53 protein-coding genes and 1 pseudogene (1 of these 54 running past the window's edge) are annotated in these 57,671 nt (G+C 68.1%); 17 read left to right on the forward strand and 37 right to left on the reverse strand.

All coding sequences use genetic code 11. From position 1 onward, the window contains the following. Positions 1-19: 19 nt before the first annotated feature. The 3 genes from B2747_RS00005 (at position 20) to B2747_RS00015 (ending at position 2,039) form a co-directional block, all read left to right on the forward strand. Positions 20-475, forward strand: a complete 456-nt coding sequence (locus B2747_RS00005) for an ATP-binding protein (RefSeq protein ID WP_291155094.1) — start codon at positions 20-22, stop codon at positions 473-475. A 631-nt stretch (positions 476-1,106) separates the two neighbouring features. Further along, positions 1,107-1,475: a four-helix bundle copper-binding protein gene (locus B2747_RS00010; protein WP_291155096.1), complete on the forward strand. Its 369-nt coding sequence runs from the start codon at positions 1,107-1,109 to the stop codon at positions 1,473-1,475. A gap of 159 nt (positions 1,476-1,634) precedes the next feature. Further along, positions 1,635-2,039: a YnfA family protein gene (locus B2747_RS00015; RefSeq protein ID WP_291155098.1), complete on the forward strand. Its 405-nt coding sequence runs from the start codon at positions 1,635-1,637 to the stop codon at positions 2,037-2,039. Positions 2,040-2,342: 303 nt separating this feature from the next. Here B2747_RS00015 and B2747_RS00020 read toward each other — a convergent pair whose 3' ends face one another. The 6 genes from B2747_RS00020 to B2747_RS00040 form a co-directional block, all read right to left on the reverse strand. Beyond that, positions 2,343-2,726: a MerC domain-containing protein gene (locus tag B2747_RS00020; protein WP_291155101.1), complete on the reverse strand. Its 384-nt coding sequence runs from the start codon at positions 2,724-2,726 to the stop codon at positions 2,343-2,345. Next, positions 2,723-2,971 carry a hypothetical protein gene (locus tag B2747_RS20170; RefSeq protein WP_414652148.1) on the reverse strand — a complete coding sequence of 83 codons (249 nt, stop codon included), beginning with the start codon at positions 2,969-2,971 and terminating at the stop codon, positions 2,723-2,725. The genes B2747_RS00020 and B2747_RS20170 overlap by 4 nt, the downstream gene beginning before the upstream one ends. Next, complete coding sequence (locus B2747_RS00025) at positions 2,971-3,408, reverse strand: heavy-metal-associated domain-containing protein (protein ID WP_291155103.1); 438 nt, start codon at positions 3,406-3,408, stop codon at positions 2,971-2,973. Before B2747_RS00025 ends, B2747_RS20170 begins: the two co-directional genes overlap by 1 nt. A 94-nt stretch (positions 3,409-3,502) precedes the next feature. Then, positions 3,503-3,877, reverse strand: coding sequence for a mercuric transporter MerT family protein (locus B2747_RS00030; protein ID WP_291155106.1), 375 nt, complete (start codon positions 3,875-3,877; stop codon positions 3,503-3,505). Beyond that, positions 3,874-5,775, reverse strand: a complete 1,902-nt coding sequence (merA, locus tag B2747_RS00035) for a mercury(II) reductase (protein ID WP_291155109.1) — start codon at positions 5,773-5,775, stop codon at positions 3,874-3,876. Before merA ends, B2747_RS00030 begins: the two co-directional genes overlap by 4 nt. Then, positions 5,772-6,242, reverse strand: coding sequence for a MerR family transcriptional regulator (locus tag B2747_RS00040; protein WP_291155111.1), 471 nt, complete (start codon positions 6,240-6,242; stop codon positions 5,772-5,774). Before B2747_RS00040 ends, merA begins: the two co-directional genes overlap by 4 nt. Before the next feature lie 383 nt (positions 6,243-6,625). On the opposite strand from B2747_RS00040, the gene B2747_RS00045 reads away from it, so the two are divergent. Continuing rightward, positions 6,626-8,740, forward strand: a complete 2,115-nt coding sequence (locus tag B2747_RS00045) for a TonB-dependent receptor family protein (RefSeq protein WP_291155114.1) — start codon at positions 6,626-6,628, stop codon at positions 8,738-8,740. Positions 8,741-8,862: 122 nt separating this feature from the next. On the opposite strand, the gene B2747_RS00050 is transcribed toward B2747_RS00045, so the two are convergent. Continuing rightward, on the reverse strand, positions 8,863-9,315 hold the full coding sequence (locus B2747_RS00050; RefSeq protein WP_291155117.1) for a methyltransferase family protein: 453 nt from the start codon (positions 9,313-9,315) through the stop codon (positions 8,863-8,865). Positions 9,316-9,676: 361 nt separating this feature from the next. On the opposite strand from B2747_RS00050, the gene B2747_RS00055 reads away from it, so the two are divergent. Both B2747_RS00055 and B2747_RS00060 read left to right on the forward strand, forming a co-directional pair. Continuing rightward, positions 9,677-12,100, forward strand: a complete 2,424-nt coding sequence (locus B2747_RS00055) for a heavy metal translocating P-type ATPase (protein ID WP_291155120.1) — start codon at positions 9,677-9,679, stop codon at positions 12,098-12,100. Between the two features lie 37 nt (positions 12,101-12,137). Further along, positions 12,138-12,869 carry a cytochrome c biogenesis CcdA family protein gene (locus B2747_RS00060; RefSeq protein ID WP_291155123.1) on the forward strand — a complete coding sequence of 244 codons (732 nt, stop codon included), beginning with the start codon at positions 12,138-12,140 and terminating at the stop codon, positions 12,867-12,869. A gap of 22 nt (positions 12,870-12,891) precedes the next feature. On the opposite strand, the gene B2747_RS00065 is transcribed toward B2747_RS00060, so the two are convergent. After that, a complete protein-coding gene (locus B2747_RS00065; protein ID WP_291155126.1) occupies positions 12,892-13,254 on the reverse strand; it encodes a heavy-metal-associated domain-containing protein in 363 nt (120 codons plus the stop codon). A 313-nt stretch (positions 13,255-13,567) separates the two neighbouring features. Between B2747_RS00065 and B2747_RS00070 the strand changes: the two genes are divergently transcribed. Next, the gene (locus tag B2747_RS00070) at positions 13,568-14,044 is read left to right on the forward strand and encodes a heavy metal-responsive transcriptional regulator (RefSeq protein WP_291155128.1); all 477 of its coding nucleotides are present in this window, start codon (positions 13,568-13,570) and stop codon (positions 14,042-14,044) included. A 5-nt stretch (positions 14,045-14,049) separates the two neighbouring features. Here the strand turns inward: B2747_RS00070 and B2747_RS20115 are convergent. The 11 genes and pseudogenes from B2747_RS20115 to B2747_RS00120 form a co-directional block, all read right to left on the reverse strand. Continuing rightward, positions 14,050-14,218: pseudogene (locus tag B2747_RS20115) on the reverse strand (GDCCVxC domain-containing (seleno)protein). A 330-nt stretch (positions 14,219-14,548) separates the two neighbouring features. After that, complete coding sequence (locus B2747_RS20120) at positions 14,549-15,367, reverse strand: class I SAM-dependent methyltransferase (RefSeq protein ID WP_343125833.1); 819 nt, start codon at positions 15,365-15,367, stop codon at positions 14,549-14,551. A gap of 174 nt (positions 15,368-15,541) precedes the next feature. Continuing rightward, positions 15,542-15,910 (reverse strand): four-helix bundle copper-binding protein, encoded by a 369-nt coding sequence (locus B2747_RS00080; protein ID WP_291155134.1) that lies wholly within the window; start codon positions 15,908-15,910, stop codon positions 15,542-15,544. A 208-nt stretch (positions 15,911-16,118) separates the two neighbouring features. Beyond that, positions 16,119-18,293: a heavy metal translocating P-type ATPase gene (locus tag B2747_RS00085; RefSeq protein WP_414652149.1), complete on the reverse strand. Its 2,175-nt coding sequence runs from the start codon at positions 18,291-18,293 to the stop codon at positions 16,119-16,121. Between the two features lie 314 nt (positions 18,294-18,607). Beyond that, positions 18,608-20,287, reverse strand: a complete 1,680-nt coding sequence (locus B2747_RS00090) for a hypothetical protein (RefSeq protein WP_291155140.1) — start codon at positions 20,285-20,287, stop codon at positions 18,608-18,610. Continuing rightward, complete coding sequence (locus B2747_RS00095; protein WP_291155143.1) at positions 20,287-21,150, reverse strand: hypothetical protein; 864 nt, start codon at positions 21,148-21,150, stop codon at positions 20,287-20,289. Before B2747_RS00095 ends, B2747_RS00090 begins: the two co-directional genes overlap by 1 nt. A gap of 108 nt (positions 21,151-21,258) precedes the next feature. After that, positions 21,259-21,816, reverse strand: a complete 558-nt coding sequence (locus tag B2747_RS00100) for a thioredoxin family protein (protein WP_291155147.1) — start codon at positions 21,814-21,816, stop codon at positions 21,259-21,261. Between the two features lie 36 nt (positions 21,817-21,852). Further along, on the reverse strand, positions 21,853-22,275 hold the full coding sequence (locus B2747_RS00105) for a metal-sensitive transcriptional regulator (protein WP_291155150.1): 423 nt from the start codon (positions 22,273-22,275) through the stop codon (positions 21,853-21,855). 82 nt (positions 22,276-22,357) lie between these two features. Further along, complete coding sequence (locus B2747_RS00110; protein WP_291155153.1) at positions 22,358-24,772, reverse strand: heavy metal translocating P-type ATPase; 2,415 nt, start codon at positions 24,770-24,772, stop codon at positions 22,358-22,360. A gap of 25 nt (positions 24,773-24,797) precedes the next feature. Further along, the gene (locus tag B2747_RS00115; RefSeq protein WP_291155155.1) at positions 24,798-25,190 is read right to left on the reverse strand and encodes a cupredoxin domain-containing protein; all 393 of its coding nucleotides are present in this window, start codon (positions 25,188-25,190) and stop codon (positions 24,798-24,800) included. 28 nt (positions 25,191-25,218) lie between these two features. Next, a complete protein-coding gene (locus B2747_RS00120) occupies positions 25,219-25,608 on the reverse strand; it encodes a heavy-metal-associated domain-containing protein (protein WP_291155157.1) in 390 nt (129 codons plus the stop codon). A 245-nt stretch (positions 25,609-25,853) separates the two neighbouring features. On the opposite strand from B2747_RS00120, the gene B2747_RS00125 reads away from it, so the two are divergent. Beyond that, entirely contained in the window at positions 25,854-26,495 is a 642-nt protein-coding gene (locus B2747_RS00125) for a hypothetical protein (protein WP_291155160.1), read from the forward strand. Between the two features lie 184 nt (positions 26,496-26,679). Here B2747_RS00125 and B2747_RS00130 read toward each other — a convergent pair whose 3' ends face one another. The 12 genes from B2747_RS00130 to B2747_RS00185 all read right to left on the reverse strand — a co-directional run bounded on the left by B2747_RS00130 (position 26,680) and on the right by B2747_RS00185 (position 39,646). Next, the gene (locus B2747_RS00130) at positions 26,680-28,767 is read right to left on the reverse strand and encodes a heavy metal translocating P-type ATPase (protein ID WP_414652152.1); all 2,088 of its coding nucleotides are present in this window, start codon (positions 28,765-28,767) and stop codon (positions 26,680-26,682) included. Positions 28,768-29,136: 369 nt separating this feature from the next. After that, positions 29,137-29,592 carry a hypothetical protein gene (locus tag B2747_RS00135; protein WP_291155165.1) on the reverse strand — a complete coding sequence of 152 codons (456 nt, stop codon included), beginning with the start codon at positions 29,590-29,592 and terminating at the stop codon, positions 29,137-29,139. 105 nt (positions 29,593-29,697) lie between these two features. After that, positions 29,698-30,483: a cytochrome c3 family protein gene (locus B2747_RS00140; RefSeq protein ID WP_291155166.1), complete on the reverse strand. Its 786-nt coding sequence runs from the start codon at positions 30,481-30,483 to the stop codon at positions 29,698-29,700. Between the two features lie 2 nt (positions 30,484-30,485). Next, positions 30,486-31,205 carry a hypothetical protein gene (locus tag B2747_RS00145; protein WP_291155168.1) on the reverse strand — a complete coding sequence of 240 codons (720 nt, stop codon included), beginning with the start codon at positions 31,203-31,205 and terminating at the stop codon, positions 30,486-30,488. Next, entirely contained in the window at positions 31,198-33,081 is a 1,884-nt protein-coding gene (locus B2747_RS00150) for a 2Fe-2S iron-sulfur cluster-binding protein (RefSeq protein WP_291155170.1), read from the reverse strand. The genes B2747_RS00145 and B2747_RS00150 overlap by 8 nt, the downstream gene beginning before the upstream one ends. Before the next feature lies 1 nt (position 33,082). Beyond that, on the reverse strand, positions 33,083-34,129 hold the full coding sequence (locus B2747_RS00155; RefSeq protein WP_291155172.1) for a zinc-dependent alcohol dehydrogenase family protein: 1,047 nt from the start codon (positions 34,127-34,129) through the stop codon (positions 33,083-33,085). Between the two features lie 139 nt (positions 34,130-34,268). Beyond that, complete coding sequence (locus B2747_RS00160; RefSeq protein WP_291155174.1) at positions 34,269-34,499, reverse strand: twin-arginine translocation signal domain-containing protein; 231 nt, start codon at positions 34,497-34,499, stop codon at positions 34,269-34,271. An 11-nt stretch (positions 34,500-34,510) separates the two neighbouring features. After that, positions 34,511-35,479 (reverse strand): Spy/CpxP family protein refolding chaperone, encoded by a 969-nt coding sequence (locus B2747_RS00165; protein WP_291155176.1) that lies wholly within the window; start codon positions 35,477-35,479, stop codon positions 34,511-34,513. Positions 35,480-35,667: 188 nt separating this feature from the next. Further along, positions 35,668-36,039 carry a c-type cytochrome gene (locus B2747_RS00170; RefSeq protein WP_291155178.1) on the reverse strand — a complete coding sequence of 124 codons (372 nt, stop codon included), beginning with the start codon at positions 36,037-36,039 and terminating at the stop codon, positions 35,668-35,670. Between the two features lie 32 nt (positions 36,040-36,071). Beyond that, a complete protein-coding gene (locus B2747_RS00175; RefSeq protein ID WP_291155180.1) occupies positions 36,072-37,427 on the reverse strand; it encodes a hypothetical protein in 1,356 nt (451 codons plus the stop codon). A 37-nt stretch (positions 37,428-37,464) separates the two neighbouring features. Further along, on the reverse strand, positions 37,465-39,018 hold the full coding sequence (locus tag B2747_RS00180; protein ID WP_291155182.1) for a cytochrome b N-terminal domain-containing protein: 1,554 nt from the start codon (positions 39,016-39,018) through the stop codon (positions 37,465-37,467). A 1-nt stretch (position 39,019) separates the two neighbouring features. After that, positions 39,020-39,646: a ubiquinol-cytochrome c reductase iron-sulfur subunit gene (locus B2747_RS00185; protein WP_291155184.1), complete on the reverse strand. Its 627-nt coding sequence runs from the start codon at positions 39,644-39,646 to the stop codon at positions 39,020-39,022. Between the two features lie 378 nt (positions 39,647-40,024). On the opposite strand from B2747_RS00185, the gene B2747_RS00190 reads away from it, so the two are divergent. Together B2747_RS00190 and B2747_RS00195 are read left to right on the forward strand one after the other, a co-directional pair. Then, positions 40,025-40,699, forward strand: coding sequence for a response regulator transcription factor (locus B2747_RS00190; RefSeq protein WP_291155186.1), 675 nt, complete (start codon positions 40,025-40,027; stop codon positions 40,697-40,699). 142 nt (positions 40,700-40,841) lie between these two features. Continuing rightward, the gene (locus tag B2747_RS00195; RefSeq protein ID WP_291155188.1) at positions 40,842-42,218 is read left to right on the forward strand and encodes a sensor histidine kinase; all 1,377 of its coding nucleotides are present in this window, start codon (positions 40,842-40,844) and stop codon (positions 42,216-42,218) included. Between the two features lie 46 nt (positions 42,219-42,264). On the opposite strand, the gene B2747_RS00200 is transcribed toward B2747_RS00195, so the two are convergent. After that, positions 42,265-43,092, reverse strand: coding sequence for a YHS domain-containing protein (locus B2747_RS00200; protein ID WP_291155190.1), 828 nt, complete (start codon positions 43,090-43,092; stop codon positions 42,265-42,267). Between the two features lie 256 nt (positions 43,093-43,348). Between B2747_RS00200 and B2747_RS00205 the strand changes: the two genes are divergently transcribed. Genes B2747_RS00205 through B2747_RS00230 form a run of 6 tightly spaced genes read left to right on the forward strand, consistent with a single transcriptional unit; the run spans position 43,349 to position 47,256 of the window. Continuing rightward, the gene (locus B2747_RS00205; protein WP_291155192.1) at positions 43,349-43,702 is read left to right on the forward strand and encodes a DUF2933 domain-containing protein; all 354 of its coding nucleotides are present in this window, start codon (positions 43,349-43,351) and stop codon (positions 43,700-43,702) included. Next, the gene (locus B2747_RS00210) at positions 43,699-44,418 is read left to right on the forward strand and encodes a methyltransferase family protein (RefSeq protein ID WP_291155194.1); all 720 of its coding nucleotides are present in this window, start codon (positions 43,699-43,701) and stop codon (positions 44,416-44,418) included. The genes B2747_RS00205 and B2747_RS00210 overlap by 4 nt, the downstream gene beginning before the upstream one ends. Beyond that, positions 44,396-45,088 (forward strand): hypothetical protein, encoded by a 693-nt coding sequence (locus B2747_RS00215; protein WP_291155196.1) that lies wholly within the window; start codon positions 44,396-44,398, stop codon positions 45,086-45,088. The genes B2747_RS00210 and B2747_RS00215 overlap by 23 nt, the downstream gene beginning before the upstream one ends. Before the next feature lie 23 nt (positions 45,089-45,111). After that, positions 45,112-45,657: a hypothetical protein gene (locus tag B2747_RS00220; protein WP_291155198.1), complete on the forward strand. Its 546-nt coding sequence runs from the start codon at positions 45,112-45,114 to the stop codon at positions 45,655-45,657. Between the two features lie 45 nt (positions 45,658-45,702). Beyond that, entirely contained in the window at positions 45,703-46,734 is a 1,032-nt protein-coding gene (gene prs, locus B2747_RS00225) for a ribose-phosphate diphosphokinase (protein WP_291155200.1), read from the forward strand. A 60-nt stretch (positions 46,735-46,794) separates the two neighbouring features. Further along, positions 46,795-47,256 carry a c-type cytochrome gene (locus B2747_RS00230; protein ID WP_291155202.1) on the forward strand — a complete coding sequence of 154 codons (462 nt, stop codon included), beginning with the start codon at positions 46,795-46,797 and terminating at the stop codon, positions 47,254-47,256. Positions 47,257-47,339: 83 nt separating this feature from the next. Here the strand turns inward: B2747_RS00230 and B2747_RS00235 are convergent, their stop codons facing one another. The 3 genes from B2747_RS00235 to B2747_RS00245 form a co-directional block, all read right to left on the reverse strand. After that, positions 47,340-48,788 (reverse strand): glycogen synthase, encoded by a 1,449-nt coding sequence (locus B2747_RS00235; RefSeq protein ID WP_291155204.1) that lies wholly within the window; start codon positions 48,786-48,788, stop codon positions 47,340-47,342. Positions 48,789-48,971: 183 nt separating this feature from the next. Continuing rightward, a complete protein-coding gene (locus B2747_RS00240) occupies positions 48,972-50,363 on the reverse strand; it encodes an aminotransferase class V-fold PLP-dependent enzyme (RefSeq protein WP_291155206.1) in 1,392 nt (463 codons plus the stop codon). 8 nt (positions 50,364-50,371) lie between these two features. Beyond that, positions 50,372-51,016 carry a hypothetical protein gene (locus tag B2747_RS00245; protein ID WP_291155208.1) on the reverse strand — a complete coding sequence of 215 codons (645 nt, stop codon included), beginning with the start codon at positions 51,014-51,016 and terminating at the stop codon, positions 50,372-50,374. 258 nt (positions 51,017-51,274) lie between these two features. On the opposite strand from B2747_RS00245, the gene glgP reads away from it, so the two are divergent. Beyond that, positions 51,275-53,962, forward strand: coding sequence for an alpha-glucan family phosphorylase (gene glgP, locus B2747_RS00250; protein WP_291155210.1), 2,688 nt, complete (start codon positions 51,275-51,277; stop codon positions 53,960-53,962). Here the strand turns inward: glgP and B2747_RS00255 are convergent. Further along, the gene (locus B2747_RS00255) at positions 53,916-57,236 is read right to left on the reverse strand and encodes an efflux RND transporter permease subunit (protein WP_291155212.1); all 3,321 of its coding nucleotides are present in this window, start codon (positions 57,234-57,236) and stop codon (positions 53,916-53,918) included. The two genes, glgP and B2747_RS00255, sit on opposite strands and share 47 nt — an antisense overlap. 6 nt (positions 57,237-57,242) lie before the next feature. Further along, positions 57,243-57,671, reverse strand: the 3' end of a protein-coding gene (locus B2747_RS00260) for an efflux RND transporter periplasmic adaptor subunit (protein WP_291155214.1). It continues 942 nt past the right edge of the window; the window shows 429 of its 1,371 coding nt (coding positions 943-1,371); the start codon falls outside the window, past its right edge; its stop codon occupies positions 57,243-57,245.

Here is a 57,671-nt window from a genome sequence, read left to right on the forward strand (position 1 = left end):
TGACAGACATAGAAGCATCTTGGCCATCAGCCTCGCCATCGCCGCGGCGGAATACGGCCGGCGCGTGTACTACGCGACGCTGGCCGATCTGATCACCTCACTCGAAGAAGCGCAGCAAGCCGGGCACCTCACCCGACGACTGCGCACGCTCGTCTTTCCGAGCCTCATGGTGATCGACGAGATCGGGTATCTGCCGATCTCGCGCACCGGCGCGCAGCTCTTCTTCCAGCTCATGAGCCGCCGCTACGAACACGCGTCGACCGTGCTCACCAGCAACAAGGGCTTTGAGGAATGGGGCGACGTCTTTGGCGACGAAACGATGGCCGCCGCGCTCATCGACCGCCTCCTGCATCACTGCCACATCGTCAACATCCGCGGCAACAGCTACCGGATGCGGCAGCACCGCGATCTGGCACTCCGCCGAAGTGAACCGGACCCCGAGTCGGCGCGGCGTCCCCGCCGCCAGGAGCGCTAACCGCTACGCCGGGCCAGCCCCCCGCCGGGTGTGCAATTTCGATCAGCAGAAGTGTGCAATTTCAATCGGCATTGACACCCCCGCGCCGCCCGCCCAAAGCCTGATCTCCGTGCGCCCATGGTGGCGCACGTACGCGTTTGGTCTTCGATCAGGCCTGCCCCCGTGCGGCACCGGACCACGCCACCGTCCAGAGGTCCTCCATGCTGTTCCTTCACTCCGCACGTGCTCGCGGCCGTCGTGGGCTGCGACCGGTCGTCGTCGCCCTGCCGTTTCTCGGGCACGCACTGCTTGCCTCCGGCGTCCGTCGCTCGCGCAGCCGAGGCGGGAGTACCAGGCGCGACGCGGCCGCCCGACCCGGATCTCCGGTTCCGCGATGCCGCGTTTCACAATCGCGCGGCGCGGGATATGCGTCACACTCGCGCAGATGTCGGCGCACAAGGCCCGCGTTAAGCGCCTTGGAGCGATGCATCAACCGGTGATGCGCTCGATGGGCGGCAAGTAGATAGGGTTTCTGCTCGTCATACCGGCGTTGAACGCGTGGCGAGCCTACGCACGCTCGCATCCCGTCGTTGCCATGTCCAATCGCACATTTGTTGATTGGGCGGAGAAACACTTTCTCAGGAGTACACCGATGGCCAGCATCGAATTGGGGACCTACCTTCGCGGCAACAGTGCGAAGTATCACGACTGCATCGAGGCGTGCGTCGCGTGCCTGGTGGCGTGCGAGATGTGTTCGGACGCCTGCCTGGACGAGAAGGACATCGCCATGATGCGCTCGTGCATTCGCCTCGACCGCGATTGTGCGGACGCGTGCACCGCGGCTATCCGTGCGATGAGCCGCGGTGGCCCGCTCTCGGCCGAGCTGTGCCGAGCCTGTGCCGAGGCATGCGACGCATGCGCCGCCGAGTGCGAGAAGCACGCAGGCATGGCCGAGCACTGCCGACTCTGCGCCGAAGCATGCCACAAGTGCGCCGAGGCTTGCCGTCGGATGGCCGCGTAATCCGACCTGCGCGCGGTGGCATACCACGCGCGGAGTGGCCCGCCTTGTGTTCCATAGTGCTCGGCGGGCCACCGACGGGTCATGTCACCGACCCGTTCATGCATTGGATCGCTTATGCACAAGTCCGTTCGTGCACGGATCACTTCCTCAGCTCCCGCCGTGCGCATTTTAGAATCGCTAGTCCTGTTTCTGGGGGCCGGCCTCATGGAGATTGACGGGGGTTACCTCGTTTGGCTCTGGCTCCGCAATGACCGAAGTGTGTGGCTCGGGGCACTCGGCGGACTGCTGCTCGTCTTGTACGGCGTGTTGCCGACGATGCAACCAGCGGGCTTTGACTTTGGACGGGTCTATGCGGCGTACGGCGACGTGTTCGTCTGCTCTGGGTGCTGTGGGCGCATCGACGGCATCAAGCCCGATGTCGCCACTGTGGTTGGCGCCGTGATCTGCCTCATCGGCGTAGGCGTCGCGGACCACGCGATGCCGGCGAGTGGGACTTTCAGTCGGCGAAACATCGCGCGTGCGTCATCCGCTGCGCCGACTGCAACGGCGCTCCAACTCACATAAGAGAAACCTCGCGGACGGCGGACCAAAGGCGAACGGCCCGAGAAGCACCGGGGTGCCACTCGCGGCGTCCCGACGAGCGCGCAGCTCGCCCGAGAAGCACGGGAGTCCGTCGGAGCGGATCTCACCCGGCAGCACGTCGGTCTGGCGATGGATACCACCGACGATGTTGCGATAACCCACACACTGACGCGGCGGAGCGTTGGAAAGGCGCACCCGAAAGGTGACCATGAGTTCGGCAGAGTCGCTCGTGTCATCCGACCAACCCAGCACGCGCACGCCCAAAATGCATGGTGCGCGTGCAGGTCAACGCAAGGTCGCGCTGCACCGTCTCCGGGCGCTGACGTTCCAGATCGTTGCGCCGATCAGCGCGACGACGCCCGTCCAGATCACCTGCATCGCGGGAAAGTCATGGATGAAGACGACGCCGGCGACGAGCGCGATAGCTACCAACACGGCCACGATGAGCGGCCCCGTCAGCCCGTCGATGCGTCGCCCACCCCCAAAACCCCAGAGGGCGACGGCGAGCGACGCGAACATCAACGGCCACAGGATCGCGTCGTTCTTCAGGAAACCGAGGCCCACCGCGGAGAGACCGGCGATGATAAGCGGCGTGCCCGCGCAGCAGAGCGCGGCAAACACCGCACCCAACACGCCGCCGGTATCGGCAACTCGTACGGCCTTGCTCATCTTCGGTTCGGCCGTACAGGCTCGGGACGCCCATGTCCGGCCGACGTTCCCGCTCGTGGTTTCAGCAGAGGCCACAGCGAGAACAGAAACGCCACTACGAGCACGGTGATCGCAACGCCCATGTACTGCGCAAGCCATGCGGTACCCGCGCTACCGCCCAAGAGCACGAGTAGCAGTATCGCATGACACGGACACGTCAGCGCCACGCCAATCATGCCCAGCGTTCGGCGCGTGGACATGGCCATTATCGCGTGACCTTGGTCGCCGTGTACCCCAAGGTCTTTATCGCCGCGATCATTTGCGCCTCGGTCACTTTCGCCGGATCGAACGTCACGACCGCTGTGCCTTTCTCGTAGCTCACATCGGCTTTGGCCACGCCGGGCAGGCGGGTGAGAACTTTCCGCGTACTCAGGACGCATCCGGCACATGTCATGCCTTTGACCGTGAACGTAATCGTCTGCGATGCCGCGACTTGCTGTGCGGCCGATGCCGACGTGACGGGTGTTGGCGTCGTGGGGGGCTGCGCGTCGCTGGGCACATGCGCCGGCAGCGTGGCAGCGTGCGCGGCCGGCACGAGGCTGAAGGACGAGGTGCGACCCGGCGTACTCGAGCCGCACAGGTCGCAGAGCGCAATGGTGCCGGTGACGGCGAAAATACCGAGGGTGGCGAGTGGCTTGTGCATGGGGACTAGGAGTAGACAGAAGGTTTTGCGCAGTGTGCGCCGTGTCGCCAGCCGAGGGCGGGCCCCGCGGCGCCGAGGGTTGCGCCGCGACGGATCAGAGCAGGAGCACGGACCATCGCTCGAACGTGAGGAACACCAGCGCCACGACGGCGGCAAGCCACAGCAGGACCTTGTCGCGCGTGCGGTCGCGGGGGACGGTGCAGGTCCCATCCGGCGCACACACCGGGGCTCGGCGTCGGCCGTACACCACGTAAAAGCCGAGGGCCAACAACACGACGGCCATCACGGTGAAGAGCGGCTGCAGCGGCGCAAACGTGCTGGCGAGTCCCGCGCCGACGCCCAGCGTGACGAACAGCAGCGGGCCGACGCAGCAGAGCGAGGCCAAGAATGCCGCGCCCACGGCTCCCACGGCGGCCAGCAGCCCGCGTCTCGCCCGCGGCTGATCGGTGGTGAGTTCACGAGTCGTCATGCGCAGCAGCTCAACTTCGCGACGCCCATCGAGCCGCCCTGCGCGGCGTGTTTGAGGCTCTCGACCCACGTGAGATATGGGTGCAGCGTGCCTGAGAGATCGCGCACGGTCAGCCCAAAGCGCACCGCGAGCGTCGCCTCGCCCATGAACTCACCCGCATTGGGAGCGACCGCGTGCACGCCCAGAATGCGGCCGGAGCCCGTCTCGCTAACGAGTTTTACGAGACCGCGCCGGTCGTAGCTCACCAGCGCACGGGGAACGTGAGCCATGTCTAGTACGCTCACGTCGACATGATGACCCGCAGCGCGCGCGGCCGCCTCGGTCAGACCCACCGACGCGACCTGCGGCGCCGTGAAGGTCACGCTCGGGACAGCGGTTAGGTCGAGTTCGCGTGGTGCGTCACTCGCGGCGCCGACGCCGTGCAGAGCCTTCAACGCATTCTCCGCCGCCACACGCCCACCAGCGGCCGCCACATACACGTAGCCCGGGCCGCCGGTCACGTCACCGGCCGCGTACACGTCTGCGTGCGCGGTGCGCAGCATGGCATCGGTCTGGATATAGCCAGTCGGCGACAGCGTCACCCCGACGTCCTCCAACCCCAGATCACGCGTGTTCGGACGACGGCCCGTGGCGACGAGCACGCGCTCGGCCCGGAGCTGCCCCTCGAGCGTGCCTTGGGTGATGTGCACAACGACCTCGGTGCCGTCGCGCTCAACGCGGGTCGCGCTCGTACCCGTGTGGATCTCGATCCCCTCGGCTTCGAGCGCCTCGCGCAGCACGGCCGCGATCTCCAGATCTTCGCCCGGAAGCAATTGTGCACGCCGTTGGACGAGCACGACCCGAACGCCAAAGCGCGCGAACATCTGCCCGAGCTCGACGCCCACGGGACCGCCGCCGAGCACGATCATCGACGCCGGCAGCGCGTCCAGGGCCATCGCGCTCGTGCTGTCGAGCGCATCGACCGCGTCGAGGCCCGGAATCGACGGGAGCGCCGCCGAGGCGCCGGTGGCCACAATCACCTTGCGGGCCGTATGATCTCGCCCCGTCGCGGCATCGCCCACACGCACGCGCAGCACACCGTCCGCACCCGGCAGCAGCCGTGCGTGCCCGATCAAGCGCGCGACGCCGGGATAGCTCGCGAGCACGTCGGCGTACTTGGCCTCGCGCAGCTCCTCCACCAGCGCGTCCTTCTGTCGGACGACTTCACGCCAGTTGACGGACGGTTCGCAGGGCGCGATCCCGGGGAACCCCCGTCGGGCTGCATGGACGTGCGCCGCCGCCTCCATGAGCATCTTGGACGGTATGCAGCCGACGTTGACGCACGTGCCGCCCAGCGTCTCGCTTTCCACGATACCGACCGTTGCACCCATCCCGGCCGCCTGGATGGCCGCAGCGACGCCCGCGCCGCCCGTGCCGAGGATGAGCAGGTCGAAGTCCGAGGCCGGCGTGGATCGACTAGTTTCGGCGTCGCGGCCGGACGCGTCGACTTGCACGACGCGGGTTGGTGCCTCGCCGGCGAACGATGGCGTGTCCGAACACCGCGTTGCTAGCGCCACGGCCTCGGGTGATGCGGACGCAGCCGTCGAGGCGCAGCACGACGCGGCGGCGACGGCGGCGCTCGATCCTGCATCTTGGCCGTCATCGAGGTCGGGCATGATCGGCGCTGCACCATACCCGGCGCGCTCGACCGCCGTGACGAGCGCGCCCGTCAGCGCAGGGGCGGGCGTCGCGCCAGGCGCGAGTTCAACCTGCCCACGGCCAGCCCGATAGTCGGCATGGGCCGCCCGGACACCGTCAACGCGCTCAAGCGCCGTGGAGACGCGTCGGGAGCAATCGAGGCAGGTCATGCCCGTGATCGTGAGGTCCAACGTCATCGCGGTGTGGTCGGTGATGGTCACGTGCCGAGCCCGCGGTCGGAACTGGCGCGCGCTGTGCCGTGCGCGACGGGTGCGAAAGGTGCGAGGCTTTCCGCGCTGAGCGCCGCGATGATCGGACAATCGCGAGCGTCCACGACCGTATCGGGACCGCACGTGTGCTCGCACTCGACGACCAAGTCAGCGAGTGCGAGGCGGAGTGTGCCGAGCATCCGCATCTTCTCGTCGATGTCGTGGATCTTGGCCACCGCGACTTCATGCACCGCGAGCCCGGTTCCGCGGCGAGCGGCGGAGCCACGCAGCTGGAGCAATTCGTCGATCTCCGCGAGCGTAAACCCGAGCACCTGAGCGTGCTTGATGAAGTGCACGATGCCCGCCGCCTCGGGCGGGTACTCGCGGTACCTGCTGGCTCGGCGACCGGACGGCTGCAAGAGGCCGCGGCGCTCATAGTAACGGAGCGTGTCCGCACTGACGCCCGCGCGAGCGGCCAAGTCTCCGATGCGAAGAACGGCGGCGGATGGCGGCAGCGTTGCTTCGGGTGACTCGGTCCGGACGGCGTGAGAACGTGCAGGGGACTTTGGGGACGCGGGCATACAGCAACCATACACCTTGGAGTGCGCTCCAGAGTCAAGCGCGCAAGGACACGACCCTCGCGCGGTATGAGCCAACCATCGGCAAATACCCACGTCGAAGCTATTGCCGACAAATGCTATCAGGATTAAAGTCAACGCTATCTGATAGTCGTTCTCATCCGATAGCCTTCGCCATGACATTCCTTCCTCGCCTCGCTCTCCTCGTTCTCGCAGCCACGCCAACGCTGGTCGGTGCGCAAACCCCTACGCTGCCGCGCGACTCCATCGCTCAGCTGCCGGGCATGAGCATCATCGGGTCGCCGACCGACCGAAACACGATTCCCGGGGGCGCTCAGGTGCTCGGGCGCGCTACGATGGAGCGCGCGCGCGTGTCCTCGACCAACGAGGCCCTGCGCAAGCTCGCGGGCGTGCACGTGCGCGACGAGGAGGGGTTGGGATTGCGACCCAACATCGGCATCCGTGGGCTCAACCCCACCCGCTCCACCAAGACGCTGCTGCTTGAGGACGGCATCCCGATCACGCTGGCGCCCTATGGCGACAACGCGGCGTACTACCACCCGCCGGTCGGCCGCATGGAGCGCATCGAGGTGCTCAAGGGAGCCGGCTCGATCCTGCACGGCCCGCAGACGGTCGGCGGCGTCATCAACTACATCACGCCGGGTCTGCCGGTCGAGAGCGGCGCGACGCTCCGCTTCACAGGCGGCAACAATGGGTTGGTGAACGGCTACCTCCGCGGGGCGGCCGTCAACGGAGACGTTGGCGCGGTGGTCGACCTCGGCCGCTGGCGGGCGGAGGGCGCACGTGAGAACGTCAGCTCGGATGTGACTGATGCGTCCATCAAGCTCTTCGTGCCACTCGGGGCCGGCCATCAGGTCATCGCCAAGACCAACGTGTATCGAGAGGCGTCGCGGGTGACGTACTCCGGGCTGACCGAGGGCGAGTGGGCCGCCAATCCCCGCCAGAATCCGTTCCGCAACGACGTCTTCATCATTGATCGACTTGGTGGGACCATCGCCCACGAGTACAGCCGCAAGGCACGGCGCCTCACCACCACCCTCTACGGCCACGACATCTCACGGCCCTGGTGGCGGCAGTCGTCGAACTCTGCCCAGCGCCCGAACGACCGCAGTGATCCGGCGTGCGGCGGAATGCAGAACCTGGAGTCCGGCTGTGGCAATGAGGGCCGAATCCGCCGCTATCGGGTGCTCGGCGCCGAGTCGCGATACAGCCAGCCACTGCACCTGTCGACCCTGTTCGGCACATTGGACGCGGGCGCCCGGTTGCACCGCGAGGTTCAGGAGCGCCAGCAGATCAACGGGGCGTCATTCGACAGCCGCACCTCCGGCCCTGCCACCAACCCAGGCTCCGGACTCGTTGAGGACAACCGTCGGAGCACGGATGCCGTGGCGGGCTGGGCACAGGCACGACTCGGTACCGCGCGCTTCACCGTGACCTCAGGGCTTCGCGTCGAGCGCCTCAACATTGCGCGGCGCAACTTCCGACCCGTCGCCGGAAACCCGGATGGCGTGTCCGGCGCAACGTCGCTGACCGAGCTGATTCCGGGGGTGGGCACCACGTTCACCGCGTTACCGGCCCTGACCCTGTTCGCCGGCGTGCATCGCGGGTTCAGCCCGCCGCGCAACGAGGACATCATCAGCAACACGACCGGCAGCGTGGTGGAGCTCGATCCCGAGCGCAGCTGGAACTACGAAGCCGGCCTGCGCTGGGCGCCGCGTGGCACGTGGACAGTGGACCTGACCGCCTTCCGAATGGATTTCTCCAACCAGATCATCCCGGCCAGCGTCGCCGGTGGTACCGGCGCCACGCTGACGAGCGCTGGCCGCACGCTGCATCAGGGGCTGGAGTTGGACGTCCGCGCCGAGCTGGGCGCCGGGCGCGTTGTGAGGCCGTTCGTGCAACTCGCCTCGACGTGGGTGCCAGTGGCCCGCACCGAGGGTACTCGCTTCGCCTACATCGGGACCGGTGGCGCTGACGTGGCGAACAAAGTCTACGCCGAGCAGAATGGGACGGGTACGCGCACCCGGCTGGACGTGAGCGGGAAGCGCCTGCCGTACGCACCCGCGCTGACGACCACGGCGACGCTTGGCCTGCGGCACCGAGGTGGCGCCGACCTATCCGTCGAGGCGGTCCACCTCGGACAGCAGTTCGGCGATGCAGCCAACACCCGCGTCACGGTGGCCGACGGTCAGCAGGGCATCCTACCGGCGAACACCCTCTGGAATGTCGCCGGGAACTTGCCGCTCCGGCCGCTGGGCGTGACGGCGTTTGCGACGGTCAAGAACCTCTTTGGGGAACTCGTGATCGTAGATCGCACCCGAGGGCTTCTGCCCGGTATGCGACGCATGGTGCAGGCTGGGGTCGAGCGCTCGTTCTGAGCGGCCTGCGCCGCGTCACCACGGCTTGCGCCTCATCGGCGGTATGTCTACGCAGTCACGGCGCGCGAACACTGCGACTGATGCGGTGAGTCTCCTCGGCACGCCGGTGCGGGCTCAGGTCATCAGCTCATGTCTCGTCCGTGCCAGCTGCGACCTAACCAACGGTGCACCGTCCGGACGTAGGACTCGAACGGGGCACCAAATCGTGCCCGCAGCGCTCGCTCCTCTGCCGGGATCTGCACGCGATCCAGGTACACGGTAAGCAGTCCTGGTCCGAGCAGCGCGAGAGGCGAGCCCAAAGCCACCGCCGCGCCGGCCGCTACGCTCACGAAGCCCACGTACATCGGATTGCGAGTCCAACGGTAAACCCCCTCGTCGACGAGCGTCGTGGCGCGCTCGGGGTATCGCGGATCGACGGTCGTGCGCTGCCGGCGGAACGCCGCGACGCCCGCGCCGGCCACGGCCAGGCCGCCAGCGGCGAAGAGACCGCCGAGTAGTCGGAGCGCACCCGATGGACGAGCGACGGGATCTGCCACCGCAGACGGGACGCTCAACGCCAGCGCGCCGACAAGCATGAGGACGGGGGGATTCCGAATTCCAGTATGTTTGGAGTTCCGGCAGCGATTGCGCGCGGCTTTGGACTGCGCATCCTGATGCTATTTGGTGGGCACGACATCCACAGCCTAACGGTATGCGGCGTCAGTCTCGCCATCCATCGGCCGACCGCAGGGCTCCGACGTCGCTATGTCGTCGAGGATGGACGCGGCGTCGCTGATACCGGCGAATACGCGGCCTCAGCCGCCAACTAGCTGGCCCTCGCGTCGACGCGCGAGCAGCCCTTGACCCTCTACTCTAGTAGAGGGTGTACTGTGTACCCGTGAAGCGTTTGCCCGGTCACATGGACTTGGGCACCGATTCGTCCACCGGGCTCCATCCATGGCCGCCAAAAACCGGCTGATCCAGATCAAGGCGAGCGGCATGATGTGCTCGTTCTGCACCATGTCCGTCGAGAAGGCGCTCGCGCGCGTCCCTGGCGTCAACAGCGTGCAGGTCAACCTCGTCCACGGCATCATCCTCGTCGACGCGGATCGAGGCCGCGTGACCGAGCAGCAGGTGGCCCAGAAGGTTGAAGACTTGGGGTACACTGTGGTGGCGACTGAGGCGCAGCAGGTCGCAACCGACGACGCGCTCTTCGCCACCATCCGGCGGCGCGGGGGCCTCGCGATGGGACTCGCCATCGCGGACCTGCTCTTTGATCCGCTCAACCTGGCCGGCCTCCCTGCGCGCACGCGCGCGTTGGTGAGCGCCCTCGTTGCGATCATCGTCCTGCTCTGGATCGGCTACCCGATTCTGCGGAAGACGATCATGGCGCTGAGTGAGCGCGTCATCAATGCCAACGTGTTGCTCTCTACCGGCGCGTGGGGCGCGTTCGCCATTGGCGTGGGCCATTTGCTGCAACCAACCGCGTGGCCCAACTTCTTCCCGGTCGCCGTCTGGCTGATGGCGCTGCATCTCTTCTTCGGCGCCTTCAAGCTGGGTACGCGGAAGCGCGCCGCCGAATCGGTGCGTCGACTGCTGTCGCTCCAGGCCCAGTCGGCGCGCGTGCTGCGCGGCGGCCACGACGTCGAGGTCCCGGTCGCCGAGGTGACGCTGGGCGAGATCGTGGCCGTGCGACCGGGCGAACTGGTGCCCCTGGACGGCATCGTGCGTGAGGGCAGCTCGAGCTTCGACATGGCAAGCGTCACCGGTGAGAGCGTGCCGGTGTTCCGCGAGGCGGGCGGCGAAGTGGTTGGCGGCACGATGAATGTCGACGGCTTCGTGCGCGTGGAAGTGACGCGGCTCGTCTCGGAGGGCTTCGTCGCGCAGGTGGTTGGGCTGATGCGGCAGATCGAGGAGCGAAAGCCGCCGATCCAGCTGCTCATGGACCGGCTCATGAACTACTACGGGCCCGTGGTCTATGCCGTGGCGGCCGTGGCGTTCATGGGCTGGTTGGTGTATTCGGGGAGCGTGCAGCAGGCGACGCTGATCGCCCTCACCGTGGTCATCATGGGCTACCCCTGCGCGCTCGGCATCACGACGCCCATGGTCCTCGCCATCGGTGGTGGGCACGGCATCGCCCGAGGCCTGCTGGTGCGCGCCGGGGAGTTCTTCCAGGCATTGGCCGAGGTCGACACGGTGGTCTTCGACAAGACCGGCACGCTCACCTACGGACGTCCCACCGTGCGCGAGGCGATCCCCTTCACCGGGACCGAGCAGGACCTCCTCCGGCACGCGGCGGCCGCCGAAGCCGGGAGCGAACACCCGCTGGCCGGCGCCATCGTGCACTATGCGCAGTTCCAGGAGATCCGGCACCACGACGCCACGGACTTCCGCGCCGTGCCAGGCAAGGGCGTCGTCGCCAGCGTGGGTGGCCGCCGCGTCGTCGTGGGCCGGCCGTCGTTCCTTGCGAGCGAAGGCGCTGGTGCCACCGTGCCGACCGCGCTGGAGGAGCGCGTCCGGGCGCTCGAGGTGGGGCACTCGGTGGTCTACGTTGCCATCGACGGCCTGCTCTTCGGCGTCATCGCGCTGCAGGATACGCCGCGGCCGGCCACCGCGCGCCTTATGGCGCGTCTCAAGGCCATGGGGCTGCGCACGGCGATGCTCACCGGCGACAGCCGGAGTGTGGCCGACGCTGTGGCCCGCGACATCGGGCTCGATGATGTGCATGCGGAACTGCTCCCACACGAGAAGGTCGACATCATCGCACGGTTGCAGGCCGAAGGCCGCACGGTGGCGTTTGTTGGCGACGGCATCAACGACGCCCCGGCGCTCGTGCAGAGCGATGTCGGCATCGCGCTCGGCGCCGGCACCGACGTGGCCATGCAGTCGGCCGGTGTGGTGCTCGTGAGCGACAAGCTGGACAAGGTGGCGAGCGCAATCATCCTCGGCCGCGCCTCGCACCGGAAGATGCGGCACAACATTGCCATCGCGGTCACCGCCAACGTGATCGGCATGACGCTCGCCATCGTCGGCGCAATCACCGCGCCGTTAGCCATCGGGATCATGGCGGTTTCGGTGCTGGGCGTGCTCGCGTCGACGGCCATGCTGGTGCGACTGCAGCTCGATGAGGCGCGCGCAGGCGACGAGACGGCATCGGGCACCGCGGCCATGGCGTCCGATGTGGCCGAGACCGTGATCCCCGCACGCCGCATGCACTGCGACGCCTGCGCACGGCGCATCGACACGACGTTGGCCAAGATCGACGGCGTGCGCTCCGTCAAGGCGAACGCGATCCGCAAGGAGGTCGTCGTCGCCTACGAGTCGGCCCGCGTCACCGAGGAACAGCTCCGCGGCGAGCTCGAAACAATGGGTATGCGATGAACACCTCGGCGATGAACGCATTTGCCGTGAGCGCGTCGTGAACCCAGCGGATTTGATCGAACGGCTGTCAGCGTCGGTCGCGCAGTATCCCGTGGTGGCCCTGCTCGTCGCGGCGTTGGGTGGCATCGTGTCCACCAGCACCTGCCCATGCACCCTCCCGGCCGGCGTGGGCATCGTGGGGTACGTGGGCACCCACGGCGAGGCCGGCGCGGCGAACGGAGGGCGCACACGGGCGTCCCGGGGCGGTCCGGGAGCCGGGCTCTCGCTCGCGTTCTTTGCGGGACTCGTCCTCACCCTGACCGCGCTCGGTGCGGCCGCGTCGGTGGTGGGCCGACTCCTCACCGAGTGGGGATCGGCCTTCGCCGTCGGCGCAGCGATCATCGCCGCCGCAGCGGGCGTGGCGACCCTGCTGGCCCCGGCCATCCGGCGTCGCCTGCCGAACCCGGGGATCCGCCAGCGACGCGGCGTCGCGGGCGCGTTCGTCTACGGGGTGATGTACAGCGTGGCGACACTCACGACGTCAGCCGGTCCCCTCCTGCTGTTGCTCACGGTCGCCACGGCCGTCGGTCGCCCCGTCTACGGGGCGGCGATCTCCCTCGCCTACGGCGTCGGCCGCGGCGCCCCGTTCCTCGCCCTCGGCCTCTTCGCCGGGCAGCTGGGACGCTGGCTCGAGCGCGTCGAGCGGGCCCGGCGCCCGGCGGAGGTCGTGAGCGGGGTCGCCCTTCTCGGGGTCGCGGTCTATTTCGCCCGCCTCTCGACGGTGGTCTAGCCGCGTGCGCCCCATGCCCCGGCTACGCCCGTCTGACCGCCGCGCGGTAGCCGAGTCCCTTAATGACCGTGATGAGCGCGGCGGGCGTGGTGCGGGCCGGATCGTACAGGATGATCGCCTCGCGCCGCGCGACGCTGACGTCCGCGCGGACCACGCCAGGGGTCCGCGCCAGCATCGCCGTCACGGTTCGCTCGCAGCTGGTGCAGAACATCCCCGAGACGTCCAGCACCACGCGCTGGGCACCCGGGACGTTCGCGGCCGCCGCCAACGAGTCCAGCGGCAACTCCGCGCCGGCGACGGACGCTCCCTCGCGAGGGCCGCCCGGCCAGCGGCTCACCGCGAACGGCATGGTGACGGCGGCCGCCAAGACGAGGGCGGCGGCCATCAGCGGCCACCGGCGCGTAGCCGTGGGCGGCAGCGCAACCGGACGCTCTGGGGCGTCCGTAGATGGGGGAGGTGTTGAAGCCATGGTTGTGCTTGGGCAAGAGGTCCGGCCATCACCCGCAAACATACGCCCTCTACCCGAGTAGAGAGTCAATGGCTTATCGTGAAGCGGCGGCGCGGAGGCGGCGCCCACATGGCATTCTCGCAGGGAGCGCACAATGACGGCAGGAACCCGACGGCCCGGTAGCCAGCCCGAGGCAGGGCGCTCGAGCCCCAAAACGCCGGAACCGACGACGCTCCGCGCACGTGGTCTCTTGGCCGGCGCGGTGGCGAAGTCGCTGGAGATCGGCATACAGACGCTCCACTTCTATGAGCGCGAGGGCCTGATCCCGGAACCGCCGCGTTCGGAGTCCGGCTATCGGCTGTACACGCCGGAGATCGTGGACCGGGTTCGCTTCATTCGGAAAGCTCAGGCGTTGGGGCTGCCGTTGCATGAGATCAAGCAGGTGCTCGAGCTTGCGGCGCGCGGGAGCAGCCCGTGTGGCCGGGTCCAAGCGTCCTTGGCGGAGAAGCTCGCCGATGTCGACCGTCGCCTGCGGGAGCTCCAGTCGTTCCGCGACGAGCTCGCACGTTTGTCCGAGCAGGCGACGAACCCCACAGTCAGCGACGGCGGGGCGCGCATTTGTAGCATCGTCGAGACGGCGATGCCGGCATCAGCGCCCGAGCCGCCGCGAGAACGCGTCCTGGTTGCATTGCGCTCGCGTCGCCGAGGGGTCCCACGGCGGCCCTGACCAAATCAGTACCCGGGGGCTGCGCAACATCGTGGCACGCCGCCCTGCATGCACGGACACGGCACCAACCCGTAGGCGCAGAACACAGCAATCGCCCGCGGTGGGCCGCAGCAGCGACTGGCAGCCCGCGCACTCTTGAAAGAGGTGACACGCGTTGGTGGGCATCGCGAGCATCTCCTCGTGCAAGCAGGCGGGACACCGCGGGGACGGACCGGGGCGTCGTGGCCACGACGTCTTCCGTGCAGCCCGAGAGCAGGCGCTGGACGCCCGTCCTCACGCCGCGGTGCGGCTGACCGGACCTTCATCCGGCGCATCCGGTCGTGGCGTTGCGTACCGGCGATCCTCCTGTGGGTCGGAGTCGCCCGGTTCCACCAGTGCGCAGTTGAGATGCGAGTGAACGGCCGCTGCGTGCCTAGCGTTGTCCCATGCAGGAGCCTCATTGCGCAGGGTGAGCCACGAAGCGTGACGTAGGAAGGGCACGTCGTGGAAGAAAACGGCGTGGCGCTAGGAAACCGCGAAGATCGCCGTGTAGGCCCACGGGGGCCCGTTTCGAGTGCTGAACACAAACCCCGCCCGTTCGACCTGGCGACGCAGTGCCGAGAACCGGCAGAAGTCAGGGTCTGGGAGATGTTCACTGATCGCCAGCGTCCCGGCAGGTCCGAGCACACGAGCGATCTCGCGGAGGCAGCCCGATTGATCGCGCACTTCGCCGAACACCGTCACCATGTAGACCACGTCGACCGAGGCACTCTCGAACGGGAGGTGGGCGGCGTCGCCAGCGACGCACACGACCTGGCCCGTGGTGCTCGCACCGCGCCTCACCTGATTCCGCCGCAACATCTCTACCTGCACGTCGCAGAGAATGAGCCGACCAGCCGGCAGCTGCGTCGCCACGTGGCGACTGTAGTAGCCTGACCCGGGCCCAAGCTCCAATGCAACGGTGTCGGGTCGAAGCGGAAGCTGCCGCACCAGTCGGCTCGGGGACAAGACGACTCGCCGCCATGGGAGTTCCAGCACCCACCAGAGCTGGTGCGGAAACACGCCGCGACCAAGCCCTCGGCGCCACAGGTCTTGCCAATGGCGTAGCCTCTTCGATGCACGCCGCGCCGCCCATCCGCGCGGGTCGCCCTCCCCCGAGGTCACGGTCAACCCTCCTCTATGCGCCCTGCGGCCACCGAACCCGCCGAGCGCCGAGCCCCCACGGAGAGACCAGCATGTAGTAGGAGTGCGTCCCGCACGTGGCCGACTGCGCAGGTGCGCGCCGCAGCCAGCGCCCAACACGTCGAGCCGCGCGGCTCCGACGTCCCACGGTGCGAAGGCCACGACAGGCCGCCGCCCTGGCAAGTCACATCCCCTCGTAGCGCAGTGGCCGCGACGTGGCGGCTCGACGTCGTCTGATCCGTCAGGCCAGGACTGATCGAACCGCGACGCGGCTGCCGACGACGCCAGATTCTGGTGTCGCCTGAGCCGCCAGAGGCCGGCGACACCAGCACCGTCTCACATCGCCATGCCCGCCATGCGCTCGCACGACTCTGCACACGCGCGGCACGCCTCGGCGCACCGCTGCATCATGGTGTCGCTGCTGCCGAGGCGCTCGCAGCTCTGCTCGCAGGCGCGGCAGGCTTCCGCACAGACGGCGCACACCTGTTGGTGCAGATGTGACCCGCGCAGCATGAAGTCCGCCGACGTCTGACAGAGCTTGGCGCAGTCCAGCAGGGTCGTCTGATGCTCGGGGCTCGCATGTTCGCGGCCGAGCGCGAGGCAGTGCGCGGCGGTGGTGGTGCAGACGGCGTAGCAGTCGAGACACGCCTGGATGCACTGCTGCATCTCGCTGCTTGGCATCGTGTGTTCGTGATTGTGCGCCATGTTGGTCCTCAGGTCGTTGGAGGACGGCTGACGTGCGCCGCCCGATGGAATCTGCCGAGCGCGAAGGTGGCTCGCAGACGATTCATCGCTGCAGACACCGTGCCGTGCTTTTATTCTGCGTAAAACCCATCGGCGCGACCAGGGCGCACGCCGAGCCGAACCACGTCCACCGCGTTCGACACTGGAATCGGCGCCGCGCCAAGCTCGGCTAAAGCCTCGCCCTCCGAAGCAGCTGGGCATTCACGGCGACGATGATCGTGCTCAGAGACATCAACACTGCGCCCATCGCCGGGGTGAGAAGGATGCCCCATGGGGCGAGTGCCCCCGCAGCGAGCGGGATGGCGACGACGTTGTACAAGCTGGCCCATGCGAGGTTCTGCAGCATCTTGCGGTAGGTCGCTCGCGACAGATTGACGATCCGCGGCACATCGCGCGGATCGCTCCGCACCAGCACAACGTCGCCCGCTTCGACTGCCACGTCGGTCCCAGCGCCGATGGCGATGCCCACATCGGCGGTGACCAACGCCGGGGCATCGTTGACTCCATCGCCCACCATCGCCACGCGCTTGCCCTCGCGCTGCAGACGCTCGATGTGTGAGGCCTTCTGCTCTGGCAGCACCTGGGCGAGCACCGTGTCGATGCGCAGCTCGCCGGCGACGGCCTCCGCGACCGCCTGGGCATCGCCGGTCATCATGACGACCTCGATGCCGGCCGCGTGCAGCATCTGCACTGCCTCAGCCGACTCGGACCGGACCGCATCGGCGACCGCGAACGCCGCGAGGGCCTGGCTCCCCTCGACGAGGTAGATCACGCCCTGCCCCGCGGCGGCCACCTCGTCCGCGAACCAGCGAAGCGGGGCGCTCGGCGTCACCCCCAGACTCGCGAGCAGGTTTGGGCCGCCCCCGGCGAGTTGCCGCCCTTCCACGGTCGCCCGCACGCCACGGCCGGGTATGGCCTCGAACCCCGTGGCTGCCGGAACCGCGAGGCCTCGCTCCTCGGCACTCTTGACGATGGCGCGGGCCACCGGGTGCTCCGCGTCACGCTCCACGGCGGCCGCGAGTCGCAGTGCATCGTTCTCGGCGAGCCCGCCGTCGGTCTGCATCGACACCACCCGATGCTCGCCCCGCGTCAACGTGCCCGTCTTGTCGAAGACCACCGTGGTGAGGTTGCGCGCTTCCTCCAAGCCCCGCCGGTCGCGCACCAGTAGGCCGCTCTGGGCGCCGAGCGTCGTCGAGATCGCGAGCACCAGGGGCACGGCGAGCCCCAACGCGTGCGGGCAGGCGATCACGAGCACGGTTACGAGGCGTTCGACCGCGGTTGCGGCGGTCGCGCCCGCGATGAGCCACGCCGCGAACGTGATCGCGCCGGCACCGAGCGCAATCCAGGTCAGCCAGAACGCGGCGCGATCCGCGAGCACTTGGGCGCGTGACTTCGACGCTTGGGCCTGCGCGACCAGGCGCATGATGCCGGCGAGGGTGGTGCGCTCCCCCGTCCCCGTCACCTCGATCCGGAGCGACCCGGCCCCATTGATCGCGCCGGCGATGACCTTGGCGCCTTCCACCTTCTCTACCGGTGCCGATTCGCCGGTGAGGAGTGCCTCATTCACGGCACTCCGCCCGGCGCGCACCACACCATCGGCCGGGACATGCGCACCCGGACGCACCAGTACCGAGTCGCCGTCGCGAAGCGCCGACACCGGCACGTCTTCGAGGCGTTCGTCAGCGCCCGTCCCGTGCACTCGCACCGCGGTCAAGGGCAGTAGCTTCGCGAGCTCGCCAAGCGCCCCCTGTGCCTGCGAGATCGAGCGCATCTCGAGCCAGTGGCCGAGGAGCATGATCGTCACGAGGGTCGCCAGCTCCTCCCAAAGCGGCATTCCGGGGAAGCCGAGCACCACCGCGGCGCTGAACAGAAAGGCCACGCTGATCGCGAGCGCGATCAACGTCATCATCCCTGGGAGGCGAGTCGTGATCTCACGCCATGCGCCGAGCAGGAACGGCCAGCCGCCGTACAGGAACACCGCAGTGCCAAACGCGGCCGGGATGAACGGGGCGCCCGGAAACATGGGCGCGGCGTATCCGAGCGCGTTCTGCAGCATGTGCCCCCAGATCAGCGTGGGGAGCGTGAGGAGAAGCGAGAGCCAAAACTTGCTTCGGAACATCTCCACCGAGTGACCGGCGTGCTTGTCGTGGGCGGCATGATCCGCGACGACCATGCCGCCCGCGCCGTGTGACGCGTGCATCGAGACGTCCGGCGTGTCCGAGGCGCTCACGGACGCTACGCCCAACCCGTCGCGCGCGGGCTCGACGTGCCGTGCGTGCGCGCCAGTATGCTCGTCAGGCGGAGTTGGATGCTGATGCGAATGGGACACGTGCGGGTCGGTCATTGCGTGCCGCTGCCTGGGCCAGAGGGTCTGTTCGCATCGAAACGACGCGGTGAAGATAGTGGTACTTTACGGCGCGTAAAGCCATCCCCCCGGGCTGTGGCGCGGCGCGGCGAACATGTACGTCCAGCGCAATCGGGCGGCCAGCGCTTCAGACGGGCGGAGCCACGACCGGGGCGCGCAGCCCGCCGCGCGATGGCCGACCTCGCTCAGGCCATCGCGCGTTTGCGTCGTCTGCTGCCGTGTGCCCTTCGCCCACCCGGTGGCGCATTGCGACGTTCGCTCGCCACGGCACGCCCCGGATGGGCGGAACGCGCCTATGTCGTCGGCGGCGTCTTCGCCGGTGGCTTCGCGGGTGGCTTCGCCGGTGGCATCGCATGCCCTGCGTGTGGATCGGCGGCCTTCGGTGCCGGCTTGGGGAGCGCCTTTGCGGGTGTACGCGCAGGTGTTGCCGACCCTCGGGGCTTGGCCGATGGCGTAGCGGGGTTCGAACGGCGCGCCGGCGCCCTCCTGGGCAGCGAATCCACCGCCCCCATGGCCTCCAGGTGCTGTTGGTGCGTGCGCAGCGCGGGATCGGCGAGCACCCGCGCACGAATTGCGGGGTCCCGCAACATCGCATCATGCATCTCACGCAACATGGCCTGCGCAGCCGCGCTGGAGGGCGCTGCACCCGCAGCGGCGGCGCCATGCTGCATGGCGCTGTGCGCGCCGCTTGCCGAGTCTCGGCGCGCCGCGGTATCGGTGCGCGCACGCGACGTATCGGCCGCAGCGTGGCTCATGCCCGCGTGATTCATTCCAGACGCGGGCACTGCGCCGGTCGCCGCGACAGGCGTCGGCTTCGCGCCGGTATGGGCCGCGTGCTCCCCCCCGGTGGCGTGACCGGACTTGAAGCCGACCATCGCCCCCGTACGATCATCGTGAGACATCACCGCGCCGTACGTCACCGTGGGGGTCGGGAGTGTCGGCAGGAACCCGACCGACGGCCCACCCATGTTCTCGATGCCCATGTGTCCGGCCATGGTCAGCCACGCCTGGGGCGTCATGACGTACGAGCTGTCGTCGCGGAAGCGCCCGGCGGCGAGCATGATTTCGGCACGCTTGCGGTCACGCGGTACACTGTCATTGGCGAGGATGTCGCTGATGACGTCGTGCATGCTGTGCAGGTTGTCGAAGATGATCGCTGCCTCCTGATACCGCGCCGCGAAGGTCGGCGCGACGGCGGGCGTCATCGGCATCTGGTACGGAAAGGTCCGCGGTGGGTCCTGCAGCATCTGCCAGAACCGCGCTGTCGTGGCCCGCACGCCCGCCTGACGCTCTTCGACCGTCTTGCCCACCATCAGCGGTTCGTAGAGGCCCACCTGCAGCCAGTGATAGCCCCAGATCAGCCCATTGAACTTCGGGTATTGCTTGCGGAACGCGAGCGAGTACGGCTGTTCCTGCATCAGCTTCATGCTCTTCGGCTTCGAGCTGAAGGCAACATCCTTGCGGGTCTTGTAGTAGTCGATCAACCGCTGCACCTCGCGATCCTTCGCCGTCTGATCGAGGCGCTCGTCCGCGAGCACGTCGTACAGCTGGCGATGAAGGATGTGGGCCCACTCGAACATCTGCTTCGCTTCCGGCGCGAGCTGCACGTACTTGATCTCGATGGCCGCCTCTTCCAACGGGACGCGCGGCGGGCGCACGAGCACGCGCTTCGTCAGGAAGTCGTATTCCTTCACCTCGAGCACGGCCGGCGATGCGTTCGGCATCGTCCAGAGCTTCTCGTACAGGATCGCGTGGCCGTAGTCGAACGCGTTGAAGAGGCGGTCTGCGGCCTGGTAGTTGTTCCGGAAGACCCAGTTGTGCGGCGCCTGCAGGTAGAACTGCTCGTACGTGGTCACCCACTGCGCCGCGAGCGGCGTCGGGAGTGCGAGCGACACGCCGGCCACGGCCGCGGCCACCGCGTGGTGCGCGGCCAGTCGCGCCATGCGGCCCCCGATGGTGCGGATCTTCGACATCAGCGCTTCCTCCACGGCAAGCCGACTACATATGCGCCAGCAATCGTGGCAAACCATCCCTTGTCATCGCCCGAGAGCCGCGATCCGCCGCCGAGGTCGAGCGCGACCCGCGGCGAGAGCTGCATGCGTGTGCCGACGGCAGCATTCCACTCGAGGGGCTCCTCCTCGTGCAGTGGCTGGCGCGCGAATACTTCCGCGGACACCAAGACCGACCGCAGCGGGAAGGGACGGTCGACGGCGACGCCGCCGAGCCACCGCGAGAGCTCCGAGGCGCCGGCGCCGACCGCTCCCGTGCCGCCCGTGGCGGCCGACGGGGCATCGCCCGCCGTGTACTGGCCATTCACGTGGAACCGAGCCCACCGGAACGTCTTCGTGGCGATGCCCTTCACGCTCATGTAGGTCTCGTCCGCAGCGAGGCCGCCGACCGGGGCGAGTACGCTGGCCCCAACCGCGAGCGCGGGAATGCGCGTCTCGGTGTTGAGGTTGTAGAGCACCGAGGCGTCGAGCCCGGTGATCCCGACGGTCTTGCCGCCGATGCCGGCGTCGAGAATCGCGATGGGCAGGCCGACCTCCACCTGGGTGCGGCGGAAGAGACCGTACGCCAGCTCGGGCTCGATGCCCCAGCTGTACACACCCCGACGGCTCCGCTCAAGCCGGAGCGGCGCGGCTTGAATCTCGAGCGCGCGGCGCTCGACGGCGTAGGCGTCCTCGATCTGCAGGGGACGGCCGGCGTCGGTGTTGTAGTAATCCGTCTGGGCGGCCGCCACGGCGGGCAGGCTCACGGCGGACACGGTCATGGCAGCGGCCAGCGCAATGCGCCGGGGCCAAGGATGTATGGCAATCATGAGTCGAGAAGTGGTCATGGAAGATGGCGCGGACATCTGCCGCGGCGATCCCCGTTTTACGTGGCGTATAACATGCCAGCGGGTTTCGGCGGCCAGGGACACTGCGTATTGCTGGCGGTGCGGGTGCTAGGCGGCCTGGGCGGCAGAGCCGCCCTCAAGGAGCCTCACCACTTCGGCCAACGTGGTCTGGGCGCGGTCTCGTGCGTACCAGCGGCGGACCTCCCGGTAGCGCGCCGTCTTGTCGAGCGCTTGCCCCTCCAAGCGCACCCAGGACTGGAGCGGGGCGGGCCGAGGCCCCCACCAGCCAAGCTCGCGGTACGCCTCATCGAGCACGATCACGACGGGAATCGAGCGCGTCCCGCCCGTCAGATGTGCGTCCATCAAGTCCGGATTCGCGTCACGCGCGAGAATGCGCAGGTCGACGGTATCCGACGCGGCGGCGAGTGCAGCCAACGCGGGAATCGTGTTGACGGCGTCCCCACACCAGTCCTCGAGCAGCACCAGAAGATGCCGGCGGGCAGACAGGCGATTGACGCGCGCCAGCAGGTCCGAGTCGGTCGCCGCGCGCTTGGCGTACGTCGCCCACAGGTCGTGATTCGCCGCGGCCTGCGCGACGAACTGGTCCAGGGTGAGCGCGCCGTTGTAACGCGCCTGCAATGTCACGTGCGGTATGGGGTCATTCATGCGGGAGTCTCCGTGGCCGCGCCGACGCATGGTCGGTTAGCGGCTGTGCTTGAACATGAGGTCGACCAACTCGTCGTACATCGACTCGGCGTCGGCGGGATCCGCCGACTGGATGGCCGAGCTGGCACAGTGCTTCAGGTGATTGCGCATCAGCTCCCGCGACACGCTGCGCAGCGCCTCGTGCACCGACGACACCTGCGTCATGATGTCGGCGCAGTAGCGGTCCTCGTCCACCATCTTCTGGAGGCCGCGCACCTGGCCCTCGATGCGGCGCAGGCGCTTGATGTTGCGCTCCTTGGTCGCGCTGTCCACCGCGACGGCCTTGCGGCCACCCGTCGCATCGTCGCCTGGAATGCCACAGCCACAGCCGCAACTGGCGGCCGTGTGGTTGGACGTCGCGCTCGGCGCATCGTCAGCGTCATCGCGCGTTGTGGGCGTGTGGCTCTGCTTCGGGTTCATGGTGCGTGCTCCAGATCAGGTGTTGAACGTCAGGTGGTGTTGGCGCATTCGGTGTGTCGCGGGTGTGTGTCGGTACACGGTGCTACGCCGTGGCCGCGCGAAACCGGCGAAGCCGCAGGCTGTTCATGACCACGCTGACGCTGCTGAACGCCATCGCGGCGCTGGCAAGGATAGGGCTCAACAACAGTCCGGTGACCGGGAACAGCAGGCCGGCCGCGACAGGGATGCCGACGACGTTGTAGGCGAACGCCCAGAACAGGTTCTGCTTCATCGTGCGCATCGTGCGCCGCGACAGCCGGATCGCGTCGACGACGCCCGCGAGATCGCCGCGCATCAAAGCCACGTCCGCGGCTTCGACCGCGATGTCGGTGCCGCTGCCCATCGCGATGCCGATGTCGGCCTTCGCCAGCGCCGGCGCGTCGTTGATGCCATCGCCCACCATCGCGACCACGCGACCGTCGGCCTGCAGGCGTTCGATCTCCGTCACCTTGCCCGCCGGCAGCACTCCGGCGACCACGCGAGCGATGCCAGCCTCGCGCGCGACTGCATCCGCCGTGCGCTGGTTGTCGCCAGTCAGCATCACGACATCGAGTCCGAGGCGCTGCAACCGCTGGATCGCCGCGCGTGACGTCGCGCGGATCGGATCCGCCACGGCAACGACACCGGCAAGCGCACCGTCGATGGCGACATACATCGCCGTCTTGCCTTCGTCACCGAGGCGATGACCTGTCGAGCGAAGCGGCGCGATGTCGACGGCGTAGTCCTGCATCAGTGCTTCATTGCCCACGGCCAGCGCACGTCCCCGCACCACCCCGGTGGCGCCGCGGCCCGTGTGCGACTCGAACGCCTCGGGTGTGTCGACCGGGAGCCCCCGTTCGCGGGCGTGGCGCACCAGCGCATCGGCCAGTGGGTGCTCGCTCATGGTCTCGAGCGACGCTACCAGCGCGAGCATCTCTTCACTCGCGAGCGTGCTGTCACGCACCACCTCGACGTCGGTGACCGCCGGCCGCCCCTCGGTCACCGTGCCGGTCTTGTCGAGCACCACGGTCGTGATGTCGCCCGCACGCTGCAACGCTTCGCCGCCCTTGATCAGCACCCCGAGCTCCGCCCCCTTGCCCGTCGAGACCATGACGGCTGTCGGGACGGCAAGGCCCATCGCACAGGGGCAGGCGATAATGAGCACCGCGACAGCCGCCGCGAACGCGCGGACGGCCGCTTCGCCGGTGCCACCACCCGTCGTGTGCACCGCCACGAACCAGGCGGCGAACGTGGCGACGGCGATGGAGACCACGACCGGAACGAAGATCGCGCTGATGCGGTCGGCGAGACGCTGGATGGGGGCGCGGGATCCCTGCGCATCGCGCATCAGTCTCACAATTTGCGCGAGGACACTCGTCTCGCCGAGCGTGGTGGCGCGGTACCGGAACGCGCCCGTGCGGTTGATCGTCCCGCCGATCACGCGGTCGCCGATCCGCTTCGTGACGGGCAGCGACTCGCCGGTCAGCATGCTCTCGTCGACCGCGCTCTCGCCGCTGGTGAGCTCCCCATCCACCGGGACGCGCTCGCCGGGGCGCACGAGGATCATGTCGTCGGCGCGCACACTCTCGACCGGAACGTCCTCTTCCGCCTCACCGCGTAGGACACGCGCCGTCTTCGGCTGCAGGTTCGCGAGCGCACGGAGCGCGGTCGAGGTCTCCCGCTTGGCGCGCGCCTCGAAGGCGTTGCCGGTGAGGATGAGCGCAATGATGATGATCACCGCCTCGTAGTACACGTCGGGTGTCACCCCGTTGCGCACGAAGAAGCCCGGTGCGACGGTCGCGACCACCGAGTACACGAACGCGGCGCCCGTGCCCACGGCGACGAGCGTGTTCATGTCGGCGGAGTGGTGCCGGAAGGCGGCCCAGGCCCGCGTGTAGAAGTGCCGGCCGGCCCACGCCATGACACCGAACGTCACCAGCAGCAGTCCCCACGAGAGTACCGAGGCCGGGATGGCGTAGAGCCACGGCAGCGCGCTTTGCAGCGTCGGCGTCATGGATTCCATTGCCCACCGCATGAACGGGTCAGCCACCGGCCCGTGGTGATCCGCGCTCATGATTCCCATCAACGGCATGCTGAGCAGCATCGCCAGCAGACCCGCGATCCCACTCGCCCACGCCTTTGCGCGCAGCTCCCGGAACTCCTCCGCGGTTGCCGCGTCGCGCGCGGCCTGTTCCTCGAATGCCGTGCGATCCATTGTCGGCAACTCTGCTCCATAACCGGTCGCGCGAATCCGCTCGACCAGCAAGTCCGGCGACGTCGCCGACGCGTCATATGCAATCGTGGCATTGCCCATCATCAGATTCACCGAGGCGTCGACCACCCCGGGTGCCTTGGCTAACGTCCGCTGAACGCGACCCTGGCAGGCGGCGCACGTCATGCCCGAGACCGGGATGACGACCTTCTCCGATGATGCCGGAGGCGCAGCGGGCCGCGGGTGCGTGATATTCGCGGTGGTCATGGTGTGTGTCCTCGCGCGGGTTGAACTACTCGGCGACGAGCTTGCCGCGCAGCATGCTCATCCCGCAGGTGAACTCGTAGACGCCAGGCTTGGGCGGAGTGACGGTGACGGCGGTGGTCTCATGCGCTGGGAGATACGTGCGGATGCCGAAGTCGCCGAACACGACTTCCTCCGAGCAGCTCGACGTCTCCTGGCGGTCGAACAGCAGGCGCACGGGGGAGCCGGCCCTCACGCGAATGGTCGACGGGGTGTAGCCGCCGTGCACGGCGATGGTGACCTCCTGCGCGCCACTCGTGGGGCCAGCGGTTGCCGTCGCCGGTGCGCGCTCTGCCGCGAAGAAGTACCAGTTCACCCACACGATCGTGGCGCCAGCCGCGGCGATCACGAACCAGTCGATGCCACCGAGTGAGAAGGGCATGGTGATGATCTCCGCGTGTGGAGGGAGATCAGTGCGACGAGCAGCAGCTGCCGCCCGTCGATGCTTGCGGGAGGCTGGCTTTCTGCTGCACTCCGACAGCGGATCCCGTGTCGGACGCGAAGCTCGCCTGGTAGCCCGCGTCGCGGATGGCTTCGATCACTGCCGCGGGGCTCACCGCTCCTGGCTCGAACGACACAGACGCCCGACCGATGCGCACCTGATCGACCTCGACACCCGGGAGGCCCTCCAGCGCGTCGCGCACCGCGCCAATGCAGTGGCCGCATGTCATGCCTGCGATCGTGAGCTCCAGGGGGTGCGATGACTCCGTGCCGCGCGTAGCTGCAACGGCTGGCGCAGCAGGCGAGGTCCCAGGGGCGCTGTGTGCTCCAGCGTTGCGTGAATCGATCGAGCCAGACATGCGAGAACTCCGGTGACGGGAGGCCGGGACATCCGGGAGTGGATACCCTGGTAGGGTATATAGATATATACCCCCCACCCCTATGTCAAGGCGTTCTGCGCTCGGCTCGACTCGCTGCCCTTCACGCTTTGCGTCGGTGCAAGACCGGTCGATCGACTCATGCGGCGCATCACCCGGATGTCGTTCTTGTATCCGACGCCACAGTGGCGAAGCCTACACAGTCACCTCATCACGGTATCACGACCATGACTCCTGCACTGCCTTCGACGCCTCCGACCTCCACCCTTGCCACGCTCTGGCAGCGCGTGCTCGCCGTGGCCGGCGCGACCCTGGTGGCGGCCTGTTCTCCCGAGCGCGCGACCGCGCCGGGCGTCGTCTCCGCGAGCGCTGCCCTCGGCGTCACCAGCGCATCGGCGGAAGACCATGCGCTCGCGTCCATCCGCGCTGCGACCGCCAGATACCATCGCGCCGATGTGGCGATTGCGGCGGGATACCTCAACACCGGCGAGTGCGTGGCATCGCCGAGCGGCGGCATGGGGATCCACTTCGTGAATCCCGCCTTCATGGGATCGCCCGCGCCGAACGGTGATGCCGTGTTCGACCCGGCGCGGCCGGAAGTGCTGATCTATGAGCCAACGAAGAACGGGCAGCTGCAGCTGGTGGCCATCGAATACCTCGTGTGGCGGGCACCGTGGGACGCTGCCCACCCGACCGCATCACCGTCATTCCTGGGTCACACGTTCGCGAAGAGCTTCGCAGAAGCGGCGCACGGTCTGCCGGACCACTACGAGCTGCACGTGTGGTTGTGGAAGCACAACGCGAACGGGATGTTCGCCGACTGGAATCCGAAGGTGAGCTGCCCTGCGGTCGCGACGATCCATCGCTGAAGCGGTCCTGCTCGACCACGTATCCTGCGGCTCGCCGGCTGTCCGGCACCGGTGAGCCGTCGGCGTGCAGGATGCACAACCACCGACCTGGAGGCGGCGGCTCCGCGCGACGAGTCGAACGTCCGCCGCGCGGCGAGTGCTCGACGCGCGGCGCACACGCGGCGTCGGGCATCGCTGCGATCGGCTATAGCCTCACCCGTCGCAGGAGCTGCGCGTTCACCGCGACGATGATCGTGCTCAGCGACATGAGCACCGCACCCACGGCCGGCGTGAGCACGATGCCCCACGGCGCAAGCACGCCCGCGGCGAGCGGAATGGCGACGATGTTGTAGCCCGCCGCCCACCAGAGGTTCTGCACCATCTTGCGATAGCTCGCGCGCGAGAGGTTGACGATGCGCGGAACGTCGCGCGGGTCGCTGCGCACGAGCACCACGTCCCCCGCCTCGACGGCGACGTCGGTGCCGGCGCCGATCGCGATGCCGACGTCCGCGGTGACGAGTGCAGGCGCGTCGTTGACACCGTCGCCCACCATCGCCACGCGCTTGCCCTCGCGTTGCAGCCGCTCGATGTGCGACGCCTTCTGATCGGGGAGCACCTGCGCCAGCACCGCGTCGATGCCCAGCTCGCGCGCGACGGCATCGGCGACGGCCTGCGCGTCGCCAGTCATCATCACGACCTCGATGCCCGCATCATGCAATCGCTTCACCGCGTCCGCCGATTCCGGGCGCACCGCATCGGCGACGGCGAAGGCGGCGATGGTGCGTCCCGACTCGACGAGGTAGATCACGCCTCGACCGGCCGCGGTCGTCTCATCGGCGAATCGCGAGATGTCGGCGCCCAGTGTGACCCCCATGCCGGCAAGCAGGTTGGGACCTCCCTCGGCGAATTGGCGCCCTTCCACCACCGCCCGCACGCCGCGTCCGGGAATCGCCTCGAATTGCGTTGCCGCCGGTACGGCGAGCTTGCGTTCCGCAGCGCTCTTCACGATCGCGCGCGCGACGGGATGCTCGGCGTCGCGCTCCACCGCCGCGGCGAGCCGCAGCGCCTCGTCCTCGCTCAGGCCCTCCTCCGTGCGCATCGCCACCACGCGATGTTCTCCCAGCGTGAGCGTCCCCGTCTTGTCGAAGACGACCGTGGTGAGATTGCGTGCCTCCTCCAGGCCGCGGCGATCGCGCACCAGCAGTCCGCTCTGCGCGCCAAGCGTGGTGGAGATCGCGAGCACGAGCGGCACCGCGAGTCCGAGCGCGTGCGGACAGCTGATCACGAGCACGGTCACGAGACGCTCGACCGCGGTCGCCATCGTCGCGCCCGCGGCGAGCCACGCCACGAACGTGACTGCGCCCGCGCCGATCGCGATCCACGTCAGCCAGAATGCGGCGCGATCGGCGAGCATCTGCGCGCGAGAGCGTGAGGCCTGCGCCTGCGCGACGAGGCGCATGATGCCGGCGAGCGCGGTGCGTTCCCCCGTGCCGGTGACCTCCACGCGCAGCGAGCCCGCCCCGTTGATCGCGCCGGCGATGACCTTCGTGCCCTCCTGCTTCTCGACGGGCGCCGACTCGCCGGTGAGCAGCGCCTCGTTCACCGTGCTGCGCCCCGCGCGCACGACACCATCGGCAGGGATGTTCGCGCCGGGACGCACGAGCACGACGTCACCGTCGCGCAGCTCCGTCACGGGGATCTCGTCGATCTGTTCCTGCGCTCCTGCTCCGCGCACCCGCACGGCCGTCGACGGGAGAAGCTTCGCCAGTTCGCCAAGCGCTCCCTGTGCCTGCGAGATCGACCGCATCTCGAGCCAGTGGCCGAGCAGCATGATGGTGACGAGCGTCGCGAGCTCCTCCCAGAGCGGCATGCCGGGGAAGCCGAGCGCCACGGCCGCGCTGAACGCGAACGCCACCGTGATCGCGAGCGCGATGAGCGTCATCATGCCGGGCAGGCGGTTGCGGATCTCGCCGATGGCGCCGGCGAGGAACGGCCAGCCGCCGTAGACGAAGACTGCAGTGCCGAACACGGCGGGGATCCACGGTGCACCGGGAACGTCCGGCGCGGAGTAGCGGAAGGCTCGCTGGAGCATGTGGCCCCAGACGAGCGTCGGCAGTGTCAGCAGGAGCGAGAGCCAGAACTTGCTGCGGAACATCGCGACCGAGTGGCCGGCGTGCTTGTCGTGCGCGGCGTGGTCGGTGACGTCGTGCCCGGCGTGCCCGGCGTGCCCGGCGTGCCCGGCGTGCCCGGCGTGCGTGCCCGTGCCCTGCGGCCGTCCGTGGCGCGCTGGCATTTCGGGTTCTGCAGCCACTCCGGACGCGGCCGGATGCAGCGGCTCCGGTTGCTGCTCCACGTGTGGTCGCGCGTGCCCACGATGCCCTGCATGCGGATCAGTCATGCCGCGCTCCGTTCGTGCGTGGGGTGGGTACCGTCGCCAGGCAGCATGCGGTGCTGCGCCTGGGGCTTTACGCTGGATAGAATAGCTTCGGGACGATGGCGGGGCCATTCGGCACTCGTGTGAGCACGCACGACGAACCCGCCGCGCTCGGTGATCACCTTGATCCCGCCGATCGGTTGCCGATTACCGGATGCGGCGGTCAGCACCTCCTGAACGGAGTCCTTGTCGCCCTGTCGGCCAAGTGGCTCTCGCGGCGCTCGCGATTCACAGCTTGTACGCCTCGCAGGCTCTTGCGCAGTCGGCGGCGTCATCCATGCATGCCTTGCACTCGGCGTGCGCGGCCAACGGCCGACAGGCCCGTTCGCAGTCGCGACAAGTCTCGGCACAGATTCCTGCGAGGGCCTTCAGCCTCGACACGGGAAAAGTATTCGTGCCAGCCATTGCGCCCATCGCGTCGCACATCGTGAGCATCTCGATCACGCGCGCCTGACAGTCCGCGAACGCGGTCATGCCTTTGCGCAACATCTCGTTGCACATGGTCAGACAGGCTGCACCTGAACTCCGGCAGTCGTGGCATGCCGCGATGACGGCTTGCCGGCGCGCCGCTTCCTGGGTCATTCCCGAGGCGACAGGCTTCGATTGCGAAGGCAGGGCCGCTGCGGGTGCAGTCCCTGCGACAGCGGCCGCTCCGGCAGTCAGGCAGAATTGTCGACGATCCATGAAACCCTCCTTCGTTGTACGTGAATGATGGGCCATTCTCAGCTGCTGGTGCGCCGTACGAGTCAATCCTCGCTCGGCCGTTGGGCCGAAGCGTCTTGCTGCCCATCAGTGGTGCTTGTACCAGCCGAGACCTCGAATGTCGTTCCACGACGTGGTCTGGTGACATTGATAGCACTGGTCGACGCGCGCATCCGGCCGGCGTGCAACGTTCCTTGATACCATGTCGAAATGCATCATCGAGTGACTCGGCGGCGCCTGATGACATTGCACACAGTTGACCGAGCTCGCCGACGGGTGCTTGAACTCCGGGATCGTCCACGCGGCGGTGGCATGACAGGACGCGCAGTCCCGTCCGAACAACGATTGATGCCGGTCCTTGGTGCCGTGACAGGATGCGCAGTCGAGGGCCGCCTCCCTGGTGGTGACCCGTGGATGTGCCGCGGTTCGCGTGCGCGATCCGTCGTGCTGCCGCATCCAGGCCAGTAGTCGACGATTCGTCTCGTTGTCCGCATCCTGCCGTGCCGACTTCAGGCCGATGTCGGCCAGTCCCGCATGCGTCATCGTGACGGGACGCACGGCCAGGCCCTGATGCTCGACGTGGCATCCGCGACACGTGCCGACGGTTGCATGAAAGGCGGTTGACTGCCGCTGCAACAGCGCCGTATTGCCCACATGACATCCGATGCACTTCGCGCCCTCCGCGCTTTTCGCCGGCGTGTGGCATGCAGCACAGTTTCTCTCCAGCGACGCATGCGCGGCGGACAGCCGGCCGGGACTCACCTGCCGCTGCAGGAGCGCCACGTCGGCCTGTTGCCCGTCGTACAGCGCGAGTGCACCCGTCGCGAGCACGGCGCTCATGGCCGCGAGGATCAGGAGGCGTCGACGTGACATGTTCAGGACAGCCACCGAAGACCGAAATGGATCGACGCCCACACGTGCAGTCCGAGCAGGACGTAGAAGGAGATCGACGACACGACGTGCGCCACGAGCCAGATACCGAAGCGACGCCTCAGCACGGCATCCATCCTGATGGCATACTCGAGATCGGCGATCGAGCCCGCAAGCTCCGCGGCGCGCCGTTCGACTCCGGATGCGTCGTCACGCGGTCGAGCCGCAATCGTGCCGGCGAGCTGATTGTACGAGGACACCAGCGGACCGAGCGTTCGCTGCTTCTCGCGCAGCCCGACGGCGACCATTCCCATGACGTGCCGGCCGACGTAGCCGGTGAAGACAACGGCGAATACGGCCCCCATCAACGCAGTGCCGAGCGGACTTCCGAAGCGATGGCCCGTGTGAAGGATCGCGAGTATCGCACCGGCGATGCCGCCGTAGATATGCCAGGCCAGCAAGGTGCTCACCGTCAGGCGAGCGACGACACGCCGCTTGAGGCCGGGAATGCGCTTCACCGCCGCGTAGAGGAGCGATGGCCCGCCCAGCAGGACGGCTGCGGAGATTCCCAGAACCGCTCCGGTACCGCTGCCGGGAAAGCGTGGCGAGCGATGCACCGCGAAGCCGAGCCAGAGCACCAGCTGCAAGGCGATCAGACCGGATACCACGGCCCGCTCGCGCTGCATCGAGGAGCGCATCGGGATGCCTGCGCCCGCGTCAAGCATCGACGGTGATGTCGGTGGTCGCCATGGCCTGACAGGCCAGCACGATGCCAGCGGCGACATCCGCGGGCTCGAGCGCGTCCTGCACCTCCTGCGTGACGACACCCGACAGCAGCCTGGTCTTGCACACGCCGCAGGTGCCCACCCGGCACGAGAAGTCGATGTCGACGCCCACGTCTTCCGACGCCTCGAGCAGCGACTTCGTCGGCGACATCATGGCGGTCTTGCGTGACTTGGCGAACGTCACCACTGCGACCTTCACGTCGGCCGCGAGAGTCGCTTCAGGAGGAGTTGCGGGCTTCTCCTTGCCGATGAAGACCTCGGTGCGGATCTGCTCCGCCGGCACACCCACGTCCGCGAGAATTGCCTTGACCGCATCCATCATGGGTGGTGGCCCACAGATGTGAATGCGACGACTCCGCAGCTCCGGCACGTGCTCCTCGAGCAGCGCCCGCGTGATGCGTCCGGTCCGGTGCGGCCACGACGACGACTCGACGCGCTCGGCGACGATGACCACGTGCAGGTTGGGATAGCGCCGCTGGAGATACTCCAGTTCCTCGCGATAGATCACGTCGACTTCGCCGTTGACGGCGTAGAACAAGAACATGTCACCGGACCACGACCGCGCCGTCAGGTATCGCACGATGCTCATCATCGGCGTGACGCCAACGCCTCCGGCGATCATCACGATGCTGCTCGCTTCAGTGCCGGACATGGTGAACCGGCCCGATGCCGCGGTGACCTGCACCGTGTCGCCCTCCTTGACCCGGTCGTGCAGGAACCGTGACACGGCACCGTGCTCGTCCCGTTTGACCGTGATCTCACATGCCTCGTGCAGCGTCGGCGACGACGCGATCGTGTAGGAGCGCTTCACCGGCTGGTCGCCGGGCGTGACGGTGACCGTCAGGAACTGACCGGGCAGGAACGTGAACGGCAGTGTGCTGTCGGTGGGATGCGCGAGCCGAAAGCTCTTGACTGTGGGTGTCTCGCGAAAAATGCGCACGACACGCAGGAGACCCGTCCAGGCATTCTGCTTCTGCTGCGCCGACGACACCGTGGGCGTGGTCACTGCCAGCGAGTCGGGTGCCGGTTCCCGCATCGCCGGTGGCGGCGAAGCCAACCCCTCAGCCATTAGGGGCGGAGCAGCCGTTTCCCCGACGAGACGCGCGACCAATGCGTCGGCGCGACGCATCCTGGCACCGTTCAGCGCAATCATCGTGATCGCGAAGGCTGCCAGAATGAACATGGCGGCATAGTGGAACCACGATAGTCCGAACAGTCCGTGTGGCGGCGGCCCCTCGGCCATCGCCGTGAGGTTCATCTCGCGGCGGAACCAGCCCAGCGCCACGTCCTGCGGAGAACGTCCTTCGGCCATGGCGCGCCGCAGGCTCACGCCGCTCTCGAATTGTGCAAGGCCCTCGCGCACCTGCGCACTTGCGTCCTGCATGGCCACTGCATCGGAGCGCAGGGCGGCTGCATTCAGCATACCGAACGCCTCCATCATGATCGTGCTGCCTGAGAGCATGTACTGCCCGGCGATCCGCTCGAACTCCTGCCGGTTTTCCCGCGTGAGCTCAGGCACCTGCATCATGGAGGGGTAGAGCGCCTTCGCGAGCCCACCCCCCGTACCGCAGTGCTCTCCTCCCATCATGCCGCACATGCCTTCACCCATGCGGCCGGCCGCTGCGCGAGAGGCGCTGTCCTGCGACACCGAGTCCGTCATGCTCGGTGTCGACGCGACACCCGGCGCCGCTTGTGCGGGCGGTGGCGTCGACCCGGGCGCTGCCGCCGGGTGATGCTTCTCGTGGTCCTTCGCCACCTGTCCGCGTGCCGTGGCGAACGCGGACAGCACCAGAAGCATCGCGGCGGCAACGCGCATGCTACTGGCCCGGGTTCGTCAGGATCACCTTCAACGCCTTCTCCTTGGACGCGTCGGCGAAGGTGTCGTACGCCGTCATGATGTCATCGAGCGCGAAGCGATGCGTGACCAGCTGTGCCGGCTGCAGCTTGCCGGACTGCACCAGTTTCAGCAGCATCGGTATCGCCGCCGTATCGACGAGTCGCGTGGTGATCGCGATGTTGCGATCCCAGAGCTTTTCGAGATGCAGCTGCACCGGCTTTCCGTGCACTCCGATGTTCGCGAGGCGGCCCCCAGGCGCCAGGATCGCCTGGCAGATGTCGAAGGTCGCGGAGACTCCCACCGCCTCGATGGCGACGTCCACTCCCGCGTCATTGGTCAGCTTCATCACCTGCTCGATCGCCGTGCCGTCGGCACTGCTGATCTGCGTGGTGGCACCCAATGTGCCGGCAACACGGAGGCGGTTCGCGTCGAGGTCGATCATGATGATCTCCGCGGGCGAGTAGAACTGCGCGGCCAGCAGGGCCGCCAGACCGACCGGGCCAGCTCCGATGATCGCGACCCTGTCTCCCGGCTGCACCTTCCCGTTCAGCACGCCGCACTCGAACCCGGTCGGAAGGATGTCACTCAACATCACGAAGGCTTCTTCGTCTGCATCGTCCGGAAGATGGTGGAGGCTCGTTTCGGCGTGCGGAGTGCGCACGTACTCGGCCTGTGTCCCGTCGATCGTGTTGCCGAGTATCCATCCGCCCTTCCGGCAGTGCGAGTACATGCCCCGCCGGCACAAGTCGCAGACCCCGCACGCGCTCACGCATGCGATGAGCACGCGATCCCCGACCTTGAACGTCGACACGGCGGACCCCACGGCCTCGATGACTCCGATGCCTTCATGCCCGAGGATACGACCGGGCATCACGCTCGGCACGTCACCCTTCATGATGTGCAGATCGGTCCCGCATATCGTGGTCGTCGTGATGCGGACCACTGCATCGCCAGGATCCTGAATCGCGGGACGCGGCATTGCAACCCATTCGCGTTTCGCGGGCCCGCGGTAGACGAGGGCCATCATGGTATCGTCGGAGCCGACACGACTCACGACATCTTTCCGGAGCTCTTGCGTTGCCGGCATGATCACTACCTCTGGTGTGTGCGTATGCGAAAACTGCTCGCGCTGATGCCCGGTACGCCGTCAACGTCGGGCGGGAGAATCAATCCGTGCCAATGAATTGACGCGACTTCGTGCGGGTCCATTCGTGACATGCAGCATCGATCACCAGATCGATGCCACCGGCACCGGACGCGCCGGCCGCACGCGTGCGGGCGATAGCCGTTCGAGGCTGTCCAGAGACGGCTGCCGGGCCGAGCACCGACCACGCACCCATGGCAGCCGCGTCCTGCAACAGCTGGCGACGCGTCAGCAGCGACCGAAGCGCCGTCATCGGTGCGTGAACTACTTTGCCGATGGGTTCCCGACACCGAGCAGCTTGCTGCGCTGCTCGGCGGTCAGAAGCTTCGTCGCTTCGCCAACCGCCTCGATGAACGCGAGTCGCTGTGTTGCGCGCAATTCTTCTATCTCTCGCGCCTTCGCCTGCACCTTTGGCGCATCCGGCTGATCGGCACCCGTCAGCGTCCAGAGATCCTGCTCGGCCTGTGCGATGCGTCGTTCTGCATTCGCACGATCGACCATCGCTCGCTCCTTGATCTTCGCAAGCGCGGTCTTCTGGTCGCTGGTCAGTCCAATCTGCGGCTGATCGAGAAAGAATCCCGTGGACCCGACGTGATACACGTGCGATGTGCCCGGAACGCCGGGCATCGACGACATCGAGCGCGGCGTCGTGGCCGCCGCTGACGTGCTGCCCGTGGTCGGAGCCGAAGGCATGGTCATACCCGGCATGGTGCTGCCGGCCGCTGCCTTGGTTTTTGCTGGAGGCATCGCACCAGCCTTCGGCTTCATCGACGACATCTTGTCGTCGTCCATCATCTTCATGCTGTCCGGCGGCATTCCCATTTCGCCCTTGTGCATGTCCATCCTGCCCATGCCTCCGGACATCGCGCCCGCTCCCATCATGTCGTCCATCATTCCGCCCATCGGCTTCTTCGCCTTGTCGCCCATGGGCATCGCACCTGCGGGCTTGGCACCCATCCCGCCCATCTCACCCATGTCGTCCATCCGCTTCATGCCTGGCTGCATCGCGCCGGTGGGCGCACCCGTCGACGGCATGGACTGCTGCTTCGCCAATGCGGCCTTCAGCCTCGCGACCTCTGCGCGAAGGTCGGCGAGTTGCTTGGCAACCTGCTGGTCCTGACTGGACGCTTGCGCGGCGACCGTGAATGGCGGCACCGTCACGACGGCCGCAGCGGCCATCAAGGCCACCATGGGTACGAGTCGGCGGACCGGGAATGCGTTGATCGAATGCATATGGCTACTCGGTTGATGAAAGCACGGGTTGGTTCTACGCCAGGAACTGCCGCCGTACGGCGCACTGGTGCGGAACGACAGCGAGTTCCGTCGACACCGTATGTTCTCCGTGCTACCTGAAGTCTGCGCTCCGCTTGCTCGCATACAAGTCGACGATATGCAGTGTTCTCGGCAGGGAATCCCTGACGTCAGTCCTCGGTCCTCGCGGCCTTGCTCGCCGGCAGCGTACGCACGTACTGCGCGATCGCGAGAATCTCGGCGTCCTTCAGCTTGCCCTCGAAGGGGCGCATGTCCTTCCCCTTGCCATGACGGATCACGTGCACCAGCGAGTCCACGCTCAGCGTTGCCATGAACGTGGCATCCGTCAGGTCCCGGATCTTCGGATACTTGGCCTTGTTGGTCGCCGAGGGGACGCCGACGGCCCCGTGACACTGCCGGCAGTTCTTGAGGTACAGTGCCTTGCCGTCGGACGGCGGCGCCTGCGCGGCCGCCGAACGTGGGAGCGAAACGATGGCGATCGCGATCGCCACCATGAGACGTTGCGTCGACTTGATGGCCATGAGAGTTCCTGCGCGAGATGGGAGGACGTGGTTCAGAACGCGATGAGCAGTTCGGCCGCGAGACGCTGGCGTCGCGGACCGAGCATGCGCTGCGGGTCGTCGAGGACCCATTCGAGACCCAGGCGCACATACTCTGGAGAACCAAGCGGCTTCACGGCGCCGACCACCCAGCGCCGAAGCTGGTCGTCGGACCGGTCGCGATTGCGATCGAGGGTTTCGTACCGGCCATAGACGGCGACAGGCCACTCGGTGAACGAGTACTGCGCCGAGCCCCAGTAGCCGGCCCCGGAGGCACGTGGCCCGTCGAGCGCCGTCCCCTCGTCGTCGAGAAGAGGCAGACGCGTGTCGCGTCCAAGCGCATAACCACCGAGGAGCTCCACGTTGCGGTAGATCTTGTTCGCGGTGGCGACGAAGCGAGTGTACCGCGCTGCGCGGTCGGGGGCGGCAAAGTCGAGGCCGGGCGTCGAGCCGAAGTACGCCATGAGGGCCACACCCGACCCGTTGGCGTCCCACATGAACTGGTTGGTCACGGCGAGGTCGACGCGGCTGGTGAAGCGCGTCTCCGCCTCCTCGTCCTCGCCTCCAGCGCCGGGGTCCGCGACAGTGCGCGCGGCGGTTTGCACACCGTTCACGCGTGCGAACGACGCGCCACGCAGGCGCAGCGCCTTCGCGGCCGTCACCGACGCTTCGCCCTCCGCCTCGAGCGGCTCGACCGCACCCAGCCCGCGAAGCGCGCGCACGGACAATCTGTTGCGCCCGTTGAAAACCCAGAACGCTTCCGCCGCGGCGTTGTCGGCGCTGAATCGGAACGGAACGGCCGCAGTGAGCCCCTCGCCGATCGCCAGCGGCACGGCAATGCCGGTGGGCCTGTCGAGACCCGCGAGCGCGCCACCGTAGATCAGGTGGCCCATGCCCACGCGGAGTCCGCCGTACGAGGTCTCCTTGCCCCACGTTCCCGTGCCCTCGACGGCGTACTCCGCCGCACCGCCGGATTCGCGGCCGATTTCCACGTATGCACCGAAGTTCCTACCGAACGGTCCGGCGAGGAAGGCGCTGGCCAGCGGAATGGTCACGTCGTTCGTCGCGTCGTCGCCGGTTGTCCTGGCGTACGCATATTCCACGCGCGTCCGCTGTCCCAGGTACTCCCGGATCCGGCGCATGTCGGCCTTCTCGCCGATCTCGTCGGGCATGCGATAGCCGGCCCACTTGAACTGGATGCCGGTCGCGTTCAGTCGCGGCACCGCGGGCGAATGACAACCCGAGCACGACATGTTGTAGCGCCGCGCCCACGGGGGCAGCGCGTGAGACACCCGCGGCGCGAACGCGAGAGCGACGATGGTCAGCAGCGTGACCGCACGAATGACTACGAACGACTGGGGGCGTCGCATCGGATCTCCCATGTGTGACGTGAATGCACACCGGCGCTCACGTACCGGGTGCCGGCGAGGCGGCCTTGAGCTGCGGGAACGTGTCGCGGAAATCGGGCTGACGCGGTGGCGCCCCCGGTCGTCCACGCAGCGTGCCGAGATAGCGCGCGAGCTCCTCGACCTCCTGGTGGCTGAGCACCGGCGGGCCGAAGCCCGGCATCTCGCTCTCCGGGTGGAAGAGCCGTGGCGACTCGATGAAGCTGTGAAGCCATGCGGTCGAGCGTTTCAGGCCGACCTCGGTGAGTTCAGGCCCCTCGTCGCCTCCCTTCTGCCCCGCCACCACGTGGCAGCTCGCACACTGGCGCTGGAAGCTCGCGCGACCTGCGCGCTCGACGGCGGCCAGCGGCGCCGAGTTCGCGGAGGCCAGCTCCGGCCCACGTTCACCGCGCATCGCGCCGAGCTCCTGAAGCGCAGCGCCGAGCAGATAGCCGGATCCGCCGAGCAGCACGGAGAGCGATGCGAGCGCCACCGGGCGCTTGCGGAGGTTGCGTGCGCTGCGACGATCGAAGAACGGCAGCCCGATCAACGCGACGAACAGCAGCAGCGGCACCCCGACCGCGACGGTACTCTCCAGCGACCCCGGGAACAGCTTCAGGAGCTGGTAGAACGGGAGGAAGTACCACTCCGGCTGCGGCACGTAGGTCGTGTCCGTCGGATCCGCTGGCGGCTCCAGCGTCGCGCCGCGCACGAGCGCGAGCGCGGCGATGACGAGCACGACGGCGGCCGATGCGACCAGGTCCTTCGTCACGATGTGCGGCCAGAAGCGCACGCCGCCGCGCTTCGTCGCCGCGTACGCGGCGGCGTAGTGCGCAGGATAGGCCGGGTCGTCCGTGCGCGATGGCGCTCCCGCCTCGAGGGCTGCCGTGCGCGCAGCGATCCCCTGCCTGATCACGAGCACGAGGTGCAGCGCGACGAACCCGCCGAGCAGGATCGGGAGCCAGAGGACGTGCAGCGCATAGAAGCGGGAGAGCGTCGCGGCGCCCAGCATCGACCCACCGCGCAGCACCGACGCGACGAACCCGCCGACGACTGGCGCCGTTCCGGCGAGACTGGTGCCGACCTGTGTCCCCCAGTACGCCTTCTGATCCCAGGGCAGCAGGTATCCGGTGAATCCGAACGCGATCGTGATCGCGAGGAGCGCCACGCCGAGCAGCCAGTTGGGTTCGCGCGGGTACTTGTATGCGCCCATCGCGAACACGCGCACCATGTGCGCCATCACGAGGAGCACCATCGCGCTCGATCCCCACGTGTGCATCCCGCGGAGGAATGCGCCCATCGGCACCTGCGTCTGGATGTAGCGGACGCTGTCGTACGCGTGATCGGGGGCGGGGGCGAAAAACGTGGCGAGCACGACCCCGGTGACGACCTGCACCAGGAACGCCGTCAGCGCTGCGCTGCCGAGGGTGTGCCACCAGGTGAGGCCATCGGGCACCGGACGATCGAGCAGCGTTCGCCGGATCCCGCGCCAGTCGATGCGCTGGTCCAGCCAGCCGCGCCGCTGTGAGGCGATGTCGTCGGACGACGGATCGGACGGCTCGACCGGATTGTCCACGTCACGCCTCCGCGCGTTCGGGGACACCGATCCGGAACGTCTTGTATTGCACGTACACCGCGCCCGCCTCCACCTTCACCGGCAGCGGATCGAGCCCGCGAGGTGGCGGGCCGCCCACGACGGCCCCGGTCCTGCCCTCGAAGAGGCCGTGATGGCACGGGCAGTGGAAGCGCTGCGTATCCGGCTCGTAGGTGAAGCTGCAGCCGAGGTGCGGGCATACCCCGCTGTAGCACGTGAACGTCTCGCCGTCCTCCGTGCGGAGCCAGACGTTGCGAAGCACGCGACTTTCGACCCATGCGTCGCTCACCGGCTCGACGAAGCTGACCGCGACCGGTACTCCGATCTCCACCTGATCGGCTTCGGTGACCTTGATCCACTCCTCGGAGCCCGCCTTGCGGCGACCGGGCGACAGGAACGCCACGAGTGCGGGAACACCCACGACGGCGCCCACCGTGGCTGCCGCTCCTGCGCTGAGCAGCTGGAGCGCGATTCGTCTGGGCACGGGAGTCGCCGCGCCGGCCGTACCCGCACCGTCGACGGGTGCGGTGTGCGACGCCGTGTCGCACGCATGGCGTTCGTCGGCGTGCGCCGAGCGCGGCTCGCCTGTATTCGGATCCGGGAAGGACATGCGCTATTACGCCGTGAGTTGAACGTCGCGGTGGTGGAGATCGCCGGGAGGAGTGGAGTGTCCAGACTCTGGCGCAGCGTGCTGAGCGCCAGCTGAGCGCTCGCTGAGCGTTCCGGTCGCATCCCGGACTCGCCAGCTCCGCACGGCAGCAGGGTGCCGGCACCGTGCTCGCCGCGTGCGGGAATCCCCGACCTCCGGCGCCGGCCTTGTCCGCGGTTCCCTGAGGGATTTCAGGGAAGGCCCGATGGTGACGGTCGCGATTCGCGCGAATACTCCCCGTGGTCGGCGAGCGTCGTCGTGCGCTCCCCGGCTCGTCTCACCTCGTCCGGGCGCATTCCGGCGCCCGCCCGAGGCGACTCCTCCGGCAACCGGACCGATATGCACAAGGTACTCGTGATCGACGACGATCCCGCAATCACCAGCGTCCTCAAGCGCGGTCTCGCGTACGAAGGGTTCGCGGTGGATACCGCCTCGACCGGACCGCAGGGACTTGCGATCGCTCGCGACCACAATCCGGACGTCGTGGTCCTCGACCTCATGTTGCCCGGGATCGACGGCTACGAGGTGCTGCGCCGGCTTCGGCAGGCCGACGAGTGCCTGCCGGTGCTCATGCTCTCGGCGAACGACGCACCCGAGGCGCAGGTCAAGGGATTCGCAGACGGCGCCGACGACTACGTGGCGAAACCGTTCAGCCTCGACGTGATCGTCGCGCGGCTTCGCGCGCTGATGCGAAGGCGTCAGGCAGAGCAGCCCGACGTCCTGCGCTTCGACGACCTGTCGCTGGATACGGGCACCCGGCGCGCCCGCCGCGGGACCCGCGACGTGGAGTTGACCAACACCGAGTTCGAGGTCCTTCGCCAGTTCCTGCTGCACCCTCGCCGCGTGCTCCCGAAGCACATGCTCATGGATCGCGTGTGGGGCTACGGCTTCGACGGCGGTACGAACGTGCTCGAGGTATACGTGAAGCAGCTGCGGCAGAAGCTCGAGGCGGCCGGCGAACCACGGCTCATCCACACGTTCCGTGGTGCCGGCTATGTCCTCCGGGAGTGCTGATCGTCCGCAGCCGAGAGTACGGCCGGCGGCACGCCTCCATCGTCTGCGCGGACTCCGGCTTTCGTTGCGGCTCCGTCTCGCGCTCTGTTATGGAGCGCTGACGGCGGGTGTCGTCGTGCTGGCGTGCACATATGGCTACGCGGTGCACAGTCGCACGCACTACGAGCAACTCGACGGCAGCATGCAGGCAGCCGCGGTGCACATCGCCGCGGAGCTGGTGCTCGCGTCGACTCCGGGCGCGCGTGACACGGTGATCTCCGCTGCCACCAGCCTTGGTGTAGTGATCCGTCTGATCGATGCGCCTCCTGGATTCGTCGGGCAGTCCCGCGACGCCGGCGCGCCGAGCATCGATCCCGGCTGGCTCCGCCGGGCAACGCCGGGGCCGGCCTATCCACCCCTCGCCACGCTGGCCCCCGTCGTCCATACCCACGCCGACGTGGGCGGCAGATTCACGGTGTTCGCGCCGGCATCCGGCGCGCGCTGGCGCGTCTTCGATCTCCCCGCCACTCCGAGCCGTCCGGGCATCGCTGCCGTCGCGCCGCTCGAACAACTCGACGCCTCCCTGACGACCTTCGGGCACGTCATGGTGCTCTCCGGCGTCGTCGGGACGTTCGTGACCCTCGTGATGGCGTGGTGGATGGCGGCGCGACTCCTTCGCCCGGTCGTTTCCCTCACGGAGACCGCAGAGGAGATCGCGCGCACGCGTGCCTTCGACCGGCGCGTGGCGCTGCCGGGCGCTGGAGGAAACGCACACCACGCGCAACACGCGCAACACGACGAGCTCGCGCGGCTCTCTTCGACGTTCAATCGCATGCTCGCAAGCCTCGAACAGGCGTACGCGGGACAGCAGCGTTTCGTCGCCGACGCCTCGCACGAGATCCGGGCACCCCTCACCGCGATCATCGGAAACCTCGAGCTCCTGACACGGTCGGTCCCGGACGCGGAGCGCGCGGTCGCACTGATCGAGGCGCGCCGAGAAGCCGACCGGCTCGCGCGTCTCGTGGCCGACCTGCTCACCCTGGCGCGCGCCGACGCGCGTGCGAGGGTGATCCGCACCGACTACGTGGCGATGGCAGACGTCGTGAGCGACGCGCTACGCGACGCACGGCACCTGCTCCGCGGGCAGGTACTGTCCGTCGACGCGATCGACCATGTCGTCGTGACTGGCGATCGCGATCGCATGCTGCAGCTGCTGCTCATTCTCGTGGACAATGCCGCCAAGTACACGCCCGCTGGTGGCCAGCTGCACATCGCGCTTCGGCGGGTCGCGGATGGCGGCCGCACCGCGGCGGCGCTCTCCGTACGCGATTCCGGCGTCGGGATCGCGCCGGAGGATCTCCCGTACGTCTTCGACCGCTTTTTCCGGTCGGACCGTGCGCGTGCCCGCGAGCCCGGCGGCTCGGGGCTCGGATTGGGAATCGCGCAGTGGATCGTGGAGCAGCATCGCGGAACGATCACGGTCGACAGCACGCTTGGCGTGGGCACGACGGTTCGCATCCTGCTTCCGGCCGTCGAGTGAGCCGCGGGGCTACCGTGCGCATTTGGTCACGCACGCGCTCATCGGGTCACGCACCCATCGGCTCGCGACGCTGGTCGACGTAGAAGCCCGGGTTCGACGCGAAGCGCGAGGCACAGGTGGTGGAGCAGAGGTAGTATCTGCGTCCCAGGAAATCCCGGATGGCCGCAGCACTGCCGCCGGACACGCGCATGCCGCACACCGGGTCGACGTGCGACGCAAGCTTCTGATAGCCGGCATCCGTTTCGAACGAGAGATACAACTGCACGATGGCGAGTATCTGCTGGTCGAGCCACGCGACCGCGGCATCCCACCGTGCACGGGCCTCCGGTGACGCATCGTCGCCGCGCGCCACGATGTCGTCGAGCACGCCGAGCGCCACGGCGTGGTGCGCCTGATCGGGGAGTGCCACGAGTACCGGGATCACCTCCATACGCGTGAAGAGGCTTGCGGCGGCCCGCTCCACGTCCAGCAACGCGCCGGTCACGAGCGAGACCTTCGCCGGAATCCGATCCGTCCGTGCGAAGGCGAAGTGCATGCGCGTCCCGCCCGGCGTGTGGATCGTCTCCAGGCCGGAGTTGGGAAATCGGGTGGCGAGCACCTCCAGGCGAGACTGCAGCAGGCGCGTGCAAATGAACGACCGCACGCGCTCGAATGCTTCCATCGCGGCGTCACGGCTGGCCATCTCCACGGCAACTGCCTGCACCCGGCCCGCACGGCTGTGGGTCTGTGTATCGAGCAGTGCCTCGACGCCGCTCGCGAACGAGCCGATTCGCGGATCGTGCAGCTGGCGGTCGCGCAAGGCCTCGGACGGCAAGGGTGAACCGTGGTGCGTATCGGTCCCGGACTCGTCGCTGATCTCGCGGTCGGTCGTCATGTGATGCTCCATGATGATGTGATGCTCCGTCGACTGACGGGTAGCCGAATGCGGCGCCTGCCTGGACGAGCCCTCCGTCCGGCCGGATCGTACGCGTCCGCATTGAGCGCTCGCTGAGTGGCCGCTGAATCGTCGCGCGACGTCACCACCGCACCCACACGTTCCGATGTGCACGCAATGCGAAATGCAGGAACGCTCGCGTGTCCTAACGTGTCCTCACCGCGCGCTCAGCTGTCGTTCAGCGGGTCGAGTCAGCGTGTCGGAAGACATCCCGACAGAGGCCATCTTGCCAGACGACACCGCATCCTCGTATCCGGGGCGCCCGATCGCGCTACGGTCACCGGCACGCGCCGCATGGAGCGCCTCGTTCCGACTCGTCGGCGTCGCCGGTTTCCTCGGCGCCGCTGCGCTGGTGCTGCTCTACGAGCACCGCGTCCATGTGCTGGGCCTGCTGCCGTGGCTGCTCGTCCTGGTCTGTCCGCTCCTGCACGCTCTCGGGCATCGCCGGCACGGTGAGCACGTCGCCCATCCGGCCGGTGATCGGCACATGCCGCCGCCGACACCGCCGGGGTCCGGGGAGACCGGCCATCAGCCGCCGAGGACGTCATGAACCTCATGGTGTCGAGTATTCCGGTGCACGATCCGGCCTACGGTCTCTGGTCCGTCGTTCTCCTCAACGTCGCCCTGTTCACGGTGTTCGCCTACGGGTTCTTCCTTCCGCGTACGCGACACGACTGGCGCGTATTCGGCTCGTTTGCCGCGTTCCTCGTGGCGCTGTTTGCAGAGATGTACGGATTCCCGCTCACCATCTACCTGTCCTCTGCATGGCTGGGGCGCCGATTTCCTGCCCTCGACCCGCTGACGCACGAGAGCGGTCATCTCTGGAACGTGCTCATCGGCTGGCGCGGCGATCCGCATCTGAGCCCGTTTCACCTGTCGAGTGCCGTGCTGCTCGCAGTCGGCTTCGTGGTGCTCGCACGTGCATGGCCCGTCCTGCACGAGTCGCAGCGCAACGGCACGATCGCCACGACGGGTCCGTACTCGCGAGTGCGCCATCCGCAGTACCTCGCGTTCCTGCTCATCATGCTGGGATTCCTGTTGCAGTGGCCGACCATACCGACGCTCGTCCTCTTCCCCGTGCTTGCCGTGATGTACGTTCGGCTCGCGCGGCGCGAGGAGCGCGATGCGCGTGCACGCTTCGGCAATGCCTACGCGGACTACGCTGCAGTCACTCCCGCGTTTCTGCCTCGACTCGGCCGCGATTCGGGACGCCGGTTCAACGTGCCGCCCGCTACGCCGGGCGTTGGAGACGCATCCCATGGATAACGCCGTCGCGCTCGTGCAGGCGTACCTGCGCCTTCACGGCTACTTCACGGTGACCGAGTATCCCGTCATCGAGGCTCTGCGCGGCGGCGGTTACCGAAGCGCGACCGACCTCGACGTGCTCGCCGTGCGATTCGCGCACGCGAGGCACATCGCACCGCGACGCGGTGCCGCGACTGGCGACGACGACCAGTCAGGTGCAGATCCGGCGCTGGCTGTTCCGCTCGATCGGCCGGACATGATCATCGCCGAGGTCAAGGAAGGGGCGGCCGTCCTCAACGCGGCGGCCACCGATGCCGCGGTGCTCCGCACCGCCCTCGTGCGATTTGGCTGCTGCGAGAGCGACGGCGTCGGTGCGCTGGTGACGACCCTCCTCCACCGCGGACACGCGATCCTCCCCAACGGGCACGGCGTGCGAATGATCGCATTCGGATCGACGGTCGGCGCCGCGAACGGTGCGTATCACCGCGTCGCACTCGGCAGCGTGGTGGACTACCTGCAACGGTACGTGCGCACGCACTTCCACGCGTTGCGCACCATGAGTCCCAAGGATCCCGCGTTCGCCTTTCTTCTCACGCTGGAGAAAGCACTGCGTGGACGACGATCAGACGGAATGCCGCCGATGCACGGGACCGATGCCGAGATCATTTCCGGCTTCGCCGATTCCGTATGAGCAATCCTGCAGCGGGGACCAGAATGTTCGAACGACACGAGGAGTACGGCGCAACGATGGCGGTAGCCGGCGCCGCCCTGTTCGAGTATCTGGACGACCACCGGCGACTCTCCGGCCACATGCGCAGTTCCTCGTGGATGATGGCCGGGGGCCGGATGACCATGCACATGGATGCCCTCGGCGGCCAGGCGCTCGGATCGACCATCCGGCTCCGCGGACGGGTACTCGGTTTCGAGCTCTTTGCGGAGGAGATCGTGTGCGAGTTCGACCCACCGCACCGGAAGGCGTGGGAAACCACCAACGATGTCCGACTGCTCGTGATCGGCCCGTATCGGATGGGGTTCGACCTGGTCCCCGCCGGTGGGCACATTCGACTTCGCGTGTTCATCGACTACACGTTGCCTCATGTCGGCAGCTGGCGGTGGATCGGCCGGCTCATCGGCCCGTGGTATGCCCGCTGGTGCACGAAGCGCATGGTGGTCGATGCGCGGCGGGCGGTCGCGAGTGGCGCGATCCGACCCGATACCAGCTGCACGAGCGGCACGCGGCCCATGTCGCTCGTGCCGTGATCATCCCTCATCGCCAGACCACCTCCGATCACGCGGGAGATTCACATGTGGACCATGGACACTTCGCCACCGCTGATCCTCGCACTGCCGGGCAACGAACCGTTCGCGCAGGCCCTGTCGGCGCATCTCGTCGCGCACGACGACCCGGTGGTCGGCTCGGTCGACGTCCATCGCTTCGCTGATGGCGAAGCCGTCGTGCACGTGCCGCGCAACGTCGTCGCTCGCGACGTCGCGCTGGTCTGCACCCTCGACCGCCCCGACGCGAAGCTGCTGCCTCTCCTGTTCGCCGCTCGCGCGGCGCGCGAGCTGGGTGCCCACCGCGTCGGCCTCGTGGCGCCGTACCTGCCCTACCTGCGTCGCGACCGCCGCTTCCTTCCGGGCGAGGCCGTGAGCGCCGGGGCACTCGCTCGCCTGCTGGGCGAGGTCTTCGACTGGACGGCGACGGTCGACACGCACGCGCAGGATGTGCTCGATCTGCCCGGGTGTCGCAAGCTTTCCTGCGTCGTGGCCGACGCCGCACCGTGCGTCGCCGACTGGATCGCGAGTCACGTGCACGCGCCGCTCCTCGTGACCGCCGATGGCGAGGAGGCGCCGTGGGTACAGGTGATGGCCGGCCGGACGCGCATGCCGAGCGTGGCGGCGGAAGCACTGCGATTCGGAGACTGCGACACACGTGTGAACATCCCGGGCCTCGCACGCTGGCGGCATCGGACGCCGGTGCTGGTCGACGACATCATCTCCCCGTCGCCTGTGACGATCGCGACCATCACGCACCTGCTCGACGCCGGCATGGCTCCGCCCGTGTGCGTCGGCGTTCATGCCGTCTTCAGCGATGACGCCGCCGCGCTGCTCTCGGCGGCAGGTGCAGCGCGTCTCGTCACGTCCAATACCGTCGCCCATCCGACGAACGCGATCGACCTGTCGTCCACGCTTGCGAGCGCCGTGCTGACGGCGGACCTGTCTCGTGCGACGCATGAGGTGCGAGGCTGCGGACCGGACTGGTGCGACGCGTCCGGCGCGCGCGGTGACGGCTCATCCAGCACGGGCTGCGCACTCAGCAATCTCTACGTCGGCTGACGCGTCGGTCGGTCCCGGCCGGGGATCGACGTGATGAATGCAACGGTGCAGACTCCATGCATGGGATCTCGACTTCTGCTACTGATGATCGCCGGCATGGGCGGGTGCCAGCGCCAGGACGACGGCCCGACGCTCGACCCCGCGGCTGTTCGCACCGGGCGTGTCATCTACGAGGCACGGTGTGCGAGCTGCCACGGCGCAGCCGGTCAGGCCAGGCCCGACTGGAAGGTTCCCGATGAAAACGGCAACTACCCGCCGCCGCCGCACGACTCCACCGGGCACACGTGGCATCACGCGGACGGGCTCCTCCATCGCATCGTCGCGACGGGTGCGTCCGACACCGTGTCGCGTCGGCGTTCGCGCATGCCGGCCTTCGGTGCGACCCTCACCGATGGGGAGATCCGCGCGGTGCTGACGTATCTCAAGTCCCAGTGGACGCCCGCTCAGCGGATACGGCAGGCGGAGGTGAGCAGACGGGACCCGTTCATGCCGGCACGCGATGCCCGGCGAAACGCGCCGTGACGATCACGGCACGGCGCGAACGGCCGATCGCTCGTTCGCCGTGGCCGCACGTCGATCCTCCTCGTCCGCGATGTTCGTACCGGCTACCGGGACATCGCAACCCGTGACGCGAGCGCAGCCCGATACACGCGCGCGTACTCGCTCGCTGGCGCCATCCAGCCGACGTCGGCGCGCATGGTGGTGCCGACGATGGTGTGCCAGTGGCTCGGTACACGATACGCATTCAGCGCGCGCGCGATCCCGTCGTCGAGCGCGTCGCGCGTATGCGTCGCGAAGAGAATCCCGTTCACGCCGTCGATGATCGTATCCGCCAACCCGCCGACGCGGTGGGCGACGGGCAGCGCCCCGTAGCGCTGCGCGCGCAGCTGCGCGAGCCCGCAGGGCTCGTAGACCGACGGCACCAGCGCGAGGTCGGCACCGGCGAGCAGCCGACGTTCGGCGGCGTCGCTGAATCGCGTGCACACCGCGACGCGGTCGGGTGCGGCGTCGGCACGCGCATGCAACGCGTCCGCGTAGCGCGTCTCGCCCTCTCCCAGTACGACCACCTGCACGTCCGGGCGTTCGAGGACGCCGGCGGAGAGGAGCAGGTCGAACCCCTTCTGCCTGTCCAGTCGCGCACACACGGCGATGAGCGGCACAGCCGGCTCGATGGCGAGACCCATCGCTTTCTGCAGCGCTGCCTTGCACACGCGCTTGCCGTCGAGCGCATCCGGCCCGTACCGCATCGGCAACTCGACATCGGTGCGGGGATCCCAGCACGTCAGGTCGATGCCGTTCCGGATGCCGACCAGCCGTTCGCCGAGTGCGGTGAACGCGTCATGCAGCCCGAATCCGCCGAGCGAAGTGCAGAGCTCCTCCGCATGTGTCGGGCTCACCGTCGTGACGTGGTCCGCTACGGCGAGTGCGCCCTTGAGCAGGTTCGCCCGTCCGTACCACTCGAGGCAGCGCCAGTCGTAGAGTTCCGCCGGGAGGTCGAGCGCGCCCACGTCTTCCGCGGAAAGATGCTGCTGGAACGCGGCGTTGTGCACGGTGAGCACCGACGCGACTCCGCGCAGCGCGGGATCATGTGCGTACGTCGTGCGCAGGTAGAGGAGTGCGAGTCCGGCATGCCAGTCGTGCGCATGCAGGATGGCGGGCGTGCCTCCGGCGCGGCCGCGAAGCGCATGCAGGGCCGCGTGGCACAGCACCGCGAAGCGACGCGCGTTGTCGGCGAAGTCGACCGCGCCCTCGCCGTAGATCCCCGCTCGATCGAAGGCCTCGTCGCAGCGCACGAAGACGAGATCCGGTGTGCCCGGCAGGGCGGCCGACGGCCGATAGAGTTGCGTCTCTGGTCTCCACGATCCGACGGCGAGCGGCAGGACGTCGCTCGCGGGGACGAGCTCCACCCCGAGTGCGTCGAGGGACTGGCGGGCCTTCCGGTACAACGGCACCACCACAGCGACCGGTGCATGGGCGGCCTGGTGAGCAGCGAGCGCCGCGACCGCCTCGCCCAGGCCGCCGGTGCGCACGTAAGGCCAGCATTCGGCGCTCACATGAAGCACCGGAGCGTGCGACGGCGCGCTGAGCGGCTGGATGTCGGTGCGTGCGGGCGCACCGCGGCGCGAAGCACGCGTCGTGGCGGACGAGCCGGCCCCCGCCGAGGTCGGCCGGGCGGGCCTCCTCGGGGCGGGAACGCACGTCGAGTGGAGTCGGGATGAGCGTGTCATGGTCGTGCCTCAATGGCGCCACGTGTCCAGCGACTCGAGCAGGCGCGACAGATCGCGATCGTTCGTCGCGATGCCGACGGATGCGCGCACGGCGCCGATCGGCGCGCCATCCATGCAGCGGGAAAAGCGCTCCTTCCAGAGCTGTGGGTCGGGATGATGTCGTCGCGAGCTTTCGATGCAGGCGGCCGTACGTGCCGCGTCGAATCCGAACGCGTGTTCGGCCGCTCCCGGGTTGCAGAAGCATCCGCTGCGAACCGAGACACCGTGCTCCGCGGCTCGTGCCTCGACTCGCTCGTGGTGAATCCAGTGGCCGCGGCGATCCGAGAGATTGAACGCGACCGTGCCGCCGCGCGCGTCTCCGTCGGTGGGGCCGTAGACCGTGACGAGCGGCCGGCCGTTGCGATGGCGGAGGGCATGCAACTCGCGGATGAGCGCGACGGGCATCGGTCGCAGCTGCTCACTCACACGCGCCATGCCGATTTCGCGAAACATGCCGAGCCCATAGGGTACCGCGGACAGCGCGAGGAAGTTCGGGGTGCCATCCTCGAAGCCGGCGAAGCCCGTGCGCAGCATGTGCATGTCGTTCTGCACCGAGGAGAACTCCACGGTGCCGCCCGCAAACCAGGGACGGCGCAGCCGCGCCAGCGCGTCGCGACGGGCCACGAGCGCGCCGACGCCCGTGGGATAGCCCAACAGCTTGTAGAGCGACAACGTGACGAAGTCCGCCGGCACGGCGCGCAGCGACAGCGGCGCGCTGGGCACGAACGCGGCGGCATCGAGCAGCACGACATAGCCGAGTGCTCGCGCGCGATGTACCAGATCCAGTGGGTGCCGTACTCCTGAAAAATTGGACTGGGCCGGAAACGCGAAGAGACTCGGCTGACGTGGCACGGCGGATTCGAGAATCCGCTGCGCATCCCGCAGACGAAGGTCCGCATCCAGCGGCACGTGCGCGGCAGCCACGCCTGCACGGCGCGCGAATTCACGGATCCCGAGTACCGAGTTGTGGTTGTCTGCCGACAGTACGAGGCGCGACTGCGGTCCGAACGGAAAGCCTTCTCCCACGAGCTTGACGGCGGCACTGGCGTTGGCAGTGAAGACCACCTCGTACTCCGCCGGGTCGGCGTCGACGAACGCGAGTACGGATCGTCGGGCCGCGTCCACCCAGTGTGTGCTGGCGAGCGATGTCCGGCTCTCGGAATGCGGATTGCCGAACAGCTCCGTCCGCAACAGCGTCAGGTGCCAGGCGACGTGCGAATCGAAGGGGAGTGCGCTTCCGGTGTAGTCAAGATAGGCTTCGTCGCGCGCGTCCAGTCGCGAAAACTCGCGCGCCCGAAGCGCGCCGAAGGAGAGCTCGGACAGGGAAGCCGCACCGGCCGCGAGCGGGGCTGGGGGTTCCACGAGCGCGATCAAAAGGACACTCCGACCGTGACCGGCAGCGAGGTGGAGCCGAAGAGGTTCGACGCGGTTGGCAGGGACTGCAGTCGCGCCTCGATGCTCAGCGCACGGCTCCCGCGCTTCCACTCGAGCCCTGTTCCGCCCTGAAGCGCGAGACGCGTCGCGCGGCCTCCCGCGTGCATCCCTCCTGTCCACGTGACGTCGGACTCGATCCGCATCGCGCTCACCCAGCCGACGCCGAGCCCGGCGACGACGTACGGGCTGACGGCCCTGGTGCGACGGCCGGCGAGAACGCCACTGACGAACGCGCTGGTGGAACGCTCGCCCGCGCCGCGCATGCGGTAGGCGTCGTCGGCACCAACGCGCATGTCCTTGCCGGCCATGCCGAGGTGCTGGTAGAGAATCTCGCCGCGGACCCGCCACGGTGATCCCGGCGCGACGAGCGCGACGGATGCGCTGGCGGCGTAGCCCGACGACGCGGCGCCGCCGGATCGTGACGCGAACGCTGGTCCTGCCGCGACCGAAATGCCGAGGCTGTTCGCCGTGCCGTCGGACTGCGCGTCGGCGATGTGTGGCGCGGTGGTGCCGGCTGCGACGCCAAGCACTGCGAGCAGGTAGCGACCGAGCAATCGAGCAGCGAGCGAAGGCCGAAACATGGCGACCTCTCTGGCAGTGAGGATTCGATGCGAACCGGCCGCGGGGATGGTGAACGCGGCAATCCGAACGTGGGCTGCCATGCTGAGGTCTGCCTGAGCCGCTCGTGAGCGACCGATGCTCCGCGCGGCGCCGGAACGCGGGACGCTGTTCGCACCGGCGACGGAGCATTGCGTTCATGCGGAGTTCATGCGGAGTTCAGGCGGTGTTCACGCCGCATTCAGCTTTCGGTGACACGATGGCGTGAACGGGAGGGGACCATGCAGCCCATCGGCACGTTCGTGCAGCGACCGGTGCTTCCGGCCCGGCTCGAACGCCTTCGCGACGTCGCGTACAACCTTCGCTGGTCGTGGGATCACGACAGCCGCGCGCTCTTTCGCCGCCTCGATGCGGATCTGTGGGAGCGCACCAGACACAACCCGCTGCTGCTTCTCGGCCGCGCCGATCAGTCCACCCTGGAGCGCGCCGCCGACGACGCGGGCTTCCTCGCGCACTTCGACCGCGTGGTCGCCTCGCTCGACTCGTACCTGCAGAACCCCTCCACCTGGTTCGATCGGACGACGCGTTCCGCAGCGGATCATCGGCGCGTGGCCACGCCGCTCGTCGCGTACTGCTCTGCCGAATTCGGAATCACCGAGAGCCTGTCGATCTTTGCCGGTGGCCTCGGCGTGCTCGCCGGCGATCACCTCAAGTCCGCAAGTGATCTCGGCGTCCCGCTGGTTGCCGTCGGGCTTCTCTACCGCCAGGGATACTTCCGACAGCAGATCACCGCGGCCGGGCGGCAGCATGAGGCGTACGAGGCCAACGACATTTCCACGTGGCCGCTCACGCTGCAGCGAACGACGGAGGGCGCACCGCTCACCGTTGGCATCGACCTGCCGGGACGCACGGTCGTCGTTCAACTCTGGCGTGCGATCGTCGGACGCGTACACCTCTACCTGCTCGACACCGACGTGCCGCTCAACGCGGCGGCAGACCGGGACATCACCGCGCAGCTCTATGGAGGAGACATCGAGCGCCGCCTCCAACAGGAAATCGTGCTTGGCATCGGAGGCGTGCGCGCGTTGGGGGCGCTGGGTATCGCACCGTCGGTCTGGCACATGAACGAGGGGCACGCTGCATTCTGCGCCCTCGAGCGCGTGCGTCAGGCGATGGATGCGCACGCCCTCGACTTCGCAGCGGCGCGAGAGCTCGTCGCGCCCGGTCTGGTGTTCACGACGCACACACCGGTGCCAGCCGGACACGATCGCTTCTCACCGGAACTCCTTGCCCCGTACTTCACCGACTACGCCGCGAAATGCGGACTCGCGTGGTGCGATTTCCTCGCACTCGGCCGGGAGCACCCCGACGATCCGTCCGAGCCTTTCACGATGACGGTACTCGCGTTGCGGCTCGCCGCGTGGAGCAATGGAGTCAGTCGCCTGCACGGCGCAGTCAGTCGCGCCATGTGGAGTGGGCTCTGGCCAGGCCTGCCGGCGGGTGAAGCACCGATCGGCCACGTCACGAACGGCGTCCATTTCCCGTCGTGGGTGTCGCGCGACGTCGCGGAACTCTACGACCGTTACCTCGGACCGCGCTGGCGTGAGGAGCCCGCTGACGCCCACGCATGGCAACGGGTGGCGCAGCTTCCGGCCGAAGAGTTGTGGCGCACGCACGAGCGGGGACGCGAACGCCTCGTGGCCTTCGCCAGACAGCACCTGCGCACGCAGCTCGTTCGTCGTGCCGCAGCACCGGCCGAGCTGGCCGCTGCCGACGCAGTGCTCGATACGGAGGCATTGACCATCGGCTTTGCGAGACGCTTCGCCACGTACAAGCGGGCGGCACTGCTGTTCCACGATCCCGACCGACTCGCGCGGCTGCTCTCGGTGCCAGGTCGACCGGTGCAGATCGTGTTCTCCGGAAAGGCGCACCCGCACGACGAGCCCGGCAAGGCAGTCGTCGCGCAGGTGAACGCATTCGCGCGCGAGGCTCGCTTCCGCGGCCGGGTCCTGTTCCTCGAGGACTACGATCTCGATGTCGCGCGCGCGCTGACGCGCGGCAGCGACGTCTGGCTCAACACGCCGCTGCGGCCGAATGAAGCGAGCGGGACGAGCGGCATGAAGGCCGCCGCGAACGGGGCGCTCAACGTGAGTACGAGCGACGGATGGTGGGCCGAGGCCATCGCCGATGCGAGACCCGATGCACCCTCGATCGGATGGAGGATCACGAGCGCGACGAACGCGGGCGATGGAGATGCGGGGGCACGCGATGCAGAGGAGGCCGACGCTCTGTACGACCTGCTCGAGCAGGAGATCATCCCCTGTTTCTACGACCGCGATGCCGCAGGTCTGCCGCGCGCGTGGATCGCGCGCGTCAAGTCGGCGACGGCGCAGCTGTGCCACCAGTTCAACGCGCACCGGATGGTGCGCGAGTACACGCAGCGTTTCTACGTTCCCGGCGCCGCAGCGTCCGCGGGGCGCCGCGGCGACGACGGCGCGGAAGCCCGCGCGCTTGCCGGATGGCGCGAGCGGATGCGCGGCGCATGGTCACAGGTGTGCATCGACGCGGTGGAGACGGACGCCGCGCCCGAACTGCCGGCGCGGACGCCGATCCGGGTGTGCGCATTGGTTTCACTTGGCGCGTTGACGCCTGCGGATGTGCGCGTGGAGCTGTACCTCGGGCGGGTTGATGCAGCGGGTGACATCATTCACCCGGATGCGACCAGACTTCTGCCGGTCACGGAGGCGCCAGATACCGCGAGCGGGTCCGCCGTGCTGTTCGAGGCGAGCGGCGTCGCCTGTGCGATGAGCGGGTTGCACGGCTTCACCGTACGCGTGCAACCGGAACATCGCGATGCGGCTGCGCCGCTGCTCACGCTTCCCGTGCGCTGGGCGGCGCCGGACGCGCTGGTCCGCCGAGGCGTCACGACGCTGGGCGGCTCGCGGGTCCCGCCGCCCAACGCGAGCTGACGGCCGGACCGGGCGACCAGGCGGCTGCTCGCCGCACCTCGCGCTCCTTCCAGAGCGAGTAGACGGCCGGGATGACGACCAGCGTGAGCACGGTGCTCGAGATCATGCCGCCGACCATCGGCGCCGCGATGCGCTTCATCACGCTGCCTCCGGTGCCGGCGGTCCAGAGGATCGGGAGCAGGCCGGCCATGATTGCGGTGACGGTCATCATCTTCGGCCGAACGCGCTCGACGGCGCCGTCCATCACGGCTTCGTACAGATCACGAACGGTGGGCGTCGCCCCCCCCGCGGCCTGTTCCTTCGCCTTCCACGCGTGATCGAGATAGATGAGCATCACGACACCGGTCTCCGCCGCCACGCCCGCGAGTGCGATGAACCCGATCGCCACCGCCACCGACCAGTTGTAGCCAAGCAGCCAGACGAACCATAGGCCGCCGACCAGCGCGAAGGGGAGCGAGAGCATCACGATCGCCGTCTCGCCGACACTCTTGAAGTTGAAGTAGAGCAGCAGGAAGATGATCGCCAGCGTCGCGGGGATGACCACGCGCATCGTCTGCTTCGCGCGCTCCATGTACTCGTACTGCCCACTCCACTGCATCGAGTAGCCCGATGGCATCGCGACCGCGCGCTCCACGGCGCGCTGCGCGTCCGCCACGTAACCGCCGATGTCGCGGCCTGCCACGTCCACGTACACCCAGGCGGTCGGCTGTGCCCCCTCGGTGCGAACCACCATCGGGCCCGCGACCGCCTTGATGGTCGCCATCTGCCCGAGCGGCACTTGCGTGACGCCGAGTGTGCCGCCACCAGCACCACCACCCATGGTGCTCCCCGACGCGCCACCGCCGCCCGTGCTCACCGGAATCAGCACAGCGGCCAGACGTTCGGGGCTGTCGCGCAGCTCCTGCGGATAACGCACCCGCACGCCGTACCGCTCGCGCCCCTCGACCGTCTGCGTGATCGTCATGCCGCCGATCGCCGTCGCGATCACACTCTGCACGTCACCGACGTTGAGCCCATAGCGCGCGGCCGCCGCGCGGTCGATGTCGATGTCCACGTAGTAACCCGACACCGCACGTTCGGCAAAGACGCTGCGCGTCCCCGGCACGCCTTTCACGACGCTCTCGATCTCCTTGCCCAGCCGCTCGAGCTCCGCGAGGTCCGGTCCGAACACCTTGATGCCCACGGGCGTCCTGATGCCGGTCGCGAGCATGTCGATGCGTCCGCGGATCGGCATGGTCCACGCGTTCGTGACACCCGGGAGCCGCACGGCCGAGTTCAGCTCCGCGATGAGGCGGTCGTACGTCAACCCCGGTCGCCATTCGGACTCGGGCTTGAGCGCGATCGTCGTCTCGAACATGTCGAGGCCCGCCGGGTCGGTCGCCGTGTTGGCGCGCCCTGCCTTGCCCCACACGCTGGCGACCTCCGGGAAGCGCTTGATGATCGCATCCTGTGTGCGGAGGATCTCGCGCGCCCGCGCCACACTCACCCCGGGCAGCGTGGTCGGCATGTACAGTATGGTGCCCTCATCAAGCCGCGGCATGAACTCGCTGCCGAGCCGCGCCCACGGGAGCCAGGTGAGCACGAGGGTCAGCACCGCCACTCCCACCACCGGCCAGCGGTTTCGGAGCACGAACGTGATGATCGGACGATACGCCGCGATGAGCCACCGGTTGATGGGGTTGGCGCGTTCACGCCAGATCCTGCCGCGGATGAAGACGCCCATCGTGACCGGTACGAGTGTCACCGAGAGCAGGCTCGCGGCCGCCATCGCGAACGTCTTGGTGAACGCGAGCGGCTTGAACAGGCGACCCTCCTGCCCTTCGAGCGCGAAGACGGGCACGAAGGACACGGTGATGATGAGCAGCGAGAAGAAGAGCGCCGGGCCGACCTCCTTCGACGATTCGATCACCACCTTCCATCGCTCGGCTGTCGTCAGCGCGCTCGTGTGGAAGTAGCGCCGGCCTGAGAGATCGACGTCCACGCCCTCGCGCTCGCGCTCCCTGGCGACGATCGCGTGTTCGAGATGCTTGTGCATGTTCTCGATCATCACGATCGCCGCGTCGATCATCGCGCCGATCGCGATCGCGATTCCGCCCAGCGACATGATGTCCGCGCCCACGCCGACCCACCGCATGGCGATGAACGCCATCAGGATGCCCACGGGCAGCGTCAGGATCGCCACGAGCGCGCTCTCCGCATGCAACAGGAACGCAATGCACACGAGCGCCACGATGAGCGACTCCTCGAGCAGCTTCTCGCGCAACGTCTCGATCGCATGCTCGATGAGCTCACTGCGGTCGTATACCGGGCGGATGACGACGCCGGGCGGCAGCCCGCGCTTCACGATCTCGAGCTTCGCCTTCACCCGATCGATCGTGGTCAGCGCATTCTGGCCGAACCGCATGACGACGATCGCGCCGACGGCATCGCCGCGCCCGTCGAGCTCCGCGATGCCGCGACGTACCGCCGGCCCGACGCTCACCCGACCCAGCTCGGCCACGCGGATCGGGGTGCCGTTCGCCGTCGCGCCCACGACGACGTTCTCGATGTCCGAGAGCGACTTGAGGTATCCGAGGCCGCGGACCATGTACTCACGCTCGCTGAGCTCCATCACCATGGCGCCGATGTCGGCGTTGGCATTCTGGATTGCGCTCATCACGCGCGTCACCGGGATGCCGTACGCGAGCAGCTTCGCCGGATCGAGATCGACTTGGTACTGCTTCTCGAACCCGCCGAGCGTCGCCACCTCGGACACACCCGACACGGCGGTCAGCGCGTAGCGCAGATACCAGTCCTGAAGGCTGCGGAGCTGGGCAAGATTCAGCCGGCCGGTCGTGTCCTCCAGGGCGTACTGATAGACCCATCCAAGTCCCGTCGCGTCCGGGCCCAGGGTCGGCGCGACGCTCGCCGGCAGTTTCCCCTTGATGCCGTTCAGGTACTCCAGCACACGGCTCCGCGCCCAGTACAGGTCGGTGCCGTCGTCGAAGATGACGTAGACGAACGAGACCCCGAAGAACGAGTACCCGCGGACCGTGCGCGCGCCGGGCACCTTGAGCATTTCGGCGGCGATCGGGTAGGTGACCTGGTCCTCGATGATGCGCGGTGCCTGCTCGTTGTATTCGGCCTGCACGATGACCTGCACGTCGGACAGGTCCGGCAGGGCCTCGAGTGGCGTGCGCTTGACGGCGAAGTATCCGCCGATCAGCGCGGCGGCCGTAAACAGGAACACGAGCAGCTTGTTCCCGACCGACCATTCGATGATGCGCTTCAGCATGTGCCGTCAGCCTCCATGCCGGGCATGGACGCCTGGGCTTTCCGTCGTGCTGCCAGGTGGACGGGCTGGGGTTCGGGGGGCCGCCGGCGCGCCCGGCGTCCCGCGCGGACTCGGCGTCGGCGTACCGGGAACGGGCATGTTCGGCATGTTCGGCATGTCTTGCGGAGCCGGTGGTGGTGCTCCCCGTGATCCAGCCGCGGGAGTGCCCATGTCCATGCCGGGCATGTTGCCCATGCCACCGAGCGCGGAACCGAGGTTCGATTCGGCGTCCACGAGAAAGGTCGCCGACGCGACCACGGTGTCACCGGGCACCACACCGCTCGCAATCTCGACGCGCGAGTCGGAAGCACGCCCCAACACCACGTCCCGCGGAATCAGGCTGCCTGTGGCGTCCTTGATGAAAACCAGCGTGCGCTTTCCCGTGGCCAGCACCGC

The sequence above is a fragment of the Gemmatimonas sp. UBA7669 genome (assembly GCF_002483225.1).
GTDB lineage: Bacteria > Gemmatimonadota > Gemmatimonadetes > Gemmatimonadales > Gemmatimonadaceae > Gemmatimonas.

Excerpts from the sequence above, each read along its gene's own strand:
- B2747_RS00010 (WP_291155096.1), top strand. The coding sequence starts at position 1,107 with ATGGCCAGCATCGAATTGGGGACCTACCTTCGCGGCAACAGTGCGAAG.
- B2747_RS00020 (WP_291155101.1), bottom strand. The coding sequence starts at position 2,726 with ATGAGCAAGGCCGTACGAGTTGCCGATACCGGCGGCGTGTTGGGTGCG.
- B2747_RS20170 (WP_414652148.1), bottom strand. The coding sequence starts at position 2,971 with ATGGCCATGTCCACGCGCCGAACGCTGGGCATGATTGGCGTGGCGCTG.
- B2747_RS00025 (WP_291155103.1), bottom strand. The coding sequence starts at position 3,408 with ATGCACAAGCCACTCGCCACCCTCGGTATTTTCGCCGTCACCGGCACC.
- B2747_RS00030 (WP_291155106.1), bottom strand. The coding sequence starts at position 3,877 with ATGACGACTCGTGAACTCACCACCGATCAGCCGCGGGCGAGACGCGGG.
- B2747_RS00045 (WP_291155114.1), top strand. The coding sequence starts at position 6,626 with ATGAGCATCATCGGGTCGCCGACCGACCGAAACACGATTCCCGGGGGC.
- B2747_RS00050 (WP_291155117.1), bottom strand. The coding sequence starts at position 9,315 with ATGCTTGTCGGCGCGCTGGCGTTGAGCGTCCCGTCTGCGGTGGCAGAT.
- B2747_RS00055 (WP_291155120.1), top strand. The coding sequence starts at position 9,677 with ATGGCCGCCAAAAACCGGCTGATCCAGATCAAGGCGAGCGGCATGATG.
- B2747_RS00065 (WP_291155126.1), bottom strand. The coding sequence starts at position 13,254 with ATGGCCGCCGCCCTCGTCTTGGCGGCCGCCGTCACCATGCCGTTCGCG.
- B2747_RS00080 (WP_291155134.1), bottom strand. The coding sequence starts at position 15,910 with ATGGCGCACAATCACGAACACACGATGCCAAGCAGCGAGATGCAGCAG.
- B2747_RS00085 (WP_414652149.1), bottom strand. The coding sequence starts at position 18,293 with ATGACCGACCCGCACGTGTCCCATTCGCATCAGCATCCAACTCCGCCT.
- B2747_RS00090 (WP_291155140.1), bottom strand. The coding sequence starts at position 20,287 with ATGTCGAAGATCCGCACCATCGGGGGCCGCATGGCGCGACTGGCCGCG.
- B2747_RS00095 (WP_291155143.1), bottom strand. The coding sequence starts at position 21,150 with ATGACCACTTCTCGACTCATGATTGCCATACATCCTTGGCCCCGGCGC.
- B2747_RS00100 (WP_291155147.1), bottom strand. The coding sequence starts at position 21,816 with ATGAATGACCCCATACCGCACGTGACATTGCAGGCGCGTTACAACGGC.
- B2747_RS00105 (WP_291155150.1), bottom strand. The coding sequence starts at position 22,275 with ATGAACCCGAAGCAGAGCCACACGCCCACAACGCGCGATGACGCTGAC.
- B2747_RS00110 (WP_291155153.1), bottom strand. The coding sequence starts at position 24,772 with ATGACCACCGCGAATATCACGCACCCGCGGCCCGCTGCGCCTCCGGCA.
- B2747_RS00115 (WP_291155155.1), bottom strand. The coding sequence starts at position 25,190 with ATGCCCTTCTCACTCGGTGGCATCGACTGGTTCGTGATCGCCGCGGCT.
- B2747_RS00120 (WP_291155157.1), bottom strand. The coding sequence starts at position 25,608 with ATGTCTGGCTCGATCGATTCACGCAACGCTGGAGCACACAGCGCCCCT.
- B2747_RS00125 (WP_291155160.1), top strand. The coding sequence starts at position 25,854 with ATGACTCCTGCACTGCCTTCGACGCCTCCGACCTCCACCCTTGCCACG.
- B2747_RS00130 (WP_414652152.1), bottom strand. The coding sequence starts at position 28,767 with ATGCCAGCGCGCCACGGACGGCCGCAGGGCACGGGCACGCACGCCGGG.
- B2747_RS00135 (WP_291155165.1), bottom strand. The coding sequence starts at position 29,592 with ATGGATCGTCGACAATTCTGCCTGACTGCCGGAGCGGCCGCTGTCGCA.
- B2747_RS00140 (WP_291155166.1), bottom strand. The coding sequence starts at position 30,483 with ATGTCACGTCGACGCCTCCTGATCCTCGCGGCCATGAGCGCCGTGCTC.
- B2747_RS00145 (WP_291155168.1), bottom strand. The coding sequence starts at position 31,205 with ATGCTTGACGCGGGCGCAGGCATCCCGATGCGCTCCTCGATGCAGCGC.
- B2747_RS00150 (WP_291155170.1), bottom strand. The coding sequence starts at position 33,081 with ATGCGCGTTGCCGCCGCGATGCTTCTGGTGCTGTCCGCGTTCGCCACG.
- B2747_RS00155 (WP_291155172.1), bottom strand. The coding sequence starts at position 34,129 with ATGATGGCCCTCGTCTACCGCGGGCCCGCGAAACGCGAATGGGTTGCA.
- B2747_RS00160 (WP_291155174.1), bottom strand. The coding sequence starts at position 34,499 with ATGACGGCGCTTCGGTCGCTGCTGACGCGTCGCCAGCTGTTGCAGGAC.
- B2747_RS00165 (WP_291155176.1), bottom strand. The coding sequence starts at position 35,479 with ATGCATTCGATCAACGCATTCCCGGTCCGCCGACTCGTACCCATGGTG.
- B2747_RS00170 (WP_291155178.1), bottom strand. The coding sequence starts at position 36,039 with ATGGCCATCAAGTCGACGCAACGTCTCATGGTGGCGATCGCGATCGCC.
- B2747_RS00175 (WP_291155180.1), bottom strand. The coding sequence starts at position 37,427 with ATGCGACGCCCCCAGTCGTTCGTAGTCATTCGTGCGGTCACGCTGCTG.
- B2747_RS00185 (WP_291155184.1), bottom strand. The coding sequence starts at position 39,646 with ATGTCCTTCCCGGATCCGAATACAGGCGAGCCGCGCTCGGCGCACGCC.
- B2747_RS00190 (WP_291155186.1), top strand. The coding sequence starts at position 40,025 with ATGCACAAGGTACTCGTGATCGACGACGATCCCGCAATCACCAGCGTC.
- B2747_RS00200 (WP_291155190.1), bottom strand. The coding sequence starts at position 43,092 with ATGACGACCGACCGCGAGATCAGCGACGAGTCCGGGACCGATACGCAC.
- B2747_RS00210 (WP_291155194.1), top strand. The coding sequence starts at position 43,699 with ATGAACCTCATGGTGTCGAGTATTCCGGTGCACGATCCGGCCTACGGT.
- B2747_RS00220 (WP_291155198.1), top strand. The coding sequence starts at position 45,112 with ATGTTCGAACGACACGAGGAGTACGGCGCAACGATGGCGGTAGCCGGC.
- prs (WP_291155200.1), top strand. The coding sequence starts at position 45,703 with ATGTGGACCATGGACACTTCGCCACCGCTGATCCTCGCACTGCCGGGC.
- B2747_RS00230 (WP_291155202.1), top strand. The coding sequence starts at position 46,795 with ATGGGATCTCGACTTCTGCTACTGATGATCGCCGGCATGGGCGGGTGC.
- B2747_RS00245 (WP_291155208.1), bottom strand. The coding sequence starts at position 51,016 with ATGTTTCGGCCTTCGCTCGCTGCTCGATTGCTCGGTCGCTACCTGCTC.
- glgP (WP_291155210.1), top strand. The coding sequence starts at position 51,275 with ATGCAGCCCATCGGCACGTTCGTGCAGCGACCGGTGCTTCCGGCCCGG.
- B2747_RS00255 (WP_291155212.1), bottom strand. The coding sequence starts at position 57,236 with ATGCTGAAGCGCATCATCGAATGGTCGGTCGGGAACAAGCTGCTCGTG.